General features: G+C 59.6%; 54 protein-coding genes and 1 riboswitch (2 of these 55 running past the window's edge). Of the genes, 35 read left to right on the top strand and 19 right to left on the bottom strand.

Annotated features, from left to right (window positions below; all coding sequences use genetic code 11):
- On the bottom strand, positions 1-28 hold the 5' portion of the coding sequence (locus tag BUB23_RS01705) for a hypothetical protein (RefSeq protein ID WP_073101335.1). 473 nt of this gene lie to the left of the window's left edge; the window shows 28 of its 501 coding nt (coding positions 1-28); the start codon lies at positions 26-28; its stop codon lies beyond the left edge, outside the window.
- A 234-nt stretch (positions 29-262) separates the two neighbouring features.
- On the opposite strand from BUB23_RS01705, the gene BUB23_RS01700 reads away from it, so the two are divergent.
- Together BUB23_RS01700 and BUB23_RS26590 are read left to right on the top strand one after the other, a co-directional pair.
- Positions 263-700: a DUF3597 domain-containing protein gene (locus tag BUB23_RS01700; protein WP_073101334.1), complete on the top strand. Its 438-nt coding sequence runs from the start codon at positions 263-265 to the stop codon at positions 698-700.
- 66 nt (positions 701-766) lie between these two features.
- A complete protein-coding gene (locus BUB23_RS26590) occupies positions 767-1186 on the top strand; it encodes a hypothetical protein (RefSeq protein WP_143160842.1) in 420 nt (139 codons plus the stop codon).
- Between the two features lie 452 nt (positions 1187-1638).
- On the opposite strand, the gene BUB23_RS01685 is transcribed toward BUB23_RS26590, so the two are convergent.
- A complete protein-coding gene (locus BUB23_RS01685) occupies positions 1639-3516 on the bottom strand; it encodes an ABC transporter ATP-binding protein (RefSeq protein WP_084135630.1) in 1878 nt (625 codons plus the stop codon).
- 398 nt (positions 3517-3914) lie between these two features.
- On the opposite strand from BUB23_RS01685, the gene BUB23_RS01680 reads away from it, so the two are divergent.
- The gene (locus BUB23_RS01680) at positions 3915-4706 is read left to right on the top strand and encodes a class I SAM-dependent methyltransferase (protein ID WP_073101331.1); all 792 of its coding nucleotides are present in this window, start codon (positions 3915-3917) and stop codon (positions 4704-4706) included.
- A gap of 31 nt (positions 4707-4737) precedes the next feature.
- Here BUB23_RS01680 and BUB23_RS01675 read toward each other — a convergent pair whose 3' ends face one another.
- Positions 4738-6207: an MFS transporter gene (locus BUB23_RS01675; RefSeq protein ID WP_073101329.1), complete on the bottom strand. Its 1470-nt coding sequence runs from the start codon at positions 6205-6207 to the stop codon at positions 4738-4740.
- A 180-nt stretch (positions 6208-6387) separates the two neighbouring features.
- Between BUB23_RS01675 and BUB23_RS01670 the strand changes: the two genes are divergently transcribed.
- From BUB23_RS01670 to BUB23_RS01655, 4 genes are all read left to right on the top strand, one after another.
- Positions 6388-6765, top strand: a complete 378-nt coding sequence (locus BUB23_RS01670) for a c-type cytochrome (protein WP_073101327.1) — start codon at positions 6388-6390, stop codon at positions 6763-6765.
- A 2-nt stretch (positions 6766-6767) separates the two neighbouring features.
- Entirely contained in the window at positions 6768-8063 is a 1296-nt protein-coding gene (locus BUB23_RS01665; protein WP_073101325.1) for an NAD(P)/FAD-dependent oxidoreductase, read from the top strand.
- Positions 8064-8076: 13 nt separating this feature from the next.
- Positions 8077-9114, top strand: coding sequence for a YeeE/YedE family protein (locus BUB23_RS01660; RefSeq protein ID WP_073101323.1), 1038 nt, complete (start codon positions 8077-8079; stop codon positions 9112-9114).
- Between the two features lie 72 nt (positions 9115-9186).
- Positions 9187-9996 carry a thiosulfate oxidation carrier protein SoxY gene (locus BUB23_RS01655; protein WP_073101321.1) on the top strand — a complete coding sequence of 270 codons (810 nt, stop codon included), beginning with the start codon at positions 9187-9189 and terminating at the stop codon, positions 9994-9996.
- Positions 9997-10332: 336 nt separating this feature from the next.
- On the opposite strand, the gene BUB23_RS01650 is transcribed toward BUB23_RS01655, so the two are convergent.
- Together BUB23_RS01650 and BUB23_RS01645 are read right to left on the bottom strand one after the other, a co-directional pair.
- A complete protein-coding gene (locus BUB23_RS01650; protein ID WP_073101319.1) occupies positions 10333-10938 on the bottom strand; it encodes an RES family NAD+ phosphorylase in 606 nt (201 codons plus the stop codon).
- Complete coding sequence (locus BUB23_RS01645; RefSeq protein ID WP_073101317.1) at positions 10935-11615, bottom strand: hypothetical protein; 681 nt, start codon at positions 11613-11615, stop codon at positions 10935-10937. Before BUB23_RS01645 ends, BUB23_RS01650 begins: the two co-directional genes overlap by 4 nt.
- Positions 11616-13054: 1439 nt before the next feature.
- Here BUB23_RS01645 and BUB23_RS26580 point away from each other — a divergent pair.
- The 4 genes from BUB23_RS26580 to BUB23_RS01625 all read left to right on the top strand — a co-directional run bounded on the left by BUB23_RS26580 (position 13055) and on the right by BUB23_RS01625 (position 14988).
- Complete coding sequence (locus tag BUB23_RS26580; RefSeq protein ID WP_143160840.1) at positions 13055-13357, top strand: hypothetical protein; 303 nt, start codon at positions 13055-13057, stop codon at positions 13355-13357.
- A 4-nt stretch (positions 13358-13361) separates the two neighbouring features.
- Positions 13362-13649, top strand: coding sequence for a toxin-antitoxin system TumE family protein (locus BUB23_RS01635; protein WP_073101313.1), 288 nt, complete (start codon positions 13362-13364; stop codon positions 13647-13649).
- The gene (locus BUB23_RS01630) at positions 13646-14020 is read left to right on the top strand and encodes an HVO_A0114 family putative DNA-binding protein (RefSeq protein ID WP_073101311.1); all 375 of its coding nucleotides are present in this window, start codon (positions 13646-13648) and stop codon (positions 14018-14020) included. Before BUB23_RS01635 ends, BUB23_RS01630 begins: the two co-directional genes overlap by 4 nt.
- 536 nt (positions 14021-14556) lie before the next feature.
- A complete protein-coding gene (locus BUB23_RS01625) occupies positions 14557-14988 on the top strand; it encodes a hypothetical protein (protein WP_073101309.1) in 432 nt (143 codons plus the stop codon).
- Between the two features lie 108 nt (positions 14989-15096).
- Here the strand turns inward: BUB23_RS01625 and BUB23_RS01620 are convergent, their stop codons facing one another.
- On the bottom strand, positions 15097-15969 hold the full coding sequence (locus BUB23_RS01620; RefSeq protein WP_073101307.1) for an AraC family transcriptional regulator: 873 nt from the start codon (positions 15967-15969) through the stop codon (positions 15097-15099).
- 256 nt (positions 15970-16225) lie between these two features.
- Between BUB23_RS01620 and BUB23_RS01615 the strand changes: the two genes are divergently transcribed.
- From BUB23_RS01615 to ribB, 5 genes are all read left to right on the top strand, one after another.
- Positions 16226-17110, top strand: a complete 885-nt coding sequence (locus tag BUB23_RS01615) for a DMT family transporter (RefSeq protein ID WP_073101305.1) — start codon at positions 16226-16228, stop codon at positions 17108-17110.
- Positions 17111-17167: 57 nt separating this feature from the next.
- Complete coding sequence (locus tag BUB23_RS01610; RefSeq protein ID WP_073101303.1) at positions 17168-17872, top strand: B3/B4 domain-containing protein; 705 nt, start codon at positions 17168-17170, stop codon at positions 17870-17872.
- An 11-nt stretch (positions 17873-17883) separates the two neighbouring features.
- Positions 17884-18162, top strand: a complete 279-nt coding sequence (locus BUB23_RS26575; protein WP_245801127.1) for a type III PLP-dependent enzyme domain-containing protein — start codon at positions 17884-17886, stop codon at positions 18160-18162.
- Entirely contained in the window at positions 18122-18235 is a 114-nt protein-coding gene (locus BUB23_RS27635; protein WP_084135628.1) for a pyridoxine 5'-phosphate oxidase C-terminal domain-containing protein, read from the top strand. The genes BUB23_RS26575 and BUB23_RS27635 overlap by 41 nt, the downstream gene beginning before the upstream one ends.
- 440 nt (positions 18236-18675) lie before the next feature.
- Positions 18676-18820: riboswitch (FMN riboswitch) on the top strand.
- A gap of 96 nt (positions 18821-18916) precedes the next feature.
- On the top strand, positions 18917-19582 hold the full coding sequence (ribB, locus tag BUB23_RS01600) for a 3,4-dihydroxy-2-butanone-4-phosphate synthase (RefSeq protein ID WP_073101301.1): 666 nt from the start codon (positions 18917-18919) through the stop codon (positions 19580-19582).
- A 205-nt stretch (positions 19583-19787) separates the two neighbouring features.
- Here the strand turns inward: ribB and BUB23_RS01595 are convergent, their stop codons facing one another.
- Both BUB23_RS01595 and BUB23_RS01590 read right to left on the bottom strand, forming a co-directional pair.
- Positions 19788-20000, bottom strand: a complete 213-nt coding sequence (locus BUB23_RS01595) for a hypothetical protein (RefSeq protein WP_073101300.1) — start codon at positions 19998-20000, stop codon at positions 19788-19790.
- Between the two features lie 320 nt (positions 20001-20320).
- A complete protein-coding gene (locus BUB23_RS01590) occupies positions 20321-21160 on the bottom strand; it encodes a class I SAM-dependent methyltransferase (protein WP_178372248.1) in 840 nt (279 codons plus the stop codon).
- Positions 21161-21453: 293 nt separating this feature from the next.
- Here BUB23_RS01590 and BUB23_RS01585 point away from each other — a divergent pair, with 293 nt between their 5' ends.
- The 9 genes from BUB23_RS01585 to BUB23_RS01545 all read left to right on the top strand — a co-directional run bounded on the left by BUB23_RS01585 (position 21454) and on the right by BUB23_RS01545 (position 32819).
- Positions 21454-22341: a helix-turn-helix transcriptional regulator gene (locus tag BUB23_RS01585; RefSeq protein ID WP_073101298.1), complete on the top strand. Its 888-nt coding sequence runs from the start codon at positions 21454-21456 to the stop codon at positions 22339-22341.
- Between the two features lie 231 nt (positions 22342-22572).
- A complete protein-coding gene (locus BUB23_RS01580; protein ID WP_073101296.1) occupies positions 22573-24720 on the top strand; it encodes a TonB-dependent siderophore receptor in 2148 nt (715 codons plus the stop codon).
- Positions 24720-25004, top strand: a complete 285-nt coding sequence (locus tag BUB23_RS01575; protein WP_073101294.1) for a hypothetical protein — start codon at positions 24720-24722, stop codon at positions 25002-25004. Before BUB23_RS01580 ends, BUB23_RS01575 begins: the two co-directional genes overlap by 1 nt.
- Positions 25004-26524: a PepSY-associated TM helix domain-containing protein gene (locus tag BUB23_RS01570; RefSeq protein WP_073101292.1), complete on the top strand. Its 1521-nt coding sequence runs from the start codon at positions 25004-25006 to the stop codon at positions 26522-26524. The genes BUB23_RS01575 and BUB23_RS01570 overlap by 1 nt, the downstream gene beginning before the upstream one ends.
- The gene (locus BUB23_RS01565; protein ID WP_073101290.1) at positions 26517-27758 is read left to right on the top strand and encodes a RhtX/FptX family siderophore transporter; all 1242 of its coding nucleotides are present in this window, start codon (positions 26517-26519) and stop codon (positions 27756-27758) included. Before BUB23_RS01570 ends, BUB23_RS01565 begins: the two co-directional genes overlap by 8 nt.
- A 91-nt stretch (positions 27759-27849) precedes the next feature.
- On the top strand, positions 27850-28632 hold the full coding sequence (locus BUB23_RS01560) for a 4'-phosphopantetheinyl transferase family protein (RefSeq protein WP_073101288.1): 783 nt from the start codon (positions 27850-27852) through the stop codon (positions 28630-28632).
- Positions 28633-30438 (top strand): ABC transporter ATP-binding protein, encoded by a 1806-nt coding sequence (locus BUB23_RS01555; protein WP_084135626.1) that lies wholly within the window; start codon positions 28633-28635, stop codon positions 30436-30438. It abuts the gene before it with no gap.
- Positions 30435-32261, top strand: a complete 1827-nt coding sequence (locus BUB23_RS01550) for an ABC transporter ATP-binding protein (protein WP_073101286.1) — start codon at positions 30435-30437, stop codon at positions 32259-32261. The genes BUB23_RS01555 and BUB23_RS01550 overlap by 4 nt, the downstream gene beginning before the upstream one ends.
- A 45-nt stretch (positions 32262-32306) precedes the next feature.
- Entirely contained in the window at positions 32307-32819 is a 513-nt protein-coding gene (locus tag BUB23_RS01545; RefSeq protein WP_084135625.1) for a GNAT family N-acetyltransferase, read from the top strand.
- Here BUB23_RS01545 and BUB23_RS27730 read toward each other — a convergent pair.
- On the bottom strand, positions 32789-33292 hold the full coding sequence (locus tag BUB23_RS27730) for an alanine--tRNA ligase-related protein (RefSeq protein ID WP_073101282.1): 504 nt from the start codon (positions 33290-33292) through the stop codon (positions 32789-32791). The genes BUB23_RS01545 and BUB23_RS27730 overlap by 31 nt on opposite strands.
- Entirely contained in the window at positions 33270-33557 is a 288-nt protein-coding gene (locus BUB23_RS01535) for a hypothetical protein (RefSeq protein ID WP_073101280.1), read from the bottom strand. Before BUB23_RS01535 ends, BUB23_RS27730 begins: the two co-directional genes overlap by 23 nt.
- Before the next feature lie 73 nt (positions 33558-33630).
- On the opposite strand from BUB23_RS01535, the gene BUB23_RS26385 reads away from it, so the two are divergent.
- The 5 genes from BUB23_RS26385 to BUB23_RS01510 all read left to right on the top strand — a co-directional run bounded on the left by BUB23_RS26385 (position 33631) and on the right by BUB23_RS01510 (position 38539).
- Positions 33631-33867, top strand: coding sequence for a type II toxin-antitoxin system VapC family toxin (locus BUB23_RS26385; RefSeq protein WP_143160839.1), 237 nt, complete (start codon positions 33631-33633; stop codon positions 33865-33867).
- A gap of 117 nt (positions 33868-33984) precedes the next feature.
- On the top strand, positions 33985-34380 hold the full coding sequence (locus tag BUB23_RS01525; protein ID WP_073101629.1) for a DUF2946 family protein: 396 nt from the start codon (positions 33985-33987) through the stop codon (positions 34378-34380).
- Between the two features lie 153 nt (positions 34381-34533).
- Positions 34534-36780 (top strand): TonB-dependent receptor, encoded by a 2247-nt coding sequence (locus BUB23_RS01520; protein ID WP_073101628.1) that lies wholly within the window; start codon positions 34534-34536, stop codon positions 36778-36780.
- Positions 36781-36953: 173 nt separating this feature from the next.
- A complete protein-coding gene (locus BUB23_RS01515; RefSeq protein ID WP_218598824.1) occupies positions 36954-38069 on the top strand; it encodes a sialidase family protein in 1116 nt (371 codons plus the stop codon).
- Positions 38066-38539: a TlpA family protein disulfide reductase gene (locus BUB23_RS01510; RefSeq protein ID WP_218598822.1), complete on the top strand. Its 474-nt coding sequence runs from the start codon at positions 38066-38068 to the stop codon at positions 38537-38539. The genes BUB23_RS01515 and BUB23_RS01510 overlap by 4 nt, the downstream gene beginning before the upstream one ends.
- Before the next feature lie 711 nt (positions 38540-39250).
- Here the strand turns inward: BUB23_RS01510 and BUB23_RS01505 are convergent.
- From BUB23_RS01505 to BUB23_RS01490, 4 genes are all read right to left on the bottom strand, one after another.
- Positions 39251-40825, bottom strand: a complete 1575-nt coding sequence (locus tag BUB23_RS01505) for an FAD/NAD(P)-binding protein (protein ID WP_073101276.1) — start codon at positions 40823-40825, stop codon at positions 39251-39253.
- Positions 40826-40937: 112 nt separating this feature from the next.
- Positions 40938-42551: an acyl CoA:acetate/3-ketoacid CoA transferase gene (locus BUB23_RS01500; protein WP_073101274.1), complete on the bottom strand. Its 1614-nt coding sequence runs from the start codon at positions 42549-42551 to the stop codon at positions 40938-40940.
- A gap of 10 nt (positions 42552-42561) precedes the next feature.
- Positions 42562-42954: a cupin domain-containing protein gene (locus BUB23_RS01495; protein WP_073101626.1), complete on the bottom strand. Its 393-nt coding sequence runs from the start codon at positions 42952-42954 to the stop codon at positions 42562-42564.
- Between the two features lie 81 nt (positions 42955-43035).
- Positions 43036-43923 carry a DMT family transporter gene (locus tag BUB23_RS01490; protein ID WP_073101272.1) on the bottom strand — a complete coding sequence of 296 codons (888 nt, stop codon included), beginning with the start codon at positions 43921-43923 and terminating at the stop codon, positions 43036-43038.
- Positions 43924-44040: 117 nt separating this feature from the next.
- Between BUB23_RS01490 and BUB23_RS01485 the strand changes: the two genes are divergently transcribed.
- Both BUB23_RS01485 and BUB23_RS01480 read left to right on the top strand, forming a co-directional pair.
- The gene (locus BUB23_RS01485) at positions 44041-44991 is read left to right on the top strand and encodes a LysR family transcriptional regulator (protein WP_073101270.1); all 951 of its coding nucleotides are present in this window, start codon (positions 44041-44043) and stop codon (positions 44989-44991) included.
- Between the two features lie 166 nt (positions 44992-45157).
- Entirely contained in the window at positions 45158-45817 is a 660-nt protein-coding gene (locus tag BUB23_RS01480) for an NADPH-dependent F420 reductase (protein ID WP_073101268.1), read from the top strand.
- A gap of 263 nt (positions 45818-46080) precedes the next feature.
- On the opposite strand, the gene BUB23_RS01475 is transcribed toward BUB23_RS01480, so the two are convergent.
- The 5 genes from BUB23_RS01475 to imuA all read right to left on the bottom strand — a co-directional run bounded on the left by BUB23_RS01475 (position 46081) and on the right by imuA (position 53553).
- Positions 46081-49230: an error-prone DNA polymerase gene (locus BUB23_RS01475; protein ID WP_084135623.1), complete on the bottom strand. Its 3150-nt coding sequence runs from the start codon at positions 49228-49230 to the stop codon at positions 46081-46083.
- 291 nt (positions 49231-49521) lie between these two features.
- A complete protein-coding gene (locus tag BUB23_RS01470) occupies positions 49522-50850 on the bottom strand; it encodes an ImmA/IrrE family metallo-endopeptidase (RefSeq protein WP_073101264.1) in 1329 nt (442 codons plus the stop codon).
- The gene (locus BUB23_RS01465; protein WP_073101262.1) at positions 50843-51274 is read right to left on the bottom strand and encodes a hypothetical protein; all 432 of its coding nucleotides are present in this window, start codon (positions 51272-51274) and stop codon (positions 50843-50845) included. Before BUB23_RS01465 ends, BUB23_RS01470 begins: the two co-directional genes overlap by 8 nt.
- 184 nt (positions 51275-51458) lie before the next feature.
- Positions 51459-52907 (bottom strand): Y-family DNA polymerase, encoded by a 1449-nt coding sequence (locus BUB23_RS01460; RefSeq protein ID WP_073101260.1) that lies wholly within the window; start codon positions 52905-52907, stop codon positions 51459-51461.
- Positions 52837-53553 (bottom strand): translesion DNA synthesis-associated protein ImuA, encoded by a 717-nt coding sequence (imuA, locus tag BUB23_RS01455; protein WP_073101258.1) that lies wholly within the window; start codon positions 53551-53553, stop codon positions 52837-52839. The genes BUB23_RS01460 and imuA overlap by 71 nt, the downstream gene beginning before the upstream one ends.
- 244 nt (positions 53554-53797) lie before the next feature.
- Between imuA and BUB23_RS01450 the strand changes: the two genes are divergently transcribed.
- The 3 genes from BUB23_RS01450 to BUB23_RS01440 all read left to right on the top strand — a co-directional run.
- Positions 53798-54304, top strand: coding sequence for an RNA polymerase sigma factor (locus BUB23_RS01450; protein WP_073101256.1), 507 nt, complete (start codon positions 53798-53800; stop codon positions 54302-54304).
- 87 nt (positions 54305-54391) lie between these two features.
- Positions 54392-55387, top strand: coding sequence for a FecR family protein (locus BUB23_RS01445; protein WP_073101254.1), 996 nt, complete (start codon positions 54392-54394; stop codon positions 55385-55387).
- 259 nt (positions 55388-55646) lie between these two features.
- Positions 55647-57519, top strand: partial view of a TonB-dependent receptor gene (locus BUB23_RS01440; RefSeq protein ID WP_178372247.1) — the 5' portion only. The gene runs 545 nt beyond the window's last position; 1873 of the gene's 2418 nt are visible here — the first part of the coding sequence; its start codon is at positions 55647-55649; its stop codon lies off the right edge, out of view.

The following is a 57519-nucleotide window of genomic DNA, read 5'->3' as shown; positions in this document are numbered from 1 at the left end:
GGCGGGCTAGTTCAGTGAAGTAGGGCATCGTGGTCACTCTCCGCGGTTACATTGAGATTCCATCGTAGTAATTCAGTAATGATTCGCCCATCCGCCGCTTGCCGGTGCGGGGCACATCCATTCGGCCGGTCATTGCGCGCAATCCGCGCGCGCGCCTCTGCGCTTTGGGCCGAACGGCGAAGGGAAAGCGCAAGGGCACGGGACTTGCTAGGACTCTACAGCGGCGCCACGCCGTTACGCCTATTCAGAAAGGAGTACGCTTATGTCTATTTTCAAGAGCATCCTCGCCAAGATATTTCCTTCGGCGCATCCAGCCGACAGCCCGCCTGCGCCAACGGCGGCGCCCGCCCCTGGAACGGGAAGCTCCGCGGCGGCGCCGGCCCCCGCAGGCGGCGCCGCGGGCACTTCCGCTCCCGGCACACCGCAAACCCCGGCCAGCCAGCCGGTCGATGTCGAGGCGGTTCTGACCGAGATGCAGTCCAAGCATCCGGAAAAACTCAACTGGAAGACCTCCATCGTCGACCTGCTCAAGCTCCTGGGCCTCGACAGCAGCCTGGCTGCGCGCAAGCAGCTTGCGGCCGAACTGCATTACACGGGAAGTACCGATGATTCCGCAGCCATGAATACCTGGCTGCACAAGGAAGTCATGCGCAAATTCGGCGAGAACGGCGGCAAAGTTCCCGCCGACTTAAAGGATTAGAGGGGCCGCTGCGTCCTCTATGACTCATTACGATAACTGGCGGCATCTGACAAAAAGGTGGTTTTTATGAAAATGCTACAAAAGACGCTTTTGATTTCGGCCATGTTGGCCATTCCGTTCGCGGCGGCCAACGCGCAGGGCACCCAGCAGCCGGGCGAGGCCCTGGACAGCGCGGTGCCTTCCCCGAACTCTCCGCCGACCAAGGCTCCTTCCACCAGTGTGCCGCCCGCCTCGGCCACCGCGCCGGGCGAGGCGCCGCAAAGCACCGTCCCCGGAACCGACAAGCCCGCGACGACCGGCACGCCCAACCCGAGGCTGCATGGCCAGGACAGGACGTCGTCATCCGTGCCGACTTCTCCCGGCCAGCCGGCGCAAACCGCGCCATCATCCAATGTGCCGCCCTCGGGCGCGCCGATGCGCACAGGTTCGGATTCCTCGTCCAACGAAGGCTCCAACACCACAGTGGGCACCGACAAGCGCCAATAGGCGCTTTCAGCCGCCGCGCGGTCTGTTCACGGGTCTGGCCGCCAACGGCGTGAAGGCGCCGCGGCGCGGCGCCGCGCGCGGGACTGCTCGCGCCGGCCGGCGCGAGCAGTCCTTCTGGTCTGCGGAAAGGGCGGCTTGCGTTATCGGTACGCGGCCGCAGCCTTGGCGCGCCGGCTGTTGCCTGGCGCCCGGGCCCGGCGGGAGGGCCGCCTCGGCACTGTGTTGCGCGATGTGTCCTTGCTTTCCCTCTGGTCCCGCCAATGCATGAGCGCGAGAAGGCCAAGCAGGAGCGCGCCCACGCTGTATAGAATCAGCGGGATGCTGTCATTCGACATAGGTATCTCCATTTTGGGACAGGTAGATTCTTTCAACTCTTGAGACCTCTCGTAGCAAATAACGTTCCCGGCGCCTGCCTGATTTCTGGTTTATTTTGTTGATTGGCTGCCTTTTCGTCAGGCCGCCGCCACGGTTGCGGGCAACGCCGATGCGGCCGGGCTCGTTTCCCGGCCTGCATCCCTCGCGTCCTCGTGCGAAAACCCTTTGGTCAATTCCAGGGCCTGGCGTTCGAACAGGCGCCGGTACAAGCCATGTTCCAGCCGGATCAAGGTTTCGTGGCTGCCTTCCTCGACGACCCGGCCGCGGTCCAGCACCAGCAGCCGGTCCAGGGCGCGCACCGTGGAAAGCCGATGGGCGACGACCAGCGTGGTGCGGCCCACCATCAGCCTTTCCATGGCCTGCTGGATGAGCACTTCGCTCTCGCTGTCCAGGCTGGAGGTCGCTTCATCCAGAATCAGGATAGGCGCGTCCGCCAGGAAGGCCCGCGCGATGGCTACGCGCTGGCGTTCGCCGCCCGACAGCTTGACACCGCGTTCGCCCACGAGGGTTCCATAGCCATTGGGCAAAGCGGCGATGAAATCATGCGCGCTGGCCAGCCTGGCCGCGGCCTCGATCTGGGCGGGGGTGGCCCCGGGGCGGGCATAGGCGATGTTCTCGGCCAGCGAGCGGTGGAACAATACCGGTTCCTGCTGGACGATGGCGATCTGCTTGCGCAGCGAGGCCTGCCGCACATTGGCGATATCCTGCCCGTCTATGCTGATGCTGCCCTCATTGATGTCATACAGGCGCTGGATCAGCTTGATGAATGTCGTCTTGCCCGACCCCGAGTGCCCGACCAGCCCCACGCGTTCACCGGGAGCGATACGCATCGAGAAATTCGAATACAGCGGCCTGGAATGGGTTCCGTAGCGGAAGGTGACATTGTCGAAGCGGATCTCGCCCTTGCCGATGGCAATGGGGCCGGCCCCGGGCTTGTCTTCAACGCCCAGGGACTGGCGCTCGAGCGACACAAGTTCTTCCATATCGTTGACCGAGCGCTGCAAGTTGCGGATGTGCATGCCTACATCGCGCAAATATCCTTCCAGCATGAAGAACATGGTCAGGGCGAAAGTGATATCGCCCACGCTGGCCTGGTTGCGGACCCACAGCAGGAGCGCCGCGCCGAGGATGGACGCCTGCATGGCCACCAGCATGCCGCCTTGCACCCCGCCATTGAAAGTGCCGCGCATCCATGTGCGCCGGGTGCGGCTGCGCCACTTGCCGACGACCTTGGCGAGCCGCACCTCTTCGCGCGCCTCGGCGCCAAAGGCCTTGACCACCGGGTTGCAGCCGACCGCGTCGGCCAAGGCGCCGCCCATCCTGGTATCCCAGGCGTTGGCCAGGCGCGCGGCCGGCGCGACAAAGCCCAGCGAAAGCGCGACCGTGACGCCGATGTAGAGCAGCGAACCGATGCCTACGACCGCGCCCATCAGGGGCCAATGCACGCCCAGCAGAACGGTCGCGCCGACCAGCATGACGACCGACGGAAAAAGCGCGATCAGCAGCGTGTCATTGAGCAGATCCAGCGCCCACATGCCGCGGGTGATCTTGCGCACCGTGGAGCCGGCGAAGCTGTTGGCATGCCAGTCGGTCGAGAAACGCTGGACCCGGTGGAAGGCGTTGGCGGCGATATCGCTCATCATCTTGAGGGTGAGCGATATGATGTTCAGGTAGACCAACTGGCGCAGCAGGGTGCCGCCCAGCCCGAGCGCGGCCAGCAGCCAGAACGCCGCCGTCGCCGCATTCCAGGCGATCTCGTCGCTGGCCGCGCCGGAAGCCACGGCGTCGACCAGCCGCCCCGCGAACAAGGGGGTCAGCACGTCCGCGAGGGCCGAAAGCAGGACCAGCGCCGCAATGCAGAAGATGCGCCAGGGCTGTTTGCCCCAATGCAGAAAGGTGAAGCCGAGGACGTCCTTGAAGGCGGGTCCCCGGAAATCGAATGTTTTGCGAGTCATTTACCGCTCCCCGGAGACGCCAGGCGTTCCAGGGTTCCATTGGTTGGGAAACGAAAAGAGACTTCGAGCAGCGCCGGAAAGATTCCGGCGCGGGCTTGCGGCAGTCTGGGTATTGCGCAGGCGGGCAGCGGCCCGCCCAGGCGAGTGGCGACTTAAGGCCGCGCGGTGCCGTGAGGAATGACGCTCTGCGTTGTGGACATGGAACGCCTCCCTGGGTGATGAGTGAAGAGAGAATTTTGCTGACGGGCAAAAGCCTGACGTGATATTTTAACAAGCCGCCGACACGGGTCGCAACAGCGCGGGACCAGGATGTAGTGCGCCAACAACAAGGCTCGACACAAGCGCTGGCCGCCGGCGCCGATGCCCTGACTCGGCAAACAGCAATTGAAAGGAGCATCATGCCGATCGAAAAAACACAGCAAGCCATACACCATGCCGCGGCGGATGGCTATACGGCGGCGGCCGACACTTATGCCCGCGGCCGGCCGGATTATCCGCCCGGAGTCGCGGACTGGCTGCGCGATTCCCTGGGTCTCCAAGCCGGAAAGACGGTCGTGGATCTCGGCGCCGGCACGGGAAAATTCACCCATCGCCTGGCGGCGACCGGCGCGCGGGTGATTGCCATCGAACCGGTGGCGCAAATGCGCGAAAAGCTGTCGGAGGCGCTGCCGCAGGTCCAGGCCCTCGCCGGCACGGCGCAATCCATGGGCTTGCCCGACGCATCGGCGGACGCCGTGGTCTGCGCGCAGGCCTTTCACTGGTTTGCAGGCGCCGAGGCGCTTGCCGAAATCCGCCGCGTCCTGAAACCAGGCGGCAAGCTGGGGCTGGTCTGGAACATGCGGGACGCGCGCGTCGAGTGGGTGGCGCAACTCGACCGGATCGTCAACCAGGCCGAAGGCGATACGCCGCGCTACTACACGGGCGCATGGCGCAGCGCATTCCCGTTTCCGGGATTTGGCCCGCTGCATGAAGAACATTTTTCACACGGCCATACCGGCGCGCCTGAAGACGTCATCATCAACAGAGTCGCGTCGACCAGCTTTATCGCGGCGCTGGCGCCGCGGGAACGGGCGGAAATCGACGGGCAGGTAAGGGCATTGATTGCCGCGCAGCCGGCGCTGCGCGGCAAGCCGGTCGTGACGGTTCCCTATGAAACCGCCGCTTTCCACACCGTCAAGCTCGCTGAATGACCTGGGCAAGGAAACCGCGGTCCGCGCGCAGTTAGCGGTCTTGCGCCCGCCGCGGCGTAGAGGTCAGGGGCGCGGCGATGTCTTCGAGCGAACGGCGCTCCGCATCGACGGCGTAGCGCAGCGCGATAAAGCCCGCGGCAATGACCAGGGCCGCGCCGAAAGCATAGCCCCCGGCGACCGCGGCGGGCTGGCCGCTTTCTATCAGGGCGCCGAAAAGCACCGGCCCGACGACGCCTCCGGCCCCTGTTCCGGCCGCATAGAACAGGGAAATCGCCAGCGCCCGCATTTCCAGCGGGAAGACCTCGCTGACCGTGAGATACGCCGAGCTGGCCGCCGCCGAGGCCAGGAAGAAAACCACCGACCAGCATAGCGCCTGGCCGCGGGCATCCAGCCAGCCCTCCAGGAAAGCCCATCCCGTCAGCGCGAGCCCTACGCCTGCCAGTATGTAGGTGAGGGCGATCATCTTGCGCCGTCCCACCCGGTCGAATAGCGGCCCCAGCACCAATGGGCCCAGGACATTGCCCAGCGCGAACGGAAAGATGTAAAGCCCCACGCGGTTGTCGGGCACGCCGTAGAAGCGCGTCAGCACCAGCGCATAGGTGAAGAAGATGGCGTTATAGAAAAACGCCTGCGACACCATCAGGGCAAGGGCCACGGCGCTGCGGCGCCGGTACATGTGCAGGAACACATGCACGATTTCACCCAGGCGGGGCGCGATGCGGGCGCCCAGTCGGACCCGGGCATCCCTGGGCACCGGCGGCAGCGCGCCATGCCGGGCCGCGACGCGGGCTTCGATGTCGGCGACGATGCGCTCGGCTTCCTCGGCCCGGCCATGCACGAGCAGCCACCGCGGGCTCTCGGGCACGTCGCGGCGAACCAGCACGATGGCCAGGGCCAGCACCGCCCCCAGGATGAATCCCAGCCGCCAGCCCCATTCGACCGGCACGATGGCTTCGTCCAGCACCACCAGGCTCAAGCCCGCGCCCAGGGCCGCGCCCACCCAGAAGCTGCCGTTAATCGCCAGGCTGACGCGGCCGCGCACGCGCGCCGGCACCAGTTCGTCGATGGCGGAATTGATCGCCGCGTATTCCCCGCCTATCCCCAGCCCGGTGGCGAAGCGGCACAGGGCGAAGAACCAGGCCTGGGTCGCGAACCCCGTCGCCAGGGTGGCGATCATATAGACGGTCAGCGTGATGAGAAAAAGCTTCTTGCGGCCTAGCACGTCGGCCGAGCGGCCGAAAACCAGTGCGCCGATCACCGCGCCGGCGATATAGAGCGAACCCGCCCAGCCGACCTGGGCGGCGCTCAGCCCCAATGTTTCCGGCCGCTCGAGAATGCTGCCGAACGAGCCCACGAGCGTGACTTCGAGGCCATCGAGCACCCAGGCCACGCCAAGCGCGATCACGACGCGCCAATGCCACGCCGACCACGGCAGGCGGTCCAGGCGCGCCGGTATGTCGGTGCAGGGGCCGGGCGTGGCGCGGGCGCAGGCGGCGGTCATCGGGTCATCCAGAGGAATTGCGATGCCTACATCTTACCGGCAACCACGCAAGGCGGCAGCCCGCTGGAAAACCATTGCAAATTCCTTACGGTCATAAGTACGAGCGTAAAAGGTCGTTTGAATCGCAGCGCCGTTTCGTTACCATGCGTTACCTTACTACTGACTGAACAAGGGAAAATTATGCGTACAGCTTTCAGAACGGCGCGCGCGGGCGCCCTGCTGTCAGCCCTCCTGGCAGGGGCCGCGCCGCTGCCCGCGGCGGCGGCTGAATCGACATTCGACGTAACGGTTCTGGCGGCCGCCTGTGCCAATTGCCACGGGACGGACGGGCGCTCGCCTGGCGGCATTCCCTCGATCGCCGGACGGCCCGAGGCCATCCTGAGCAGCCAGTTGCAGGCATTCAAGTCGGATGCGCCACCGGCCAACACGACGATCATGAATCGGCTCGTCCGGGGTTTCAGCGACGACGAGCTCAACGCGCTTGCCCGCCATTTCTCGCAAGTCAGGTCGCAAGCCCCATCCCAGTCTCCATCCCAGTCCGGCAAAAGGGGCCACTAAACATGAATAGCTCAAAAACATTTTCGCGCCGCCAGTGGCTGGCCCGTGTCGGCAAGGCAAGCGCCGCCGGGGCCCTGCTGTTTTCCGTAGCGGGCCATGCGCGTGCGTCGGCGGGCCGCGTGGTGGTAATCGGCGGCGGATTCGGCGGCGCCACCGCGGCCAAGTACATCAAGCGGCGCAATCCGGCCATCGAGGTCACGCTGGTCGAGCCGTCCAAGACCTACTACACCTGCCCCTTCAGCAACCTGTATCTGGGCGGGCTGCGCACCTTTGAACAACAAGGCCACGGTTTTGCCGAGCTGCGTGCCCTGGGCGTGAATGTCATCCACGATCACGCCTCGGGCGTGGATGCGGGCGCAAGAAAAGTCAGCCTCGCGGCGGGCCGGGTATTGAGCTATGACAAGCTGCTGCTGTCGCCCGGCATCGACTTTCGCTGGAACGCGCTGGAGGGCTACGATGAGGCAGCCTCGGCGCTGGCGCCGCATGCCTGGAAGGCGGGCAAACAATCCGTCCTGCTCAGGAAACAGCTGGAAGCCATGCCGGACGGCGGCACCTTTCTGATGGCGGCTCCGGCCAACCCCTTCCGCTGCCCGCCGGGGCCCTACGAGCGGGTCAGCATGGTGGCGCACTACCTGAAGCGCAATAAGCCCAAATCAAAGATCCTGATCCTGGATTCCAAGGATGCGTTCTCCAAACAGGGGCTATTCCAGGCGGGCTGGGAACGGTTCTACGGCGACCTGATCGAGTGGGTGCCGCTGGCCAAGGACGGCAAAGTCGTTCGCGTGGATGCCAAGCAGCGCTCTGTCGAGACCGAGTTCGGCCATATCCATACCGCAGACGTGCTCAATATCATCCCGCCGCAGAAGGCAGGCGCGATTGCCGAGCAGGCGGGCGTGACCAACCAGAGCGGCTGGGTGCCGGTCAATCACCAGACTTTCGAATCCGAGCTCATCGCCGGCATCTACGTGGTGGGCGATGCCACCGTTGCGGCGCCCATGCCCAAGTCGGGCTTCTCCGCCAACGCCCAGGCCAAGGTGGCGGCGGCCGCCATCGTAAACGCGCTGGCCGGCAAGCCGCCGGCGCAAGCCTCTTTCGCCAATACCTGCTACAGCCTGATCGCGCCTGACTACGGGATCTCCGTCGCGCACCTTTATAAGCTGAAGGACGGCAAGCTGGCGGAAGCATCGGGCGGGGTCAGCCCCAAGGAGGCGGACGACAATTTCCGCAAGCTCGAAGCCGAGTATGGCGCGGCATGGTACAGCGCCATTGCCTTCGACACTTGGGGAACGCGCAGCTGAGCCATCCAAATTGATGCTGTCGCCACTTGAACTTGCGCTCTGGGCGGGGCTGGCCATAGGCCTGGTTTTCGGCGCCTGCGGCCAGGCGAGCGGATTCTGCCTGCAACGCGGCCTCGCCGAATATTGGTCGGGCCGCGCCGGCTACAAGCTCCACGCCTTCGCGTTGGCGCTGGCCATCGCGCTGATAGGCACGCACGCGGTTGCGGCGGCGGGCCTGGTGGACCTCGGCCAGTCGCTGTATATGATGCCTTCGTTCTCCTGGCTGCTGCTGCCCTTGGGAGGGCTGATGTTCGGCTATGGCATGGGCTTGGCCAACGGTTGCGGCGCCCGCGCGCTGGTATTGCTGGGCCAGGGTAATCTCAGGTCCTTCGTCGTGCTGCTGTGCCTGGGCATCGGCGCCTACATGACGCTTACGGGCATCGTCGCGCCGCTGCGTGTGTGGGTGTCGGAATTGACCAGTGTTACCCCGTCTTCGATCGCCGTGCCCGGCGGCCTGCCGCGGTCCCTGGTGGTTTGGGGCGTGGCGGCGGCGCTTGCATGCTTTGCCTTCCGGTCGCGCGAATCGGGGCGGCGCGCCGCGGACCTGGCCGGCGGGGCCGTCGTCGGCCTGCTGGTCGTGGCAGGCTGGCTTGCCACCGGCTGGCTGGGGGCCGACGACTTCGAACCGGTGCCCGTGGCATCGCTGACGTTCATCGCGCCCATCGGCGACACCATCCAGTATGCAATGATAGCCAGCGGCATGAGCTTGCGGTTCGGCGTGACCGTGGTGCTGGGCGCGCTGGCCGGCTCTTTGCTTGCCGCCATCCTGCGTGGCCGGTGCAGGCTCGAGGGTTTCGAGTCGGCGCGCCAGATGCGGCGCCATATGGCGGGCGGTGTCCTGATGGGCGCGGGCGGTGCGCTGGCGTTCGGCTGTTCGATCGGCCAGGGGCTGACAGGCCTGTCCACCCTGGCCTATAGTTCCATGATTTCGGCGCTCGCCATCGTAATCGGCGCGCGCCTCGCATGGCAGCGCGCGTCAGGGCCGGGTGCCGATGTTTCCCCCACCCTATAAACAGCTGGCCCGCCCGGGATACCGCCTTACACGGAGCGCGAGATTTTCGCGTATGACCTGATGACTCCTTGCATGACCGAGCCCGACAAGGCTTATTTCATGACGCGCCGCGCCGTGCTGCGGTTTGCGCTCGCCGGCGCAAGCGGCGCGCTGCTCGCGTCCCCGCCTGCGCGCGCGCAGACCTGGCGTCAAGTGGCCGCCGTCCGCAACCATATAGGCGACGCGACCGTGTTGACCGGCGGCCTGCTCATCGGCTTGCCGCTGGTCGCGGAAGATGGCTCTGCCGTTCCGCTGGAGATCAAGTCCGACAAGAGGCTCATCGCGGCGCCCATACGGCATCTCGAAATTTTTGCGCCACGCAACCCCACCCCTGAAGTGGCGGCATTCGATTTCGGGCCGGAGGTCGCTACGCTGAATATCGCCACCCGCATCCGCCTGAGCGAATCGCAGACGGTGATCGTGGTGGCGCATGGCAGCGACGGCCGGATCTTCATCGCGGAACGCGAAGTGCGTGTCACCACCAGCGGCTGTATCGCGCCTGCTCAATCCGACCGATCCGAGGAGATGAAAGCGCGGGTCCGCATGCCCAGAAGCTGGCAAGCAGGGGCTTCTGGCGAAGTGCTGACCATGATCAGCCATCCCATGGCGACGGGTCTGGCAAAAGATGCTCAGGGCAATACGCCGCCACAGCGAATCATCGAGACTTTCGAGGCGACACTGGACGGCAGGCCCCTGGTCAAGGCCAGATATCACCGCTCGCTCGCCGTCAATCCCTACCTGCGATTTGACGTGGCGCCCCAGCGGGGGGGCGACATGCGCTTCAAGTGGACGGAAGATACCGGCCGCAGCACGGAACACAAGGAAATCGTCCGTCTCGACTAGAGGGTGTTCATCGATCGCCGATGTCTCCCGGCTGTCCCCCACCGCCTGGATAGAACAATGTCTGATGGCCAGGGCGGGCAGGATATTGGGCCCCTTGGACCTGCTGATCGCTACGCATGCCGCAAGCCTGGATGCCGTGCTGGTGACAAGCGACCAAGCCATTCGTCAAATGGCAGATCTGCACATCGAGAGCTGGGCGCGCTGATCGGCCGGGATCGCGGGGCGGCTGGCGCCACTGCGCCATATTTTGCGGCCCTGCCGGCATTTCCGCCTATCAATGAAAATCCCTGCTTTTCGTCGCCAGGGAGCCATGGTGCGAGATGAGGAGTTGGCGTGCTAGTACGGTTGAATGCGAAATAGCCGGAATACATCGGCTGAGCCGGGATAGGTAGTCAACGGTGTGGTGTGTGGGCTTTGGGCAAATCGCTTGCGGGTACGGTCGAAGACGACGACGGCGCATTCATTATTGAGGTGGCGCGAAACGTAGAGAAAGCCATCGACCTTTGCAGGATGGTCGTGGACAGCCAACGAACAAGCCTGTGGAAGATCGTAGGGCAAGATGGTGGAAAGCGAACCGTCCGCGCCCAATCGCTTGAGATGAGCGCCCGTAAGGTTCGCTAACTGCAGGGGCGTGCCAGTGAATCGTACCACCTGTCTGTCCAACTCGGCCAATGGCAAGGAAAATGCCCCACGGTGTGCGACCCGATCATGCAAAACCGTTTCGGCGAAAGCGCATTGCAAGGTCAGTCCAAAGTAGCATGTTCCAAACCGCCGTGCAGGCGCAAGCGTATGGCGGGGGTCGTCGTAGCGGTTCAACCCGGATTTGCCAAAATGAGGTTCGCCACTTTTGTGGCGGCTGATCCGAAAGAGCCTCGCCGGACCGATGGCAATCACCGGCAAATCGAGCGACGAAAAATCGACCGACGGCCCTTGCAGCGTCAACGCGATGCCTCTTCGGCGAAAGCTTTGGCGCTGCGCATGACATCATCCACCTTGCCTTTACGAAGCGCATCCAATGCACTCATCCCGCTCAGCGAGCCTCGCGCCGAGGTGAAGAAATCCCATTTCGTCCAACCCGGCAGGCGGCCGAGTTGCCTGGAAACTTTCTCCAGCGTCGCACGATCCACCGACCCGTCGGCGAAGAAGGCGGGGTAGTAGACGTCGCCCTCCACGTCGACCGTAAATAGCCGCCCGCTGCGCGTCGCGGCGCTGACCGCCTGGCGCGTGAGCGAGAGCGCCTGCCACAATTGCGCACTGGAAATGAGCGCTTTCTTTCTTACCAGCGCTCGCCGATTGCGTTGGGCCTGTTCTGACAAAGCTTGGATCGAGACCGTGTCCTCCCCGAGCAACGGTGTGCCGAGTTGTTTGTCCAGAGGAGCGATGACTGTCCCACCGCCTCGTGCCGAATCGTCTTCTGAGAGCAGCGTGGATGATGACAGCAGCCGCCTGAACTTCGAAATACGAGACTTCAGACGGCGGCCAAGTTGTTCGTCCGACATTTCCAGCAGCAATTCCACCCCTTCTGCATACGTGGCAGCCCCCGCTGCGCTCGATAGCGCGCGTTCAGCCTTCTCGGTTGCTTGCTTGGTGGAATACTCTTTGAGGGCGGCATTACTCACTTCCTACCTCCTTGTGTGCTCTGACCTTGTCCGAGTATAGTGGATTATGGCAATCAAGACAATCAAGACAATTTTCTTGATGTCAATCGGACAACTTCTATTTTGAGGATCCTCATATTGAAAGCCTCGTAGTTCTGATGTGAGAAGGCTGGCAAATTGGGTGCAAGCTATGCGTCGCTTGTGTTGTTTTGTCCAGACTTCCAGGGCAACACGCATGCGCACCGCCGATGTCGGGTCGGTGTGATTGGCCCTTTCGCGTCGAGTATGTCTGGCCGTACGGGAAAAGACAGGTTTCGTTCAAGGTTTGACACGCTGTATGGCAAGCGGATCGATAGCCCGTTCGGTGTTCGTTATCGGTAAACCTGAAGAACGGATTGGTTCGGACTGCGCTGTCGCCGCATGCAGCGGGCTGCAGTATGTGTTAATACCTTGCGGAATGAGAGGGCATAAGGCTCCAGCTTGGGAGGGTGTGCGATAGGCCTCTGTATCGTTCGACCTCATTCTGCATTTCCACGTCTAGCGGGCTACCGCCGAACCGGATGACGTCATACAGACCGCTATGGACGGGTTGACCATTTTTTCCGGTCAACCTCTCCAACCACTTTTGAATTTCCGCCTCTGGTTTCATCGTATGTCACCTTGGAATGTGTCTGGTGCAGAGCAGATGACACTGATTATCGGCAGAGCTGCTCCATTTGCCTCGCATTCGGCGCATCATTGTACCCATACCAGCATGAGTGGACGTGATATCACCCTCATACTCTTCGCTCGGCCCTAACGGAGCCACGCCTCGATTAGCTCGACATCGCAGCCCGCCAGTCCGGTGGACACACATGGAGGTCAAGAGGGTTTCCGTTGATACCAAGAGGCGCCCAATGCTTATACTTCTTAGACGCGGATATCGTGATCCAATTGCGCACGCAGAAAATCCGACTGCATAATCTGAAGCATGTGATCCGCGTGAAACTGCCGTTCTCGGGTGGCCTGCGTGTTCGGTCGACTCTCGGGCGGCAAGCGTCAGACGTGGCACCTACTTCATTGCCGAGGCGATATCCATAGGGATGGTTGTTGGCGCTGAACACGACGTCGTTACCTGGCCGGTTTGGCGATGGGCACCGTAGTCAATATATCCAAGGCGGCGAGATTCGTGGATACCAGTTCTTCACACCAATACTCCGACAGCTAAGTCCCTCTGTCGATGATTGCCACAATAGAGATTGAGAAGTCCCGGCGCTGCCCATCAATGAAAATCCCCGCTTTTCGTCGCCAGGGCGCCCGGCAGGCGCGAGGTCAATAGTTTCCTCCGATGCTGAGGAGGCCATTCTCCTGTACTAAACCAATGCAATCGAGAACGATACATCCTGCGCGCTAACGTCGCCGGCGGTCAAGGGTCCGAAAGCCAAGCGAAGTTCCACGATCCAGCCGGCTATCGCTACACATTGACTCGTCGTGGCGCGCTGGCGTATGAGTTGGAGATTCGCAGGCCTAAATATCGCCAGCTTACTCACTCCACAGTCATCTGCGACTATTCGAAAACCGTCTCTGGCATCGAGCGCATCCGGCCTTGCGCCGCTACTCGGGGGGGCAAAGCTGGACTGGCCGCCCATTGGCATGCCGCCACCGACGGGGATGACCCCGGTCGTCTGCTGGCCATGATGCATCAGTACGACAATGAAAAACTGGCGGTGCCTGTCCCTGGTGTTGTTGCTATTGACAACAAGAGAAAGCGTTGTCACAATTGACAACATGAAAGCCAAGCTCATCATGGACCACAAAACGGTGGATGCCGATGGTGCCATCGTGCAACTAATAGTCTGGAAAGTGCCTGTGCCAGTGCCACCGACGACCCATGGTCTCAAGTATCGATTGGTTTACGCCTGCAACGGTCAACGTATAGTCGGTTTCGACAATGAGCGCGGCAAGGGCGATCACATGCACTTGGACGGGCAGGAACTGCCATACCAGTTCACCAGCCTGGAGCAATTGATCGACGATTTTATTTCCGAAGTCGATAAGCGTAGGAAGGCATTATGAAACGTACACTCACTATTACTACGGGCAAAAACTGGAAGGACGCGCTGCGCGTCGCCGGCCAGCGTGCGGCCCATGGCATTGCCACAGGCGAATACCAGGGCGAAAGCCTCAATTTCGAGTCGCCAGCCGCCTTTTTTGGTCAGTTGTCCGAGCTGCGCTGGCAGATGGTGCGCGAAATGATGGGTAGCGGCACGGTTGGCGTGCGCGAACTTGCGCGTCGTCTGAATCGCGGTGTCAAGCGTGTGCACGAAGATGCGCAGGTGCTGGTCGCCCTGGGGCTGCTGGAGAAAGATGATAGCGGCGCGTTGCTTTGCCCATTCGACGATATTCACGTCGACATGCATGTAACGCCATTGGAGGAAGTGGCTTAGCAGTTGGGGCTGCTGCATAGACGACTTGCAGGAGCGGGTGAAGGATCTCTGATATGGACGAAAAACGCTACGCTGAACCCAAGCACAAGGCTGCCGCAGGAAGATTTTGCGGCGGCGATCAACGTCAGAGTGCGTACGCTGCAAAATTGGGAGCAGCGACGCCGCGCACTCACCGGCCTGACAGTTGCGCTGCTCAAGGCCGTGGCATCTGCGCCCGACATGGTTCTCAAAGCATTGCACCATTAGCCGCTCGGTTTCCTCTTCTTTTGTGATCTGCTGCGTGCGGCCGCGAGTGAAATCGGTCACGGCCGCATTCCTTACAATGATCCATCTGATCCGGTGGCCAGCCTATTCAATAAGCCGTTCGCCACTGCCTGGCATGAAGCCTCTGAATTGTTGACTGCACGATGTCGCATCCGAGAGGGCCATATCGTGGCTCTATAAGTAAGATTGAGCTGACCACATTTTCGGCCTCATCAAGACACCCAACGGAATAGCGCTGCGCTCCATCGATATATTCTGTTCCCATTTCATTTATGGGTAAGAAAATCATCTCTCTTTTTGCCAAAATGCTCGATCGGCTGATCGGGCCGGGCATGCGCAATGAGTCCATCACGGATCTGACCAAAGCATCAAAGGTTGGTAAATCGACGCTCGCTCGCGCCAGGAAAGCGGAAGCCGCGACACGGATAAATACCTTGGAAGATATTGCCAAGCCATACGGGCTCGAAGCATGGTCATTGGTGTCCGATGTTGATCCGGATCAGCCGCCGGCGTTGATGACGAAGGAGGTTGAGTTAAGGAGCTGGCCACTCGACGGGTCCATCGAATACGACCGGATCGCACGGCTGGATGAATCCCAATTGGAATTAATTTCCAAGGTGCTGGACCCAATTCTCAAACAATACGAAGCTGGAGCAAGGAGTCCGGCCACGCCAAAAGGTCGTCGGCCCAAAGACGCAGTGTGAAGTGAAATTACCAGAACTTCGCTCTCGCCAAATTCGAGCGCTGCGGCTCGCTGAAATGGTTTAAGCGCGAATTGCAGTGTAAAACCAGGCAGGCCGTTGAATCAGCAATTATCCCCGTTGCGTCTGACTGATAGCCATCATTTCTTCATCAGGCCGCCGCAGCTGTAATCGCCTCGAACGGGACAGTGATCCAGGTGTCAGGCCGTAGGTCGCAGCAAAGTGGCGCGTTAAATGGCTTTGATCCGCAAAGCCCGCAAGATAAGCTGCACTGAGAACCGAATGACCAGACATGATTAACCGGCGCGCCATCTGCAGTTGGCGCTGAAGACGATAGGCGTGCGGCGGCAACTGCGTAGCGGCTTTGAACGCCCGTAGGAAATGAAACGGGCTCAAACCGGCTTCGGCCGCCAGCTCTGCTAGCGTCACGGGTACTTCCGGGTGGGCATCAATGCGTTCCTTGGCTCTTGCCAACTCTTTGGATAGCAGGGGCAATTGAATTGCAGGAGATTTTCCAAACAAAGGCGTCAGGATCTGAAAGAGTTCCTGATCAAGGATCTCGTGCCGTGGTCCCAGTGCCGAAGTGGTAAGTGCTGCATACAGGCGGTGGAACGCACCGACTGCAGATGGGTGATTGAGAACCGGATAGATGAACTCAGCCTGTGGGCTGTGTCCCATGGCCTTGGCTGTCTGCGCGATCAGCGCAGGATCAAGATAAAGCATACGCCACGTGCGCGACTCACCGGCAACAGGCCTGCCATCGTGGACCTCGTTGGGATTGACCGTGATCAGATTTCCCGGCGTAGCCCGCACTTGGCCACGGCCACTCGCGGAGTCCTGCGCACCACGCATAACCACGCCTATTCCGAATTGATCATGGGTATGCCGCCTGAATGATCGGTCGGATGATGCCTCTACTGCTGTCACACTGGACAGCCCTGAGGCGCCGGCTTTGAACCGGTTTGGGGCGACTTGCTGGGTCATGTTCCATCCCTGTTCCGTCGGCGATGCCGTAACGACAGGCCGATCTCCCGCCAAACGTCAGGAGCCAACTTTCAACCGGATTATTGCTTCGCCGGTTGGAAATTGCTTACAACCGTTTTAGTGTAATTCATTTCTGTTTCGTGGAACGCTCTTCTTCTTAAAAGCCAATGAAGAGCAATATCGTTCAAGACTGTTCGCTTGATTTGCTCTTAAATAGCCTGTGGCTCTATCCATAGACCCATTGATGAGGTGAAATTTGTCTAGCCGCGCGTTCGGATACCTGCTGCTGTCGCTGGCGATGATGACCGTCGGTTCCACGGTTATTGCTTCCAAACTCATTGTCGGGAGTATGCCACCATTTCTGGCAACCACATTCCGATTTGCGGTGGCCTTACCCGTTTTGATTGCACTAACCTTCTGGCTGCGCGAGCGATGGCCGCGGCTTACTCGAAGCGACTGGCTTTTACTTCTTCTCCAAGCGGGAGCTGGCAGTGTAGGTTACACGACGCTGCTCATTTCCGGCCTTGCGCATCTTTCTGCCGCTGACGCTGGTGTGATCATCGGCACCTTGCCCGCCATCTCCGCGCTCTTCTCCGTCATAGTGCTGGGGGAACGGCCTGGTTTTCGATTGTTATTAAGCGTGCTTCTCGCCACTATCGGTGTAATGGCTGTGGCGTGGAAAGGTGCAGGGCCATCATCGTTCACTGGCACACTTTTTCTTCTGGGCGCCGTCATCTGCGAGAGCGCCTTTATCCTGCTCAATAAGCGTATGCCCGTTCCGCTACGCCCCTTGTTGCAGGCGACCACGATGACGGCGCTCGGACTAATGGTGTCGCTTCCCATCGCATTCTTCGAATTACCAATGGCAGCGCCCAGCAGCGCTGCGATCGCTGCAGTCGTCTGGTACGCGCTGGTCCCCACCGTCGGTGGCTTTCTGTTGTGGTATGGAGGAGTAGCACGGGTGAGCGGAAGTGAAGCCGCGACCCTCACAGCCGTCGCTCCTCTCACTGCGGTAGCGCTTGCTGCGCTGGTGCTCGGCGAACAAATTGGAGTGGCGCAGGCGCTTGGCGTGACCGCCGTCATTCTTGGCATTCTTGTACTCACGATTCCGACATGGGTAAAAAATGGGCCACAAGATTGACAGGGAGTAAAAAGCTCGCTTCTTACGCATGTCACAACATAAGGATGTATTGCAAACATGTATTTCTATCATTCCGACGAAGTGTGGGATCGATTCCCGAAGCTGGTGGCTTTGGTTCTGGTCGTTCACCAGGTTCGCGCGGCTGTGCTCAAGGCGGGCGCTCTTGAAGAAACACTTGCGAGGGTCGGCGCTCGTCTGGAAACGACGCTAGAGAGCGATATCCCTGCCATCCAGGCTTGGCGCCAAGCGTATGCCGACATGGGATTGAAACCCACCCAGTATCGTTGTGCGGCCGAGGCGCTTCTGCGCCGTTTCCGAAAAGCCAAGCATCAGCAGGATTTCCATCCACTGGTGGACACGCTAAATGCGGAATCTATGCATGCCGCCCTGCCGATTGCGGCGTTCGACTGCGCGTGCATTACCGGGGGCGTCGTCGTTCGCCATGCGAATGGCCTAGAAACCCATCGGACCTTTCAGGGCGAAACTGAGCAGCCCACCACAGGAGAGATCATTTTTGCTGACGAGGCCAACCAGGCGCATTCCCGCCGTTGGGTTTTCCGACAAGGGGCCGAATCGGCAGTCTCCAGCACCTCGAACACTGTGCTGATCGTCGCCGAAGCTCTTCATGGTCAGGCTCGTGAAGATTTGCACACGTTGCACGAACGCATTGCCTATCGAGCAAGCGAGCTAGGCGTGCTGATCGCTGAAGCAGATGTGTTGACGAATTCAAACCGGCGCTTTGAATTCATATTCGGGCTGTGAAAGATATGCCATTGACTATCGCGAAGAATATAGAGCGAATAAAAAGCGCCATATGGGATGCAGCAACTGCCCACGGCCGAGATCCAAATGCGGTGACTCTCGTTGCTGCATCCAAAACTGTCGCCCCTATTGATATTCAGGCCGCCATTGATATGGGCCTGCGGACTTTCGGCGAAAACAGGGTGCAGGAAGCAGCTTATAAGTGGCCAGAACTTCGTGAGGCAAATCCAGAGATAGAACTCCATCTGATTGGTCCATTGCAATCAAACAAAGTTCGACAAGCCGTTTAGGTTACATGATCGCCTTGTATTTACCCGTAGATCGTTGAACGAGCCATGGATGTCTGCTCGCGTGTACCCTTAACTCAGCAGGTTGTTGATACAGAGCGAGAGCTATTTCTTTGTTCGGCTTTGCTTGTTCCAACAGATCGGCTACGGAGAATGTATAACCGATTCGAGCATCTCGGCCATATGTTTCGGGGTTGTGCGCATGGAGTGTATTTTGAATATTCGTTCCGCAATGAGCGAGTCCATTGGCGTAAACGAATCCACAGCATTCTTCTGGATAGTATTGCCAGGCATGCGCAAAAATTATTGTGAGTGATTCAGGCTTAAGGAGAATCATGATGTTTTGTTTCCCCATTACGGGCCGGCCAGTACGCTGGAAATTTCGTGATGGTGAAACCAGCTAGCGGTATTCTCGAATCCGCGCGAAATGGCTTGGCTTTCGTACTAGGCGCCGATGATGGTGGTGATTACCGGAAAGATGATGAACACGAAGGAAAGGACAATGCTATCCTATAGTCACGTCTTCAGGGCGGGGTGAAAATCCCCACCGGCGGTAAGTCCAGCGGTGGACGAGCCCGCGAGCGCTTGCGATTCCGCAAGGTCAGCAGATCTGGTGCGATGCCAGAGCCGACGGTTACAGTCCGGATGAGAGAAGATGTCGATGCCCATGCGAGCTCCAAGAAATTGGCGCTCGCTCCGGGTGTTTACGTTAGCCCTGAAACGTTTTTCGCCACTTTTTCTCTGCGAGGAGCGTTTCATGTTTGTTCAGCCACTACCAAAAATTTCCCCACTCCATACCGATGCCAGTCAGCGCATGAAGGACGCCCTTCAGGCCATGCGTGAAGGACGCCCGGTGATTCTGATGGACGATGCGGATCGAGAGAACGAAGCCGATCTCATCGTTGCTGCGGAAAAATTGACCGTATCGACCATGGCCCTCTTGATCAGAGAGTGCAGCGGAATCGTCTGCCTCTGCGTGACCAAGAGTATCGCCCAACGACTAGAACTGCATCCCATGGCAACACGGAATGAGAGCAGATTCAGTACCGCATTTACGGTGTCGATCGAAGCGCGGCGCGGCGTCAGTACTGGCGTCTCGGCTGCGGACCGCGTAACGACCATCAAGGCGGCCATTGCGGATGGCGCAGTCGCCGACGACTTGGTGCGCCCCGGCCATGTGTTTCCATTGTGTGCCCACGACGAAGGTATTATGGGTAGGCGCGGCCACACGGAGGGCGCTATCGAACTGGCTCGATTTGCGGGACTCAAGCCGGCAGCCGTGCTGTGCGAACTCATGAACCCGGATGGCACGATGGCAAGGGGAGAAGATATGCATCAGTTCGCGCTGAAGCACGGCCTACCCGTCATTACAATCGACGAGCTGATTCAGTTTAGATATCAAGAACAGGCTCTGGCCATGTAGAGTAAGGACCTGGACTGAGCTGCGGCCGCGTTCTTCCCCTAGGCCGCAGCCGGTTGCGGCGCATCCACAACCGCGCAAAGCAGATGCAGGCAGGTATGCATTCTCATGTGCCGGTGTCGGCGATTCCAATCAATAGCGGCCCGGATGCTTGTTCCTGGCTCCAGATGCGCAGGTTCGGCGGGCACATGCCAGATAATCTCTTTCCTTACGCCATCCCTGACAGTATCGATGACTTGAAATGCTGCTTCATGAGAAGCATAGATGACGCCGGTGTCTCCTGGCTGCCCCCGCCGGTTGGATAGAACAGTGTCTGGTCGAGAGCAATGGCATTCCCCGATATGCCTACGATGGATGCCGAGAATTCGCGTTCGTATGGCGTCTGCTCGAAAAGCGCCTGGATTGAGGATGGCGTTTGCATTACGAGAGGCTCGCAGGTTCATGCGTTTCGGCAATAGGGCTATCGATTGCCATGCCAGTGAGCTGGAAATTCGATATAAGCCCATGGCCGAATATGACGCCATGGTCATTCCAGTCGAACGCGCCAGGCCGAAGGAGCAGGCCCAATCCAATCATCCCAACCAATAACCCGAAAATGCGTCGTCCGGTGAGTCGTTCATTGAGAAAGTATCTGGCCGCGGGCAAGACCCACAACGGAGTCGTGTATGCCAGCATTTCTGCCGATCAATGAAAATCCCTGCTTTTCGTCTCGAGAAGCTGCAACTGCATGAACCGGAAAGCTTATTGCGTGGTGCGTTTTCCGGCCCGGATCACGATGAACTCCCTGCGTACCGACGTGCCCGGTCGTTCCTTGCTCATCACTGTCTCCTCGTGCACATCGGTCCCCAACACCTCGAGCCCGCTGCTGGAGACCATCTGCCGCACCTCTTCGACGTCGTACAGCCGGAATCCGTATGACGCGAAGGATAATGTCTGCATGAATTCGCGGGCGGCAAAGGCCATGCTGAAGTTGCCGCCAAGTTTCAGGGTGCGATGGATTTGGGACAGAAACGCCAGAGGATCTGGCAGAAAATAGAGGGTGTTGACCGTCATGGCCTTGTCGAACGACTGATCTCCAAACGGGAAGGCGAAGCCCCCGTAGGCCTCGAATCGCGCCTTGCCGTTTGATACCAAGTCACGGTTCAGGCGAGTGGCTTCCCGCTGCATGAGCGCGGACAGTTCCAGGCCCTGGTACAGCAGGCTGGGCCGGTCTTCGAAGAACTCCGGTACATGAGCACCGTTGCCATGGCCGATTTCCAGCAGCGTTTCGCCAGGAGCCACCGCCAAGCTGGCAAAGCAGGCCCGCGTCATGCCGATGTTGCTCTGGTGCATCGTGGCAGCGACCTCGATGCCATCGGCGCCATGCGGTTCACGTAGCTGTTGGGCCAGGTTCTGCATCTGTTCGATATTATCCTTTTGCATGTTTTGATTCTCGCTGGCTGGTCCCGACTGAACGATTGGAAAATACCCCATAGATTTGATATCGATGATTGGATAAGCTCGGATTTCCTCAAACGAGGCGGCACTGGCAATTCGATGAAAATTATCGACAAGGGGTATCGCGCCTTGAATAAGTTTCATATTCGTGTATCGAGTTGACGGGGCTAATCGGCGCATCCTGTCCGGCGGAAGTTAATGGCTCCATATGACCCTCAAAGTCGTAACATACTATTGCTTCATTTGTGGATACGAATTAGAATCATTATCATCTCATTGAGGTAAAGATGGTGCAAGGCCTAAGTTGTTTGATGGGGGACTATTTCATTCGCTCCAGAGCAACGGGCCGGAAAGCATCGGCTATGCAAGAAGATTCTCTATCTTGCGCTCTTGAAGATACCGCTGCGCTTGCGGCTTCTTGGCTATAGGGAAGATTAATGACCATCACCATCATTGCGCCGCTTGACGCTGGCGCCGGCGCGGTAGAGTCCAGCAATAGCCTGAGCGTTTCGCATGTCGATCCGCATATCAAGCTGCTGACGGGAACTTACTACTCAGCCAGCGCGGAACGGTTGGAAGAGCAATTAGAGGACGGGCTGCGGCTGATTTTAGTGCAGAGCGGACAGTTGCGCTGCAGAGTGCCCGGCCAGCCTGAGCATCTGATACGAGGACCAATGCTCTGCACAATCGTCAGCGAGGGTGATTTCACTTCAACTCAGATCTATGCCACCGATCAACCGCTACGTTACACCATCATTCAGCTCGGTGTCGTATCCCTGGAGGGGCTTGGCGGGCTACCAGCACACCTACGGCCCCGGCCTAGTGGCGATCCTCGGATCATGAGCAGTACGGCGCCACGAGCGATGCAGGCTCTAGCTTCACAAATCGCTACGTGCCCGATGGCCGGTCCCATTCGAGACTTTTATTTGGGAGGCAAGGCGTTGGAACTGGCAGCAATGGGGGCGCAGTTCCTGGGTGGCAAAGCGCAGTTATGTGAGACACAACGCATTACCCATCCGGAGGTGGAGCGCATACATGCCGCACGCGACCTGCTCGTGGGCGCCCTCAACGATTTGCCGACACTGGATCAGCTTGCTTTGCAAGTAGGTATGAATAAACGCAAGTTGACTGAAGGGTTTCGCAAAGTATTCGGCACCACTGTGTTCGGCTATCTCCAAGAATACCGCCTGCGTGAGGCTCATCGCATGTTGTGTGACGAAGAAGCCAACGTCTCAATGGTGGCTTATCAGGTCGGCTACAGTCCAGCTCATTTTTCTATCGCGTTTCGCAAGCGTTACGGTATTTCGCCCAGCGAAGTTCGGTGACCCATGCGGCCTGTGAGCATCAGCTTCGGGCCGGCATCCAGCATATTTCTTCCCATTGCCAGCGTTGCGGCATCTTCGCACGCGCATCTTCTATATGCGCGTGCGCCTTCTATTTGTATGCGCGGCGCGCAATCGATAGAAAAGGCCCCTGAATCGAAAAAATACCTCACGTCAATCAAGAATAATAAGCATTGTCATTCAAAATGTAAAAAATCTTGTTAGGTGAGGGTAATGATCAAGCGACGAAACAGAATTCGCAGTCACGTCCTGGATGGCCGTAACAGTGCACTCTTGGCCCTATTGCTTGCGCTTGGTCCGCCGGTGGCGCATGGCCAGGAACGCGAGGCGTCGGAATCGATGCCATCTGCCACGCTGCCGGCTATCACAGTTAAGGCTACGGATGAATCGGAGACGCCAAGGTCGGTTTTCAAGATACCGCTGCAGCCGCGAGAGATCCCGCAATCCGCCAGTGTGATCGATGAATTGCGCATCGAGCAGCAGGGTCTGGTGGATCTGGATGATGTGATGAAGCAAGCAACGGGCGTCATCGTTCAGCCGTATACGAACCTGACCACCAGCTACTCTGTGCGTGGCTTTCAGGTGGATTCCTTCGAGATTGACGGCGTGCCGGCGGGCTTTGGAAGCCAAGCCTCGTCTCCCCAGGATATGGCGATCTATGAGCGGGTAGAAATCCTGAGGGGGGCTAACGGTTTATTGCATGGTTCAGGAAATCCGGCGGCCACCGTCAACCTGGTGCGCAAGATGCCCACGGCCGAGCGACGGATCGGGATCAATCTTATTGGCGGCAGTTGGGATCGTTACCGGGGTGAATTCGATGTTGGCGGACCGATCAATGATGCCGGTACGCTGCGTGGGCGTCTTGTGGCAGCCTACGAAGATCGCGATTTTTTCACCGACATCGCCGATCGGAAAACCGGATTGCTCTATGGCGTTTTCCAGGCCGATCTTTCCGACAGCACAAAGCTGACATTCGGCGCGCAGTATCAGGACATCAAATCCACAACCGATATGGCAGGCGTGCCTATGGCCGCCGATGGCGCGGATCTGGGCCTGTCCCGCTCGACCTATCTGAATACCGATTGGAGCGCCTTCGATTGGACCACCCATCGGGCGTTTGGCGCCTTGGAGCACGAAATGGCAGGCGGGTGGCGCACAAAATTCAGCGTCGAGTACGAAAACACGGAATCCACCCTCAAGTATGCTGGTGTTTATGGCACTGGAATCAACGCTGCAACGGGGACGGGTGCGATTCTCTCTCCCGGAGCCTATCGTTTCAAGACCGAGTACCGCAGCGCGGACCTGAACCTGAATGGTCCTTTTAGCCTTTTCGGCCGCGAGCATCAGGCTTTGGTCGGGGTGAGCTATGGCAGGCGCGACCACCAGATGAAGACAGGCGCGTTTGACACCAACATCATGCAGCCGGTCAACGTCTATACCTGGGATCCGCACAGTATTCCGGAGCCCGGCATCGCCAGTTACAAGCTCAGCACCGATAACACGACGACGGAGAAGGGGCTTTATGTCATGGGCCGCTTTTCGCTGGCCGACCCGCTGACCCTGGTGCTGGGTTCGCGCCTGAGCTGGTGGGAACAAACCACTCTGAGCGCTACCTATAAGCCCGACAGCCAACTGGTGCCTTATGCGGGATTGATCTGGGATTTCAATTCTCATTGGTCCGCCTATGTCAGCTATGCGGGAGTTTTCCAGCCCCAGACTCAGCTTACCTATGATGGCGGAATATTGGATCCCATGAAGGGGAATAGCTATGAGGCAGGTATCAAGGGGGTGTTCGCCAATAACCGGTTCCATGTTTCGGCAGCCGTTTTCCGGATAGACCAGAAGAACCGGGCACAGGAGGATCAGGATCATCCGGGTGTCGGGCAGGCCACATACTATGTAAATGGCGGTGAGGTGCGCAGCCAGGGCTTCGAGCTGGAGGCCAACGGTAATCTGACGCCAAATTGGAATCTTTACGCGGGTTATACATACACAGATACAGAGTATGTGCGCGACAGGGATAATCAGGGCAAGGCCTTCTCCTCCATCACGCCCAGACATGTCCTGAAAGTCTGGACAAACTACACTTTGCCTTGGCAGGAACGCCGCTGGAGCGTTGGTGCCGGCCTTCAGACGCAAAGTGAATACACCAGGGCTTCTGGCCTGGTCACTTTGCGGCAAGGAGGCTACTCCACCATGAATATGCGGGTAGGGTATCGCGTCAATCCGAAATGGAATGTTGCGCTCAATGTCAACAATCTATTTGACAAGCGCTACTACCAAAGCTTCTTCGGCACTGCCTGGAGCAACCGCTACGGCGAGCCGCGCAATGTCATGCTCAGTCTGCGGGGCTCCTTCTGATGCATCGTAGCCAAACAACGCTGCATTGGGGTTGGCGGGTATCGCTGGGCTTGGCGGGCGGTATCGTGGCAGTGATTGCAGTTGCATGGGTGCTGGCACGGCATGCGCCGTTGAATGAACCACTGGAGCGGCTCTATGTCGGCTTGTTCATGGGCGTCATCGGTGGGCAGATCGTGCTCTTGGCCGCATTGCTGGCACCGAGCATCAAGCTCCTGCTCGGGCGGCTTGCATTCTGCTGGATGGCTTTGGCGCTGCTGTTGTTGCCATTGAGTAGGTGGCGGTGATGAGATTGCCCTCGCGTCGTCTGCTGTTGGAGCTGCATGGCGGTGCGGGTGCGCTATTCGGGGTGCTGTTATTCGTGTTGCTGTTCAGTGGAAGCTGGACCCTTGCTCACGAGGCATTACAGGAGTGGGCGAGGCCTCCCGCCATTTCCTTGCGGGAAGAGCCGTTACCGGTTGCGCGCCTGCTGGAAGTCGCTAGGGACCAGGGCATTGACACGGATGATGTCAGCATACTGCTTCCTGGCGCCGGGCAGGCAGGCGTGACTTTCTGCGAGCCGCGTGGGGGCTGCAGACTGACACTGGATCGATTCACAGGCCAGGCACTACCCTCCCTTGCATCACTGGATATTCTGAAAGATCTGCACAAGAGCTTGTTTAGTGGATTTCCGGGACGTGTGCTGGTCAGCTTGTTTGGCATCGTTCTACTGATCTTGTGCGTGGCTGGCCTGCTTCTTCACAGTCGCCGATGGCGTGATCTGCTGCGGTGGCGAAGAAACCGTGGACTACGATTGTCCCTGTTCGACCTGCATGGCTTGATCGGCATGTGGGCATTTCCGTGGCTGTTGATGTTTGCGGTCACCGGCGCATTCAGCGGATTGGGTGCCTTGGGCACGCTGCTGCTGTCGCCGGTGGCCTATCCGCAGGCGCCGCGCCAGGCTTTTGTCGATCTATTGGGGGCGCCGCCTCCAGCCGCATCGGGACAGCCCGTTATATACAGCATCGACATCGATCGCTTGCTTGCCGATGATGCGCGGCGCGCTCCCGATTTCACCGTGCAACAGCTAAAGTTCAACCATTGGGGAGATCGCGAGGCAAGCGTGGAGCTTGGCGGAGTCCGCCATGGTTTGCCCAGCACGGTGAACTTCGAACGGCATTTGTATCGGCTCGCCGACGGGCGCTTGCTTGTGACCGGCAGTTCGGCGCATCACGGATTCTGGACACGAGCTTTCATCGCCATCCAGCCGCTGCATTTCGGGCAGTATCTTTGGCTCGGCAGCGGCTGGGCCGCCACGCTTCGCGGCCTGCATCTGGGGATGGGGCTGGCGGCCTGCCTGCTCTGCGCCAGTGGGTTATTTCTCTGGGGACAGCGCCGTGCCGCAAACCCGCGCTGGAATGCTGTGGTGCTGCCTCGTATGGCCGAAGGCGTATGCGGCGGGTTGACCGTCGCCGCCGCATCGTTGCTGCTGAGCTTGCAGGCGCTGCCGCCGCAGTTACGCGCGGGGAGTTGGCCGGGCTGGCTGCTCTGGGGCGCCTGGGCGGGCTCGCTGCTGTTGGCCCTGGTACTGCCTCGCCCGTGGCGACCGTTGCCTATTCTCCTGCTCCTGGCTGGCCTTGCCTGTGTGCTGGCTGTTGGGCTGCACCTATATGCCTGGCTCGCTGCCGGTCAATGGCCGCCGCTGGTCGCCGACCTGTCGCTGTTGGTCTGTGCTCTATTGCTGTGCCGACCTACGTGGTGGTTGACTCGTGCGCCTGTCGCACGTCGCCATCCTCTCCCATGTCTTACAGAAGATTCTCATGCGTGAATTGTTCCACCATCGTCGTTTGATCCTGACCCTGGCCTTGCTCTATCTATCACAAGGCATTCCCATAGGGATTGCCATGGACGCGTTGCCTACGCTTTTACGGCACGATGGTGCGCCGTTGCAGGCTTTGGCCTTTCTGCCGTTGGTAGGCTTGCCCTGGGTGCTCAAGTTTCTTTGGGCTCCTTTGGTGGACAACTATTGGTCTGTCCGGCTAGGCCGCAGGCGAAGCTGGATTTTGCCGATGCAGATGGTGGTGTTGGGATGCCTGCTGGCTCTTGCATGGGCCGGCGCCAGCGTAGCCACGGCTACCTGGGCGGTGGGGCTATTGGCCGTGGCCTCACTGGCCAGCGCCACTCAGGATATTGCAACTGACGGCATGGCTGCAGAACACTTCAGTGGCGAACTGCTTGCAAAAGTGAATGCAATCCAAGTGGCTGGTGTGATGATCGGCTTCTTTGCGGGCGGCGCCGGCAGCTTGATGCTGACTGGGCTTTTCGGACAGCGCATCGCTTTTTTGACGATGTTTTGTGTCCCATTGTTGAGCGTGTGCGTAGTTGCTGTCTTGAAGCTTGGCGATGTCCACGAGCAACCTCCTGTGGCGCAGTTCAAGGCCAGTCTGCTGCACTTCCTGCGCCGGCCGCTGGCGCCATCGCTGTTGTTGCTGGCGTTTTTATCGGCAATGACGGCGGTGTCGGGTTTCGGCTTGTCCAAGCTGTATCTGAATGACATGGGCTGGGCGCTGGAGGAAATTGGCCGGTTGGGCATGGTGGGCGGTCTGGTCACGGTAGTGCTGGGATGTGGCGGCGGCGCCTGGCTGATCAAGCGCATCGGGCTATGGCGAAGCTTCAGCCTTGGTGTATTCCTCGCAGGGTGCTCCGCACTGCTGTGGTTCGTGCAGGCTGCACAGTGGTTGGCATTGCGCGACGGATTGGTATGGTCATGCATTTTGATCGGCTCGCTGGCCACGGGTATTACCTCGGTGGCGATTCTGACAGCGGCGATGAGTTTCGCAGGGCAGGGGGATCAGGCCGGTACCGATGTCACCGCGGTGCAGAGCACACGCGATTTGAGCGAAATGCTGGCGTCGTCGTTTCTGGTCGCGCTGACTGCACAGGTCGGATATGGCGGCGCGTTTCTCAGTGGCTGCCTATTAGCGGCGGTGGCGCTGACAGTCGCCTTGCGCCTGCAGGCTCGGGACCGGGAAAGGCCGATATTGTCGGCCGATCGTTTCTGAACATTATGTCCCATCACAGTAATGCATAGCATGCTTGCGAGTGATCACCTCATTTGATCGATTGACTTAACCCTGCCGGTGGCGAGAAATTATGAATTTGACTGTTGACCTTGCTGCAGAGGTTGCTCAGGAACTTCGCGCCGCCTTGTCCGCATCTTTGACGTTACGCAGCGGGGAACTATTGGCAGTTTTTGCGCCAATCGAATTGGCTACAGAGCTATCCACAGCCACGCTTGATTCATCTGAGAAAATGCAGATGCTCGCTTATCGTTTCACGAAGGATCGCCAGCGCTATCATGTGGCTCACGTAGTCAAGAGATTGGTGATTGGACAGATGCTTGGGTTGCCTCCACAGCGTCTGGCATTTACCTCGACCGATCGGGGAAAGCCGCAGCTTTCAGATCGTCAACTTCATTTCAGCATATCGCACAGCGGCAACTGGATTGTCATTGCTTTGCGAAGTGATGTAGAGATCGGTGTCGATCTGGAATGGCAACGTAATTCGACGACAGATCTTCCATGGTCCATGCTTCACCATCCGGATGAGCCGCAAATGTACGATGCTGCTTCCTTCTTTAGATTTTGGACATTGAAAGAGGCTATTACCAAGTGCAGCGGTGAAGGATTGATGTTCGACTTTACACGCCTGCTTGTTCAGCCTCAGCATCCGATGGGATACCGAGGCACTGATGGCAAGCGTTGTTGGCAGGCCTGGCATGGCCTGATTGATGCCGCGACCCATTTGGCGGTCGCGTCCCCCATTACTTGGTCTATTTTTCGTTGCCTAAGATTGGCGATACCACCTGCCACATCAGTGCCCCGCGACGTATCTCCCTTGGTAGTACACCAAACGGTTTGTGAGATGTGGCGCTAAATGAAGAACAGCAAACCTATGCAGCAGGAACGTATTTCAACTCCAATCCACTTCGGCAATCTGCTGCGGCTAGCCTCAAGGCCGCTGGGCTGGGCTGTCGCGACCGCCATCGGTTCGGCGGCGCTGAGCATTGCACCGTTCTGGTTCATCTATCGCATCGCTGTCGAGCTGTTCTCGGCGCAGCCGGACATGGCCGTCGTGTGGCAACTGGCGTGGTGGGCACTGGGCCTGCTGGCGTTGCGCTGGGCGCTGATGGCCGTCAGCCATGTGTTGGCGCATACCGGTGCCTTTGCCATTCAGCACCGACTGCGGCTGGCGATGGCGCGGCGGCTCGGTGAGGTGCCGCTGTCCTTCTTTGCCGGGCGCGGCTCGGGCAGTATGCGCCGCACACTCACCGATGATGTGAACGGACTGGAAGGCTTCTACGCCCATTTGCTGCCCGATATGGTGGCTGCCGCGGTGGTGCCGCTGGCGGCGCTGGCGTTGTTGTTTGCGGCCGACTGGCGGTTGGCGCTGGCCGCGCTGGTTCCGCTGCCGCTGGCGCTGCTCGCGCAATGGTGGTGGATGCGTGGCATTGGCGGGCGCATGCGAGAGTGGAACGATCTTCAAAAGCGTATCGCCAACCAAGTGGGAGAGTATGTGCGTGGCGTGCACGTGGTCAAGAGTTTCGGGCTCGATGCGCGCTCCTTCGGAGAACTGGCAACTGCCGTGCGCGGCGCGGTAGCCTGGGTCGAGGGTTATGCCAAGGACAGTTCCGGCGGCTGGGTGCTGTTCACAGGCCTACTGACCGCAAACTTGATCACGGTTGCCCCGCTGGGGGCATGGCTGCATGCGCAAGGCACGCTGGATCTGCCGACCTACGTATTGTTCCTGCTGGTGGCCCCGACCGCGCTGGCGCCGTTGCTGCGCCTGACCTTCGCGCTGGATGAGCAGTTTCAGCGCGCCGAGGCCATGGGCCGCATTAACGAAGTGCTGCAAGCCCAGCCCTCGGCCGATCCTGTAGGTTCACGGATCCCTGATGGTGCGCTGGACGTCGACTTTATCGATCTGCGCCACCGCTACGGCGAGCGACTTGCGCTGGACGGCGTGAGCTTTCGGGCCAAAGCGGGCCGGTTGACTGCCTTGGTCGGGCCAAGCGGTTCGGGTAAGAGCACGCTGGTGCGGCTGGTGGCACGCCTGTACGAATTCGAGTCAGGCAGTCTGCAAGTCGGGGGCATGGACGTGCGCGAGTGGCCGCTGGATGCGCTGCTGGGACGGCTGGGCATCGTGTTCCAGGATGTGTTCCTGTTCCACGGCACGGTGCGCGAGAACCTCGCCATGGCGCGGCCTGGCGCCAGCGACGCGCAGATCGAGACCGCTGCCCGTGCGGCGCGCGCGCACGACTTCATCATGGCGCTGCCACAGGGCTACGATACCTCATTGGGTGATCGCGGCGCGGGCCTGTCGGGCGGCGAACGCCAGCGCCTGGCCATCGCCCGCGCACTACTCAAGAATGCACCGATCCTGCTGCTGGATGAAGCCACCGCCAGCGTCGATGCCGAGAACGAGGCGCTCATTCAACAGGCCTTGGACGAACTATGCCGGGGCCGCACCGTGCTGATGATCGGCCACCGCCTGCATAGCGTGATGCATGCCGATCACATCGTCGTCATGAACGGCGGCGTCATCGCCGGCCAGGGTACCCATGTCGAACTACTGAACAGTTGCCTGATTTACCAGTGCTTGTGGCGCGACCACGAGCAGTCGCGCGACTGGTCGCTGGGCGAATCGAGGCATGCAACGCCTACGCGGGAGTCACGGCCATGATCCGCGAGCTGGTGCAATCCGGTTTCCGCCTCTCGGGCACGCGTGATGCGCGGTTGATACGTGGCTTGTGGTGGTCCATCGCCGAAGGACTGTTTACCGCCGCGCCGTACCCGCTACTGTACCTGCTGCTGACGGAGGTCTTTGCTGGCAGCGTCACGCCGGTGCGCGCGCTGGGCTATGGACTGGCAATGGCCGCCTGCGTGGCGCTGCGCATCGGCGCCGGACGCATCGGTATGCCGCTGGTGTTCAGCGGCGCCTACGCGATGATGGGTGAGGCGCGGCTGCGCATCGCCGATCACCTGCGCAAGTTGCCCATGGGGTGGTTTGGCAAACAACGCGGCGGCGACCTGAGTGCGCGCCTGACCTCTGACCTGGAGTTGATTGAACACCTCTGGTCGCACTTTCTGGGTGTATTCGTGTCGGGTTTGGCTATGCCGGCCTTTCTCGTGCTGTTCTTGTGCTGGATTGACGGGCGGCTGGCGCTGGTGGTGCTGGCCGGCATCCCGCTGGCGCTGCTGGCACTGGCCTGGACGCAGCGCGTCGCGGCACATCCCGGCACGCGCATGATTGCGGCCAGCGCGGCGGCACAGTCGGCGCTGCTGGAGTATGTGCAGGGCATTGCCGTGATCCGCGGCTTCGGACGCTTCGGTGAGATATGGAAGCGGCTGGAGGTGGTTCTGGGTGAACACCACGACGCCCTGCTGGCGGTGGAAACCAAGCCTGCTCCCTGGCTGGCTGCCTACGGCTTCCTGCTGGAGATCGGCTATGTGAGCCTGGTGCTGGCCGGCGCCTGGTGGCTGGCCGATGGCACGCTGGAGGCGCCCACGCTGCTGGTGTTTCTGGTGCTGGCGCTGCCAGTGTACCGGCAGTTGTTCGAGGTTGGCCTGTCCACCATGATGCTGCGCTTCGCACGCCGTGCGCTCGGACGGATCGAGGGCGTGCTGTATGAGGCTGTATTGCCCGAGCCCGCGCAGCCGAAAATACCGCGGGGTCACGGCATTGTGTTCGACAAAGTACGCTTCGCCTACGAACACCGTGAAGGTGCTGCGGTAGTTCTTGATGGCGTGTCCTGCGAGATCAAGGCCGACCGCCTCACCGCCATCGTCGGCCCCAGCGCTGCGGGCAAGACCACGTTGGTACACCTGATCGCCCGCTTGTGGGACGTGGACGCCGGGGCTATCCGCCTGGGCGGCGTAGACTTGCGCGAGATCGGTACCGATCAACTGCATCAGCACGTGGCGATGGTCTTCCAGGATGTACTACTGTTTTCCGGCACTGTGCTGGAGAATCTGCGCATCGGCAAACCCGGTGCCAGCCGTAAAGACGCCATTGAGGCTGCCAGGCGCGCGCAGGCGCATGACTTTATTGAGGCGTTGCCGCAAGGCTATGACACTATGCTCGACGAGGGCGGCGCATCGCTGTCGGGCGGAGAGCGGCAGCGGATCTCGATTGCGCGCGCCCTGCTCAAGGATGCACCCATCCTGCTTCTGGACGAGGCCACGGCCAGCGTGGATCCCTCGGCCGAGGCGGAGATTCAGCGTGCCATTGCTGAACTGGCACGCGGGCGCACCGTGGTGGTCATCGCCCACCGCTTGAAAAATGTGCGATACGCCGACCAGACCCTCGTACTCGATGAAGGGATGCTGGTCGAACAAGGCACGCACAGCGAATTATTGTCACATGGCGGGCTGTACTCGCGTCTCTGGGCGCGTCAACAGGAGGCGCAGAATTGGCGCATGGGCATGTCCACGCACGATAGTCTGCCGGCAACTGCGTCCGCTGCACAGCCGCCCCTGGTCCGTCACCGAGCGGACAAAGTTTAAAATATAGGGAACCCGGAACCATGGTTTTGTGAGCTGCGAGCCACCATGACGTCACAAATACACCCCTCATCCCCAACCATCAAAACCGTCTCGCCGGGCTCATCGGAGTGGCCGGTGTTCTTGCGCCTGTATTCTACTTATCTGCAAAAATATTGGCCCGGGGAATTTGGGCATAGCCCCATCGAACATCTCATTCAGAGCAATCAGGAGATGCTGCAATTTCGTTGGGAACAAGGCGGTCGCGGGCTGTTTCTTTTGCGAGACGGCTCAATCCCGGCCGGTCTAGCCAACGTGTGGCTGGACAAGCAAGCCAGCGTCACTACATTGCAGGTGGCCGAATTTTATGTCGCCACCGAGCGGCAGCGTCAGGGCTGGGGAGGCCTGCTCTGGCAGGCCGTCAAACGCTGGGGGCAGGAGTACGGCGTAACGCGAATTGGGCTTGAAGCCGATGCGGACAACGCAGCCGCGAATGCATTCTGGCGTGCGCAGGGGCTCACGCCGCTAGCCAGTGAAGGTAATCGCATCCACTACGGCAGTGCCTTTTGGCCGCAGAGATGAGTTCCAAGGGCATCATAGCAAGTATTAATCCGAGTCTGAATCGGCTTCTGAGTTACGCTGTCTCCGCGCGCTCGCCTATGAGTGCCAACACCTCTAACTTGCGGGCAAAGACATGGCTGAAACGTCCAGGCCTCGCGAGACAAGTTCGACCGGCGATTCCAATCAATAGCGGCCCGGATGCTTGTTCCTGGCTCCAGATGCGCAGGTTCGGCGAGCATATGCCAGATAATCTCTTTCCTTACGCCATCCCTGACAATATCGATGACTTGAAATGCCGCTTCATGAGAAGCATAGATGACGCCGGCGTCTCCCGGCTGTCCCCCGCCGGTTGGATAGAACAGTGTCTGATCGAGAGCAATGGCATTCCCCGATATGCCTACGATGGATGCCGAGAATTCGCGTTCGTATGGCGTCTGCTCGAAAAGCGCCTGGGTGAGGGTGGCGTTTGCATTACGAGAGGCTCGCAGGTTCATGCGTTTCGGCAACAGGGCTATCGATTGCCATGCCAGTGAGCTGGAAATTCGATGATAGCGAAACCAACTGGCAGTATTCCAATTTCGTCCAACCCGGCAGGCGGCCAAGTTGCCTGGAAACTTTCTCCAGCGTCGCACGATCCACCGACCCGTCGGCGAAGAAGGCAGGGTAGTAGACGTCTCCCTCCACGTCGACCGTAAATAGCCGCCCGCTGCGCGTCGCGGCGCTGACCGCCTGGCGCGTGAGCGAGAGCGCCTGCCACAATTGCGCACTGGAAATGAGTGCCTTCTTTTTTTACCAGCGCTCGCCGATTGCGTTGGGTCTGTTCTGACAAAGCTTGGCTCGAAACCGTGCACGGGTCGATGCGCGCCTGCTGCGCCGTGCGCTGCTTGATAATGGCTATCAAGAGCTGGCTATCACAAGTGAACATATTGTTGCGGTCGACAGCCTGCCCGCCATCCATAAAGATCCATTCGACCGCCTGTTGATTGCACAGGCGACCATCGAAGGCATTACCCTTCCGACCGCCGATGAGCGCATTGGCGAATATCCCGGTCCCATACGCAAAGCATGAGCGGAAACGCAGCGTATCCATTATTAGGGCCCCCGAGAACAATACAGGGAAAGTCGCTGCGGCCGAGTGCCTTGCGATCATGGCTGGCCGCGTTCAAGGCTGTTAATATTGCGCATTATGACCCCGAGAGCGCATAAACGTCTGACAGCATGGCTTGGCTTGTTTGCCATGTGGCTGGTCGTGCTTGCGCCCACTGTCAGCCATCTCGTCCATGCGTCGCAGGATCTGGTACTGCCCATCTGCTTGAGCGCGAGTGGGCCGGATGGGCAGCATACCGTTCTCGTAGAGCGCATTCATGTCGGCGAGCATCATGATGCGCGAACCGATCTGCTGAGCGCCTGCGGCTACTGCGATCTGCTTGAACACAATGCGGTTCTCCTTTCAGTTCCACCTCCTCAGCCAACCGTAACGCCACTTCTGCTGACGACACTCGTCACGCCTCTCGGCATACGTTTTACACCCACGGGCGCATTTCCATCCGGCCGTCCACGCGGTCCGCCCCTTCTTTCCTGATCGATCTGCTGCCATCAGTCAACGCGCCCAGCCTGGACGCACTGACTCGTCTCGACATCGTCCGGAATTACTATGTATCACTCTGCTCCACGCGGCGCACCCGCGCGCGCGAGCCGAACGGCCACACAGGCCTGGGTTCGCCTCTTGCCCTTCATGCTCGCTCCCGCATTGGCCCACGCCGCCGATCCCGCAACTTCAATGGTGCTGCCCGCGATTACCGTCACGGCCTCTGGCGGCTCGCGGCCCGCCACCGATCCGAATAGCCCGGCATCCACCGAGTCGGTCACGCGCGAACAGTTCCAGAACTGGAACGTCGTCAATACCGAAGATACGCTCAAATACCTGCCGAACCTGGCGGTGCGCAAACGTTTCATCGGCGACTTGAACTCGACCATCGCCGTACGCGGCACAAACAACATACAGAGCGCACGCGGCCTGGTCTATGCCGATGGCTTGTTGCTGAGCAATTTGCTGGGGAATGGCTATTCATTCCCGCCAAGCTGGTCGATGGTGTTTCCCGACGATATCGAACGCGTGGACGTCGCCTATGGGCCGTTCTCAGCGCTCTATCCTGGAAATTCGCTGGGCGCGACCGTGCTGATCACCACGCGCATGCCAGACGAATTCGAGGCCCACGCGGACGTCAAGGCATTTACCCAGCACTTCAGCCTGTTCGGGGTCGATCGCAGTTTCAACGGCAGCGAGCAATCCGCCTCGATCGGCGACAAGGTCGGCAAGCTCTCGTATCTGCTGGGGGTCAATCATCTGGAGAACACCAGCCAGCCGATGCAGTTCGCCACATTGGCGCAATCGGGCACGCCCGCCAACGCGACCGACACGCCGGTGACGGGGGCGCACTTCTATGACAACCAGACCAATGTGCCGACAGCCGTGCTGGGCGTGAACGGTGGAGGGATTCAACACACGATTCAGGACCAGTTCAAGCTCAAGCTGCAATATGATTTCACGCCGACCCTTCAAGCCGGTGCCACGCTGGGCTACTGGCATCAGCGCTACAGCAGCGAAACGTCCACCTTCCTGCGCGACGCCGACGGCAATCCGGTCTACAGCGGCAATGTCAATATCGGCGGCTACCATTACGCGATTCCGGCCTCGGCGCTCGCGCCAAGCCGCGGCGAGAGCGAAAACTGGCTATATGGCCTGTCGCTGAAAACCCGTCGCGCCACGGGATGGAATGGCGAAGCCCTTGCATCCTACTACAGCGTTGGCAACAGCGTGGCGCGCACGGCCAATGCGGGTGGACCTGGCAATGGGCCGGGCTTGGCCACCTTTGGCGACGGCACGGGCTGGAAGACGCTCGATCTGAAAGCCACCTACACGCCGGCAAGGCCCGCGCCCGGGCTTGCCGCGCACTGGCTGACACTCGGCTATCACTTCGACACCTATTTCGTAAATAACACGACTTTTGGCACGCTCCAATGGAAGGAGGGGCAGGGCTCCTCGCTTGCCAATGCGTTCGCCGGCAGAACTCGCACCCAGGCGTTTTATGCGCAAGATGCGTGGAAATTCCTGCCGCGCTGGAAATTCGTGTACGGTCTGCGCTATGAGGACTGGCACGCATATGACGGGTCGCAGGCGCTGGGGGCCGTGCGCCTGCCCTACGCCAGCGTAGCCCAGCAGCACGTCTCGCCGAAAGCGTCGTTGTCGTTTGAAGCCACCGACGACCTGACGCTGCGCGCGTCGGTTGGCCGGGCTTATCGCTTTCCGACCGCCGGCGAACTCTTTCAAGGCCAGATCAATGGCTCGTCGATCATCAACAACAATCCGGACCTGCAAGCTGAAAACGGCTTATCCAAGGAGTTGACTGCCGAGTGGGCGCATTGGAATGGCTTGTTCCGGCTCTCGCTGTTTCAGGATGATGTCAAAAATACGATCTTCAGCCAGACCGATACGACGGTAATCCCAAACGTCACGAACTTCCAGAATATCGATAAGGTCCGTTCCCGCGGGGCCGAGCTCAGTTACCAGGGGCAGGACGTCGGTGTCCAGGGGCTGGATGTGATGGCGAACGTGGCCTACACACAGTCCAGAATCCGGGCAAATTCCCAAAATCCCGCTACGGTCGGCAAATATTTCTACCGCGTTCCGCTGTGGCGCGCCAATCTGGTTGGCACCTACCACATTGGCGAGCGCGCATCGGTCACGGCTGGCGTTCGCTATTCCGGGCGCCAGTACAACACGCTCACCAACGACGACACCAATCCCAACGTATTCGGCGGGACCAGCACCTACACCGTCGCGGATGCAAAGTTTACCTACAAGGTGAACCGCTACAGCGAGGTGAGCGTGGGCGTGGACAACCTCTTTGACCAGCGGTATTTCGTGTACCACCCTTATCCGGGGCGCACCTTATATGCCGAAGCCCGACTGCGGATGTGAGCAGGCCATTCGATCCTATCCTCTCGACAAGCGGCCATATTGCTTGTGAATGAGAAGGAGCCGTCGATGATATTCACTGTAAAGGTATGAAAATGAGTAAATTATCACGTCTATTATTGTTTCTGGCCCTTGTTGCCATGCCATGGAGTCTCTTTGCCCATGCGGGTATGCAAATGAGCCATCACAGCATGAAATCGGCGGTGGCCACCAGCGCCGCGTTCGGAGCCGATGGGCGTCTATGGGTGGTCAGCGCCAGCGGGGACCACGTGTTGCTGCGTCATTCGGACGATCTCGGTCGCACACTGAGCGCGCCGGCCGTGGTCAACGCCAAGGCGTCGCCGATTCTTACCATGGGGGAAGATAGGCCCAAAATCGCGCTTGGCGAAAAAGGGGAAATCTACATCAGCTGGATCGAGTCGCTGCCCAAACCCTATACGGGGCGCGTGCTTTTCGCTCGTTCGCTGGACGGCGGCAAGCATTTTTCCGAACCAATCAGGGTGCATCGCGATAGCGCCGAGATCACACACCGGCTTGAGGCCTTGGCGGTCGATGCCAAGGGGCGCGTCCTGATTTCCTGGATCGATCGGCGCGATTTCGAAGCGGCCAAGTCGCAGGGGAAAGACTATCTTGGCACGGCGGTCTACTATGCGTGGTCGAATGATCATGGGGCAAGCTTTGGCCCGGAACACAAGTTGGCCGATCATAGCTGCGAGTGTTGCCGCATCGCATTGTCGCGGGCGCCGGACGACGCTATCGCCGCCATCTGGCGCTCCGATTATCCCGGCGATATCCGCGACCATACCTATGCCCTGTTGCGGAATGGTTCCATCGTGGACGAGCCGGCCCGCGCCACCTACACGCAGTGGCATGTTGAAGCATGCCCGCATCAAGGGCCGGGTTTGGCCGTCGGGGCTGACGGCATACGCCATGCCCTGTGGTTTTCCGCCAAGGACAATATGCCAACCATCTGGTATGGGCAGCTGGAGCCGGGGCAGCCGCCGCGGCATCTGCTGGCGATCGCGCAGCTTGGCGCGGCGCACGCTGATGTCGCGGCGGCGGGCCGGCAAGTATGGATCGCCTGGAATCAAGTGGACGCCGAGGGCATAAAACTCATGCTGCGCGAGTCCGCCGATGGCGGCGTCCATTTTAATGCCGCCCGTGAAATGGCCCGCAGCGATTCGGCTGCGGGTTCCCCGCAATTGCTGTTGAACAATAAAAATCGCGCCTTCGTGGCGTGGGATACCGCCAGCGGCTTTCGTCTGGTATCGACAAGCGAGTCTGCACAATGATGAAATTATTTCTTCTGCTCATTTCACTATTGATGGCTTTTCCGGCGGCTGCTGCGCCGCTGGAACCCTTGGCCGCCGGGGACGTGCCGGCTTTGCTGAAGCCGCCCGCCCATGGGGTGCGCGTCATCGCGCTATGGGCGCTGTATTGTGCCTACTGCGAGGCCAATCTGCGCGAGCTGGCGGCGCTAAGCGCCAGCGATCCCGACGTTCAGGCCGTCACCGTCAGCACCGATGATATCGAGCAGCGCGATGCGATCATCAAACGGCTGAGCTCCGCGCGCGCCGAAAGCATTCCAGCCCGCGCGTATGCCGACGAGTCGCCCCAGCGCTTGAATTACCTGATTGATCCACGCTGGGGGGGTGAGACGCCACGCACCTTGGTGATTCGCGCCGACGGTAGCCGGGCGGCGATCAGCGGCACGCTGACCGCCGCCCGGCTCAAGGCACTGGTGAATAAGGAAACGGATTGAGCCGGGACCTTCTACCCCTAAGCAAAACGCCTGGCAACATCAGCGGATGTTATGGCAATGCCGAATTTCGCCAATACGCGGGGCTGAGTCAATATATCCAAGGCGGCGAGATTTGCCATTGCCTGCAGCGTGGATAGCAGTCTCCACACCAATGCTCCGACAGCTAAGTCCCTCTGTCAATGATTGCCGCAATAGAGATTGAGAAGTCCCGGGCTGCCTATCAATGAAAATCCCTGCTTTTCGTCGCCAGGGCGCCCAGTAGGCACGAGTCTGGATGGAGCCGTGTCGCGCCGTGAAAAAGGGTGGGGTAATTTGATTGTGAGCAAGGGCAAAGGCTTCTTGATATTGACTTGCAGGCAGAGACGTAGCCAAAACGTCTAGATCCTATGTAGCCTAGCGGACCTGGGCGGCACTTTAGATCCAACGCCTCCGGCCGTTCGAGAGTGCTGCCGAACGAGTCGATGAGCGCACGAACGTGACGTCAAGGCCTTCCAACACCTAGGCTACGTCAAGCGCAATCACGATGCGCCAAGGCTACGCCGATCACAGCAGGCGGTCCAGATCCACCGGTATGTCAGTGCTCAGCGCAGGCGCCGCGACGGTGATCACCGGGTCATCCAGACGGTTTACGACGCCTGCATCTTACCGTGGCGCCGGCTCTGTCCTCTCGTGCGGCTCGTCACGTCTTGACGGCGTGGGGAATTTGGTTTGTTATGCCGCTTGTGGCAGCCGAGTAAGAAAAGAACTACGTGGCTCGCGATCTGCCCGCTGGGTCAAGTTCTTTACCACTTGATGGGCGAGGCGTGCATTGACGTTCATAGCATTGGTCCAGAAGTGAGTACCGGCAGTTAGCGCACCGACCGCGTAAACATTTGGCAGCAGTGTGCCTGCTTGCGTACGAAGTTCATTGGAATGGAAGTCTACGACGATCCCTCCGTACGGGTGTGGTGCAGCAAGGCCGGAATCAAGGATTTGTCGAACAAGCTTAGACTTGCATTTGGCAGCATCGGCTGTGAATCCAGTGCCATTGACGAGAGAGTCGCTGTATAAAGTCGCTCTAAAACCGAGGCGATGATCATCGATGCTGGTCGCAAATGAATTCGAAGCTTCATCTCGCCATGATCGCTTAGTTCCGCCGAATACTGAAAGCTGATCGCAATGAATCAGTTCCTGAAGCTTCAACGCGTTATCAACAGGGAATGAAACTCTGTAGGCGAGCCATTGGCTTTTGAAGCCTTTCTCGAAACGAGCTTTATCCGCATCATTCAGGTGGTGCCAAATAAGATCAATGGACTCATTGAGTCCATACAGAACCGATTGCCACGCACGGTTGCTAGAGGTCGCATCCTGCACTTCGATATCGAGATATCGATGCGGTCCGGTTTGGGGTCGCAGGATACTGTCGATATCAAATGGTAAACCGTCAGCGGCAACAATCTCTTCCATCAAAAGCGTATACAGCTGAGTAAGACTGAAACTCTGATTGCCGCTATGGAGCAAGTCCTTAATCGCGTCGCGCGAGAGCTTCCCCGGTGAATAATTCGAGTTATGGATACCTCGAACACTTGGAAGGCGACCTCCTCTTGAAGCCATAATCAACTTTCCTCTATGGCCAGAATCTGCAAGAGATACGACGGCGTCAATTGCGCTTAGGCCTGTGCCAAGGATGCAAACCGTTTCCGTCGGGGAGATTGTATTTACAAGGTCAGTGCATGGATAGGGCGAATTGAAATATCCCGATTCTTGCACAAGATGATCCCATTCCCCTGAATGCAGGTTGCCAATGGCTAAAACAACAGCGTCAGCAAAATAGCTCAATGATCCCGCTTGCAATTCATAGCCCGCTGCAGTTGGCCGCATTCCGCGGATTTCTATTTCTACATGTTGTACAGAAACATCCATCGAATTAAGCCGTTCGACCGATTCAAGGAATAGATCATCAAGGTAGAGGCCAAAGAGCCCGCGGGGCAGAAATGCGGCTTCTGAAATGTGTATCTTAGGAAAGTGGCTCTCCCACTTGGCGGGATTTGCCTTGAGCCATTTGACAAAATGATCCGGCTCATCATCGATGGGCGACATGGTACCGGCGCGTGTGTTCAAAAGATTCGATGGACTATCAAGTTGATAGGCCATGCCAGCGCCTACTTTATTGTTGGGATCAAAAACGATAACGTCAGTAATGCAGCGCTTATCGGACTTCATGATTTCATCCAATAGCTGCCGGAGCACAGAGGTGGCGATCGAGCCTCCTCCAACAATGGCCAAGGTTTTTTTTCCGAATATCATGGTTGCTTCTCCTTGAGTGTATGGACGGATCGCTACACTTCCTGAGAGCCGACGTGGCTAAAAGGATAACTGAGGATTTTTGGTACCGTCTTGGATAAAAAAACATGAAAACTTATGCCGCCTTTTTGAAGGTCTTGAAAGTGCGATGCTTGAATAGCTGTGCTAGGGACGCATCGCTGAAGGCCTCAGTGGGCATAGGCTGTAATTGCTTGTTGACAGCAATTTCTATATCTATGTGAGGAATAATATCCCGGGCCAAGGTGCAGCCAGGCGCCAGTTCGATTATTTCTAGATAGTGTCGATGGATTTTAAATACAGCACGTTCCGTAATCAGCAGGGCCGCACGACAACGGGCCTGCCCATTTGGGTCGTAGCAGATTTGACTGACTTTCTCGACAATCTTTCGAATTTTGCCTTCAGTCTCAATTTGCAGGCCGTCACCTTCGTTGTATGACACTTTCAGACCAGAAGCTGTAAACGTTCCGCAGAAGATCAGTTGTTTTGCTGCCTGAGATATATTGACGAATCCACCTACACCATTGATCCGATTGCCTAATCCAGAGACATTGATACGACAGTTTCTGTCGATTTCCCCAAAGCCGAGAAAGGCAATGTCGATTCCCCCGCCATTATAGAAATCGAAAAGCTCGGCCTGATTCAAAATGGCTTGAGGATTTGCCATCGCCCCAAAAGAATTGCCACCTGCTGGGTAGCCACCGATGGCACCAGATTCCACGCTGAACACAAAGCCTTGGCCAAGCAGTCCGCTGCGTTCGGCAACCGCCGCAATACTTTCAGGGATGCCAATACCCAGATTTACGAGAAGCGGCTGCTCGGTTCTCCGCAATTTGGTGTGTCGCAGTAGTTCCAATATGGCGCGTCGTGCAATGATGCGCCTGGCGCCCTGGGGAAGGTCTGCGTGGACCAGAGGCTCACCCTTGTTCTGAATCCCGCAATAGGAAGCATTGAACTGCTCCCCATAAGTTTGCCAATGCTGCTCTGGGGCCGCCAACACTACATAGTCGACTAGGACGCCAGGAATCTTAACGGCTTGAGGATTGAGATGGCCATCGGCAACCAGGTCTTGGACTTGCACGATAACAATGCCACCCGAATTTTTTACTGCCTGCGCTTGGGCTAATACATCTTGAAAGCTCGCCTCTTTTTCTAACGTTACGTTGCCGCTATTGTCTGCTGTGGTTCCTCTAAGCAGCGCGCAGTCCAGCCTCGGCGCTTTATAGAGCAGGAAATTGCTGCCATCAACTTCGATGAGATCAATTCTGTCGTCAGTGGTTTTCTTGTTGAGGCGGCCGCCGCCAAGGCGTGGCTCTATAAACGTTCCAAGTCCGACTGTTGTAATGACACCGGGTAGTCCCCCCGCAATTGCGCGATACATATGGCTAACAACGCCCTGGGGCCAGTTGTACGCATGGATTTGATTGTCGCGTACCATCTCGCCCAGCCGGGGAGCGAGCGACCAGAATCCGCCGATGATTGTCGAAAGCAATCCTTCGTGCGCGAGTCGGTTTATCCCTTTCGATGCACGATCGCCAGCGCCAGAAGCGAATATCATCGATAGCGCCCGGGGAGAGCCGTGATTCAGAAAACGCCGCTCCAACGCACCGAGTAATGCTTCAGGAGATCCGCAATGCCCAAAACCTCCGATGGTCATCATCCATCGGTCTTGCACCAATGCTGCAGCTTGTTCGGCAGTAATAATTTTCATGACGCCTCCCTTACTCGTCAAGTCGCTGGACTGGCTGCTCCCAGATCACAAGAAAAATGCAACCCTTTTTGGACGAGAGGGTATGGATGCTTCCCACAGCGCATATCTCTAATGTGCCAGCAGGGTGCACACCCGCGTCGTTGATGAGTTCGCCCTCCAAGACAAGGATAAGCTCAGTCCCAGGATGTAAATGAGCGGGCACACTGGCCCCGGGGGCATAGCGCAGAAGAGCACCAGCAGGGCCCACACCATTGCGGCGATCGTCATAGAGTCGAACGATATCGACATTGCTGCGCCCATCTGAAGAGTAAGGCTGCCAGTCCAGATTCTCATCGCGCCACGACTTGTCGAAAATGCTGAAGATCTTCGAGTCGCTAGCTTTTGTTTCGTACGATATTTGCATGGTCATCTCCCTAATAGTTATGAACGAATCAAGATTTTTCCGCGCGAGTTCGGTTATCAACGATCTCGTCGCGTTGCCACACTAGCGACGCGTCGTGAGATACACCCCTGTCGCCGAAATGAAGAAGCCAAAGAGCTGGAGGGCGGTGAGCGTTTCGCCTAGAACGACATATCCCATGATTGCCGTAGCCGATGGAATCAGATAAAACAGCCCGGCGACCTTGGTGGCTTCGCCGCGGCGCATCAGAAGAAAGAGGACGCTGACTGCGCCTATCGAATTGACCAGACTGAGCCAGACGGAGGCGCCGATCAGCTCTGGCGTCCATATGATTGCCAGATGTTCACTGCCGATGGCAATCGGGGCGACAGCAAGGCTTGCGATAGTCAACTGAATGAAGCCGGCGGTTCGCAGATCGATGTTCGTGACGAACTTCTTCTGATAAAGCGTGCCCGCGCTGATTCCAAGCAAGGCGACCAGGACGGCGGCATACCCGGCCCATTGAGCTTGGCCAACGCCGATCTTGTCGAGTACCACGATGGTGACACCGAAGAGTCCGATCATGAGGCCAAGAACCTGCTTGCTGGTGACCCGCTCGTTCAAGAATGCGATGGCGCCTATCGCCGTGAAGATTGGCATCATGCCGACGACCAAAGCCGAGACGCCCGCAGATACGCCCAGACTCAATCCCAAATACAGGCCCGAGAACTGCAAAGCTTGGACCAGCAGGCCGACGACAGCCAAATGCACATATACCATCGGTTTGGTAGGCCACGGCGCTTGGGTGGCTAAAGTCACCGCGAGCAGGATAATCGCAGCACTTGCGAAGCGGATAAAAATCAGGGTGAAGGGTCCTGCATAAGGCAGGCCAATTTTGCCGGCGACATAGCCTGAGCTCCACATCAGGATAAACAACGCCGGCCAGAAAAAACGTTGATATGAAGCAGATGGTGCCAGTGTGGTGGTAGACATGGCGTTGTATCTCCTAAATTAATAACGATTTGTGAATATCTGATAGTCATTGTGGTTTAATCGGCGCGTAAGCAGTAGTTCTTCATTTGTCAAACTCCTGTTGGCCTGAGCGCAACAATGACTTCTCCACGTACTGTCAACGCCGCACGCTGGTTGATCACCTTTGCGAAAATCGTAGAGTCTGGCGGGATATCAGCTGCCGCCCGCGCATTGGGCCAGGACAAGGCGGTGACGAGCCGCCAATTACGTGATCTCGAATCGAGCATGGGGCTTCGGCTATTGAATCGAAGCACCCGGCATATCAGTCTCACAGACGTCGGGGTAGCGATATACGAGCGGGCCGTGAGGATCGTCCAGGAAATCGACGGAGTCCAGGCCGATGCCGAACAATTCCTGATTCAGCCTTCCGGGGTTTTGACCATCAGTACTTCGGTAGCATTTGGCCGTCTGCATGTCACGCCATTGCTTGCCGAATTTTCGGCACTTTATCCTCAGCTCGGAATTGATTTATGCTTGCTTGATCGCTACGTCGATCTGGTGGAAGAGGGCTATGACCTATTGCTTCGACTATGTGACGCGCCGCCTTTGAGCCTTTCTGCGCAACGGGTATGTGAACTCTCCTATTCGCTGGTAGCGACCGAACATGTGCTTGAGAAGGGGCCGCCAGTGCGCGTTCCCCTGGACCTCGCGCAGCATAATTGCCTGTTCTATGGATTCCGCAACCATCGAACGATGTGGAGCATGGTCAAGGATCAAGTGCGCCATCAAGTTGAAGTCACTAATCTGCTATCAGTGAATAACAGCGAAGCGGTGCGCGATTTGGCGCTGAATGGTATGGGGATAGCCTTGCTTCCCGATTTTGCTATTGCGCGCGATATAGCGTCCGGCGATCTGCGTCGGGTGCTGTCCGATTACACGATATCCGGTTCCCTCGGCGATGCCTTGTATTTGGTTCACATGCCCGGTCGGTATCTCCCTGCTAAGACCAGAGTATTTATTGATTTCTTGAAGGAAAGGTGGATGCCTGCGCCACCTTGGCAATTGACATCCTCCCCTGCCTCTCGCTGATGCTCCCCGGCCTGATACCGGAAAAAAAAGGGGATTCCTACGGCGCTCGGACGCGACATTGAGCCGCGCTTGAGTCGCTTCAGAGGGTTGCTGGCAGCCATCCTGCCCGGAGCTATCGGCCTCAAGGTCGTCTAGGATTGTGGTTCAGAAGAATAGGAGAATTGTGATGAAGATCGGGATTATTGGAGCAGGGCATATAGGCCAGGCAATCGCCCGGCTTGCGGTGGGCAAGGGGCACGAGGTGAAAATCAGCAACTCCCGCGGCCCGGAGACACTGACCGATATCGCCAGGGAAATCGGTTGTTCGACAGGAACGGCGCAGGAGGCCGGCAGATTCGGTACGGTCACGGTCGTCACCGTTCCGTTCGTCAGCCTGTTCAAGATCGATCCGGCGCCTTTGGCGGACAGGATCGTCATCGATACCAACAACTACTACCCGGATCGCGATGGCCGGATCGCCGCCCTCGATCTGCACCAGACCACCACCAGCGCCATGGTGGCGAGGCACTTCGCGGCGTCGAAGGTCGTGAAGGCTTTCAACGCGATCCTGGCCGCCGATCTCGAAACGCCCGCTCCCCTGTCGGGGGCGGGTTCGCGACGGGCACTCCCCATCGCCGGCGATGACGTTGAGGCGAAGCGAGTCGTGACTGAACTTCAAGAAGAATTTGGATTCGATACGGTCGACGCCGGCTTGCTTGAGGATAGCTGGCGTTTCGAGCGCGCAAAGCCCGCCTATTGCATTCCGCTGGATCGAGCCGGCCTGGTCGACGCGTTAGCAAAGGCGGAACGTGACGTCGAACTGCCGCATGGATCATGGCGGCGGTAGCACTGAACCGGGCATACACCCACCCATCGCACAGGTCGCATTTAGGGGCGGACTCGGTATGGATCTGGGTAACGCTAGCCACATAGTTTATGCCCGTCCCTCCAACGTGGGAGGGCAGTGAGCGCCTGCTGGCCCAGCCCGCTGCCGCTCGGTGCCAAAAAATTCGATCCTGGCAAGACCGATGCTGGAGCTGTCGCGCGTTTCTATCAACGCTCTGGATTCATCCCCTACCTCGATCAGCCATTGAAGCTGTTTTTGGCATCTCAATGAAAATCCCTGCTTTTCGTCGCCAGGGCGCCCAGCAAGGGGGTCAGGTCGACCAGGTGGCCGACGATAAGATGCTGCACGCCGCTTTGGGATTGCCAGGCGCCGTAGGCGCCCAGCAGGCGCGAGGTCAGGAGTTCCCGCCGCTGGCGCTCGGCGATGTGGGGGCGCACGATCAGGTTGATCTGGCCGGACTCGTCTTCCAGCGTGACGAAGATCACGCCTTTGGACGTGCCGGGACGCTGGCGCCCGGTGACGATGCCGCAGGCGCGCACCATGGGGCGCTGCTCGTACGCGCGCAACTGCGCCGATGACGAGAAGCGCAGGGCCGTGAGTTTGTCGCGCAATAGCGCCACCGGATGCCGGCCCAGCGTCAGGCCCAGCGAGCGGTAATCGGCCACCAGCGCCTGGCCCTCGGTCAAAGCGGCCAATTCGGGCGTATCGGACTCGTGGATATCGGCTTTCTGAAGCAGGCCGCGTTCCGGCGTGCTGACCACGGCTTCCCACAATGCCGCGCGGCGATGGCCCGCCAGGGCCTGCAAGGCGTTGCCCGCCGCCAGCGCATTCATATCGTGGCGCGTCAGGCTGGCGCGCCTGGCCAGGTCGGCCACGCCGGCAAAGGGCCGCAAGCCGCGCGCCTGCTCGATGCGCTCGGCGCTTTCCTGCTGCATGCCTTTGATCTGGCTCAGGCCCAGCCGCAGGGCGGGGCGCTGGCCGTCCACAGGTTCCAGACGCGCGTCCCAATTGCTTATGGTGACATCGGCGGGGCGCACGGCCACGCCGTGGCGGCGCGCATCCTGCACCAGCACGGAGGGCGAATAAAAGCCCATGGGCTGGCTGTTGAGCAGCGCGGCCAGGAAGGCTTCGGGCTCGTGGCGCTTGAGCCAGCAACTGGCGTAGGCCAGCAGGGCGAAGCTGGCGGCGTGGCTTTCCGGAAAGCCATATTCACCGAAACCCTGGATCTGCCTGAAGATCTGTTCGGCGAATTCCCTGTCGTAGCCGCGGCTGGTCATGCCGTTGATGATCTTGTCGTAGAATTTTCCCAGCCCGCCCTTGCGCTTCCAGGCAGCCATGGAGCGGCGCAGTTCATCGGCCTCGCCCGCGGTGAAGCCCGCGGCCAGCATGGCGACCTGCATCACCTGTTCCTGGAAGATGGGCACGCCCAGGGTCCGCTCCAGCGCCTTGCGTATGTCGTCGTGGGGATAGGTGACCTTCTCCAGTTTCTGGCGGCGCCGCAGGTAGGGATGCACCATGCCGCCCTGAATGGGCCCGGGGCGGACGATGGCCACCTCGATGACCAGGTCATAGAATTCCCGCGGACGCATGCGCGGCAGCATGCTCATCTGCGCGCGCGATTCGATCTGGAAAGTGCCTATGGTGTCGGCCGCGCAGATCATGTCGTAGGTCTCCCCGTCTTCGGCGGGAATGTCCTGCATTGTGAAGGGTTGCCGGCGCCGCTCGGAAACATGGTCCAGCGCCCGCCGGATGACGCTCAGCATGCCCAGGGCCAGGACATCGATTTTCAGCAGGCCCACGGCATCCAGGTCGTCCTTGTCCCACTGGACCACGCTGCGATCCGCCATGGCGGCGTTTTCTATGGGCACCAGGCGGCACAGCGGCCCGCGCGAAATCACGAAGCCGCCTGGGTGCTGCGAGAGGTGGCGCGGGAAGCCCAGCAGCCGTTCCGCCAGCAGCACCCATTGCCGGGCTGTGGAGGATTGCGGGTCCAGGCCGCACTCGGCCAGGCGCGCGGCCAGGTTGGCCCGGCCGTCCCAGTAATGGTAGGACTTGGCCACCGCTTCGATGATGATGGGATCGATGCCCAGCGCCTTGCCGGTATCGCGCAGCGTGCTCTTGACCCGGTAGGTGATGACCACGGCCGTGAGCGCGGCGCGGTCGCGGCCGTATTTTTCGTAGATGTACTGGATGACTTCCTCGCGCCGCTGGTGCTCGAAATCCACATCGATGTCCGGCGGCTCGTTGCGTTCCCTGCTGATGAAGCGCTCGAAAAGGCTGTTGCCGCGCGCCGGGTCGACTTCCGTGATGCCCAGGCAATAGCACACGGCGCTGTTGGCCGCCGAGCCCCGGCCTTGGCAGAGTATGCGGCGGCCGCGGGCGAATTTCACGATATCGTATACGGTGAGGAAGTAGGGCTCGTACTCCAGTTCGGCGATCAATGCCAGCTCGTGCTCGATCTGTTCCCGCACATTCGGCGGTATGCCCCCGGGAAAACGCCCCTGCGCGCCGATATAGGTTTCCTGGCGCAGATAGACCGCGGGCGACAGCCCATCGGGGCAGATTTCATCGGGGTATTCGTATTTCAGCTCGTCCAGATTGAAAGGGCATTGCGTGGCGACTTCCAGGGTTTCTTCGAGCGTTTCACGGGGGTAGAGATTGGCCAGGCGCAGCCGGGCCCGCAGATGCTGCTCGGCGTTCGAGGCGCGCTCGAAGCCGCAGTCCTGCACGCAAGTGCGCAAACGCACGGCGGCCAGCGTGTCGTGCAGGGGTTTGCGGGAGCGCACATGCATCTCGACCTGGCCGGTGGCCACGACAGGCATGCCCGCATGCCGCGCGGCGGCCAGGACGGCGGCCTTGTGGCGCTCGTCCTGGCCGCGGTGCAGCAGCGTCAGCGACATCCAGCACCGGCCTGGAAACGTCGCGGCCGCCCATTCGGCCTGCGACAGCAGCCGCTCGAAGGGCGCGCCATATTCAGGCGCCAGCAGCACGACGCATTCTGGCAGGCCCCGCAGATGGCCGAGGCCCGGCTCGCCGGGTTTGTCGAGGTCGCCTGGCGCCAGCCGGTATTCGCCTTTGGCGGCGCGGCGCCTTCCCAGGGTGATGAGTTCGCACAGATTGCCATAGCCGCGCCTGGTCTGGGCCAGCGCCACCAGCGTCACCGCGGGCTTGCCGTCGGCATTGCGCAAGGTGAAGCTGGACCCGATCAAAAGCGGCAGCTTCAGCTTCTTGGCCTCGACATGCGCGCGCACCACGCCGGCCACGGAGCACTCGTCGGTGATGGCGATGGCGGCATAGCCCAGCTGGGCGGCGCGCTCGACCAATTCCTCGGGGTGCGAAGCGCCGCGCAGGAAGGTGTAGTTGGTCAGGCAATGCAGCTCGACATAGGGCGGCAGGACCGGAGGTGTATACAAGATCTATGTCAGGCGAATAGGTGAACGGAAAGCTGAGAGCGCGCCAAAGGAAAGAGCGCTCTGGCACAGCAAGGTCGAGAACAGAAATAAACGCCTCGAACTACATATACTGTTTAAATATACAGTATTTGTACCGCCCATGTCCAGTATGGCAGTTTTACGCACAACGCAGGCGTCTGGAGCCGCATTGATTAGGACATGCGCAAGTATGGCCTCGGTCCCGGGTGATATTTATATTTCCCCGGTCTTGTTTACGACGCCGGACCCGACGTGATTAGATAGGGGGAAGATTCACGCTGCCAATCGGTATGGCATATGGGGCTCCCCCGACGAAATTTCCAGGTAGCCATTGTTCGCTAATAACGATTCGACTGTCTTCTCGCTGACGCCGAAATGAATTGCCGCATCTTCAAAGGATGACTCTGAATAGTCTCCTTCGATGAAGTCAACGAGTGAATCAATAGGGCAAAGAAATTCAGCGGCGAATGCCCTCTGGTATTTCTGTCTGGCTGTCGCAATATCCGAAGATACCAGCCAATCACGGTTATCTTTGGGCCGCTCCATGATATCTGCGAGAAAGCGAACAAACTCAAAGCGCTTGGCAGTCGGATGCTTTTTGCGGGGAATGAAATTCAGATTTCCGCCTTCTTCCGGTTTGGCAACCGCCACTATATTTTTGAAAGGGCCTTCCCAAGCATCGACTTGGACCGCAGTAATACCCAGAAGTTCAAACAAACAGTTATTGTCGATAGGGTTTTCTTTATTGTTCAATAGCTTACGCACCTCCCTGGCAGCATCAACGCCCCGTTGCCATGGTGCGACCGAGGATGGATTTATTTTTATATCTTCGCCTGATACCTGCGGCCGTCCTCGCAGCCCATCTTTTAAAGCAAGATTGGCAATTTCTCCGAGTGCGGTTCCGTCAGCCCGCCGTCCGAAAATTGGAGCAAGTTCTGACATGGCAGTAATGCCGGTCTCATCTTGGATACGTAGTGCTTCTGAAATGATTTCCTTTGGACACTCATCTGGATCGAACCCCATTTGTGCCTCCAAGATGCGGATTCGCTTGGACAGAGGGTTTTCCCTGTCTTCTTGCACGAACGACCAAAGCGCCGCCAAATCGGTTCGCTCGCAACCAACCGCCTGTAGCCTGTTCAGAACTGTTTCAATGAAACCGTGGACTTGATGTTGAAAATCATGCATTTTGACTGCCCGAGGCGCATCTAGACCATAAAGATATTGGATTGACTGTCCTTCCAAGGGGACTCGTTCAGCCCAAATATTTACCATTTCACCATCGGGAGCGAAAAGAATTCTTGGCCATACGAAACCATGATTGGCAGCTCCTAACTCATGCGCCATGCGCCAATCCAACGATGGCCTGATCCCTGGTTGAGGTAGTGGCTCAAAGTTCAACCGCCACCAGGAAGAAGCAAACCACAACGCCAATGGATATGTCGAAACCAATACCGTATCGCGCACAGTTTTCGACCATATGTCCTCATTGCGCGTCAGGCAAGTTTCGTTTAAATGTATCGCCAACTGCGCCGATGTGTCGCGAAAGGCTGGTTCACCGCCTCCCGAAGATAACCAATCAATCGAAAAGTTTATGTTAGCCATGATCTTTCCAGCGGGAAAGCACCTCAGACGAGAGAGGATCGCTACCAGGCATAGGATAACCGTGGTAGCTACCGATTTTTGAGTTTTCCAGTTGAGCCTCTAGCGGGATACCAGACTCCGTAACAGACCAGATATTTTTTGGCCATCCTCCTTCCTCCCTATTACTGACAAGGCCATTGCGTATGCCATTCCTGAGCAGCTCTAGCGCTATTCCACGAGTAAAAACATTCGCCACATCGCATAAGGATTTTCCTTGACGAGGATCTGCTGGAGGGGTCAATCCAAAATCTCCCGGGTTTTTCTTGTGTTCTGGATTCCCTCCATACGAAACGACGCGCACCAATTGAGCTAGACGTTCAGTGTCTGCTTTATCGGCATCGAGAATTTTCCGCTTCGAATTATATTTTTGATAACGGGCTTTCATCGGTTAATTGCTTTATAAGTATGGCGTGCTAGACGCTGACCGCTACTACAATTTTTAGAGTATAGCTAAAAGCTCGTGGTCTTAGCGCCTTGTTGCTGCATGTCATTTGTCCGCATGACGCCGGCCGCGCTTCGCGCTGCGCACGCCCTTGGCTCCGGGGCACCGAAGCGCTATGCATGGTGCCTCACGCGAACAGGCCATGCAGGAACCAGCCGCTCTGGCCGCCGCGTTCCTGGTAGAGCCAGTAGCGCGCGCCATCGGCGGCTTGCGCGATGAAGTAGTCGCGCACGGCCAGGCCGTTCCACCAGCCGTCTTCAATGCGTTCCGGGCCGCGCACGATGCGCAGCGGCGAGCCGTAGAAAGGGCGGTGTTGCCTGACCGGCAAGGGAATGGGCGCGGCCAGCAGCCAGAACGGACGTTCGGCGCCTTGAACGCAGCGCGCGGGCGCCGGCTTTTGATCGATGGGCACCCAGCCATTGGCGACCTCGGGGCGGTGATCGGCTATCGGACTGGGGTGCAGCAGGTTCTCGCGCCCCAGGCGCGCCACCAGCAATTCGAGCACACGCTCGCGGTCGGCCGGACTGCCGCCCGGCTCGGGAAACAAGTCCTTGGGCACGGGCGCCATGGTTTCCGTGTCGGCGGCGTGCAGCGCGACGGCGATGATGGGCGCGGCGAGTTCCAGATTGTGCAAGCGTTCCTTGAGCAGCCGCAGCAGATGCCCGGCCTCCCAGGTGGGCGCGCCCAGGGCCAGTTCGAGCCCGGTGGGCGGGCGCGCGTGGCGGCCCCTTTCATGCTCCAGGGTGAGGATGACGCGCGTCACCGCGCGCTTGTGGGCCGCCAGCCAGCCGCAAAGCTGTTCGATCAGGCGGCGGGCGACAAACTGCACGGCATCGGCGTATTCCAGGCGCTCCATCAGTTCGACGCGGCCGGCGAATTGCGGCGGCGGCACGATCCATTCGAAAAGCTCCGGCGCCTGGCCATAGGCGGCATCCAGGGCCTGCAGTATGGATTTGTGCGTGCGCCGCTGCAGGCCCGCGCGCGGCAAGGCGCGCAGCGCGCCCAAGGTGGCGCCGCCTATCCCTTCCAGCCAATCGAGATAGGGCTGCGCGGCGGGCAGGGCGGCGCAGGGCAGGGCGTCGAGCAGGCGGGCCAGCGCTGCCAGCCGCAATACGCGCCGCCGGCGCGCCGCAATGAAGGTGGCCAACAGCCAGGCTCCGCCGGCCGTCGGCGCCATGGACACCCTGGCGGCGAACCCCAGGGCCGCGAGCGTGGCCTGCACCTTGCGCAACAGCCGCCGCGCCCCGCCGAACAGGCTAAGGCTGGCCGAGACGTCCAGCAAAAGGGTGTCGTTGCCGCAAAGCGCGACTTCAGGCGTGTACTGCAGCAGGGCCAGCGAAACTTCGCCGATGGCGCGCGCAGCGGTATGGGCATCGTATTGGGCCAGGGTCGCATGGGGACATAGCGTATTGACGCCGGCCACACGCATTCCCGCCCGCACGCCCTCCCGCGCGGCGGCGGGCGAACAGGCCTGGACCTGATCGCGCTCCAGCACGACCGCCGCTTCAGTGCGCCAGTTCGGGCACAGCATGTCCAGGCTCGCGTGCGACAGATGCACGCCTATCCATAATCGCATGTTCAAACTCGGGGAAACGGGTATCGGGATAAAGCCGCAGTTCAATAGGCCCTTCGTGGGTGCCGCCGCGGCGCTTCAGGATGGAAACGTTCAGGCCGGGCCGGGCCGGCTGCAGCAGCAGGCGCAGCGGGGCGGGCGAGGCCTGGCTGGCGGCAGTCTGGGGGCGCACCAGGACAAACAAGGTGTCGCTTTCCTGGGCGGCCAGCTGCAGGCGGCGCAGGGTCGGGCTGCGCACGGCGTCCTGCCACAGCAGCAAGGCGCCGAATGCGCTGCTGCGCAATACCTGTTCCGCCGTCCACAAGGCGTCGGCCGGCCGCTGGGGCCGTGCCCACAGCAGACAGGAAGGCGGGCCGCCCCAGCTTGCCCAGGCGGCCGTCTGGGGCAGGTGCGGCGGCTGCACCAGCATGATGGGGCGCCTGCCCAGACGCAGCAAGGCGGGGCGCAGCAATTGCAGTTCGCCCACCCCGGGCTGCCGGACCAGGATGTCGATCAGGTTGCCCAGCGGCCAGCCGCCGCCCGGCAATTCGGCGGACACGGCGGCGAAGCCGGTGTCTGCATAGCATCCCGGCGCGCAGGAAAGCTGCGAAGCGCGCCAGAGCGCGGGATGGATGCGTTCCGGCGGCGGCGAAATGTCCTCATCGAGCATGGCGGCCCACTATTCATATTAACTGTATAAATATACAGTATTGCGAGCGGCAAGTTGTAACGCCGATGGTAAGGTCGCTGTCCGACTTGCTGTCGGCAAGCGGGTGGCCGGGGGAGCCCAAACTGTAAAAATGCCTGTCCCTGCGGCGTGTGTTGCGGGCTTCCGGTGTCGATATGGAAGTTGCTGTAATAAGAATGATTTGCAATAATCAAATGTTTTCCGCCACCCAGCCTCATACAAAACCATGCCCAGCCGCCGTCCGTCTCAAAATGGTTGGCTCGCCTATTATCGCGAGTTGATGCGGACATGGCCTCGCCGAAGCAGCAATTTTCACGATGCCGAGGACGCCGCGCACGATGCCGTGGTGGGAATGCTGCGCAGCGATACCTCGGCCGTTCTGGACGGCCACGCCTACCTCTACCGCGCCAGCCAGAACCGCATGGCCGGGGAAATCCGGCGCCAGGCCCGCAATCAGCTTATCTCGCTGGAAGAACTGGCCGAAGACCATCACCCCCTGCTGGCCGACCCCGAGGCCGCCATCCGCGCCTCGCAATTGGCTGATGCGCTGGAGGAGTCCCTGGCGCAGCTGCCGCTCAAATGCCGCCAGGCCTATATTTGGCATCGCCTGGAAGGGTATTCCCAGCCCGAGATCGCCGAAAGGCTGGGCGTTTCGCTGAATACCGTCGAGCGCTATATCATGCGGGCCTTGCGCCATTTACGCGAACAGTTACAACATTTCGGTCCGGAATGATTCAGGGATTCGCGCTTTCAGAGCGTCTTTATAATAAGAGACACGAAATATTCCCTTCATGACTTATTGCCTGGCGGCCGCCGCTCGATGACCGACTCTCACGACCCGAGTACCTTGGACGATCCCCGCGATGCCGCCGCGTTCTGGTTTGCGCGGACGCGTTCCGGGCAAATGACGCCGTCCGAGCGCGAGGCGTTCGAGGCCTGGCGCCGCGCCAGCCCGGCGCATGATCGCGAATACCGGGTGCTGATGGGTATCTGGAATGCGACGACGGTCCTGCCCGCCGAACGGCTGCGCGCCTTGACGCGCGAGCCCGGCGCCGCCCGCGGCGGCCGGCTCGCCAGCCGCCGCGGCTTCGGCATAGGGTTGGGGCTGGCTTGCACCGCCGCCGTTGTCGCCGGCGTCGCGCTACCCAGCTTGTGGGAAGGAGCGCCATCGTATGCGCAGGAGTTTTCGACCCGGCGCGGGGAGCGACGCGAGGTCATGCTGCCCGATAATTCCATTCTTCAGTTGAATACAGGCACCCAAGTCAAAATAATGTTCTACGAGCGCCGGCGGGTCGCCGAGCTGGCGGCGGGGGAGATCACCTTTTCCGTTGAAAAGGATGCGGCCCAGCCTTTCTTTGTCGAGGCCGCTTCAACGACAGTGCGGGTCACGGGCACGCGCTTCAATGTCCGGCGCGATGATGATGCCGTTCAGGTCGCCGTCGATTCCGGTACGGTCGAAGTCAGCAGCGGCCACTGGTGGAATCGCCGCAGGGCCCGGCTGACGGCGGGGCATGGCGTGGGAACGACGGCCAATGGCGGGTTGGCGGCGGTTCAAGCCGTCGATGTCGCCACGCTGCTGGCCTGGCAGCAAGGGCGTATCGTATTTCAAGACACGCCCCTGGCGCAGGCGGTCCGCGAAATGAATCGCTACGCGCCCATGGCCATCCAGTTGTCCGGTTCCCGTCTCGCCGGCGTGCGCATCGCCGGCGTGTTCAGCGCCGACCATCCTCAATCCTTCCTCGACCTGCTGCCGGAGATCGCGCCGGTGCGCGTTCTCATCCAGCCCAACGGCGCCTCGATCATCACCGCCCGCTGATCGGGACGCGTCCGGGCGGGCGCGATGTCAATCCATCCACACGGATGCCGGGGTGGCTCGGTCCCACCGGCATTCCCGCGCGCCATGGAAGATACATTTTGTTTCTAATTGGCCGGAAGAATCCTTCAGGGATTTGGCGCGCCGGACACTCTTTACTAATGAGAGGGACGTTTGCATGTCTCATGCCCCTCGAGAACCTTGGGCCAAGGATGGGAGGCGCGAACCTGCGCTTAAAAAAACTTACTGGATGAACCGTTACGTGAACCATAAAACTTCAAGTGTGCGCGCCCAGGGCCGTCAACGCCGCAGCGCTTTTTCCGGCAACCCAGGCATCCTGGCCCTGTCGCTTGCCCTGGCATGCGCCTTGCCAGCGCCCCGCGCGCAGGCGCAGGAGGCGGCCGTTCAGATCAGCGTCCCGGCGCAGCCCCTGGGCAGCGCCCTGGTGCAACTGGCGAATCAGGCCGCGCTCGAGCTTATCTATTCGCCCGATATCGTGGCTGGCCTGACAGCGCCCGCGGTGTCTGGACGCATCACCCCGGATCAGGCCTTGCGGGCATTGCTGGCGGGAACGGGAATCGAGTTCCGGCGCAACGGAAAGAATGTGTCGCTGTCGCGCTCCGGCTCGTTGACCCAGCTGGAGGCTATAAAAGTAGTGGGCAGCACGGGCAGCCTTCCACCCGCATACGCGGGCGGGCAGGTGGCGCGGGGCGGCCAGCTCGGCTTGCTGGGCAACAAGGATTTCATGGATACGCCGTTCAACGTCGCCAGCTTCACGGCCGAAGGCATCCGGAACCAGCAGGCCCGCAGTATCGGAGACGTGGTCAAGAACGATCCGTCGGTCCGGACTACGTGGCCCGACGGAAGCTATGTGAGCCAGTTCACGATACGCGGCTTTCCCACCCAGACACAGGACATAGCCGTCAACGGAGTCTATGGCATAGTCCCTCCCCAGATGGCCGGCGGGCTCGAATCGATTGAACGCGTCGAGATTCTCAAGGGGCCTTCGGCGCTGATGAACGGCATGGCGCCCAGCGGCGGGGTGGGCGGGAATATCAACCTCGTGACCAAGCGCGCGACGGACGAGCCCATCACCCAATTGACGGCCAACTACTATTCCAATGCGCAGTTTGGCGGCCAGGTCGATCTGGGGCGGCGCTTCGGCGAGAATGGAGAATGGGGTGTGCGCCTGAACGGCGCGTACCGGGATGGAAAGACGGGTATCGATGATCAGGCGCAGCGCGCGGGTTCTGTCGCCCTGGGGCTGGACTATCGCGGGGAAGGCTTGCGCCTTTCCGCGGACGTGGGCTACCACGATGTATATACGGACTCGCCTACTCGGGTGGTCTATACGGATAGCGAGAATTTCCAGATTCCCAAGGCCCCGGATAGCACGCTGAACATAGGGCAACCCTGGTATTTCGCCCAATCGAGGGACCACTATGCACTGATCCAGGGCGAGGTCGATATCGGGCCCGACTGGACCGCCTATGCCGCCGCGGGCGGCAGGAAGAACGAATTCCTGGGGCTGTACAACTTCATTTACCTGCAGGATGATCTCGGCAATTTCCGGGCAAACCAGTACTATCAGCCCACCTACTCCGATACTAAGACGGGGCTGCTCGGCTTGCGGGGAAGCTTCGCGACGGGAGCCGTCAGGCACGAATTGAACCTGAGCGTCACTACGGTGCGAACGGATTCGGGGGCGGTGGCGCCGGTCGTTTCCACTTACCGCTCCAATATATACGATCCGGCCACGATCTCGCCGCCCAGCCTGGCGGGATACAGCGACACCGCGCCCAAGACCGCCGAATCGAATTTGACCAGCCTCGCGCTGGCGGACACCCTCCATTTTCTCGATGACAAGGTTCAGCTGACGCTGGGCGCGCGCCAGCAGAGAGTCGTGGTAAAGAACTTCAATGCCGCAACGGGCGCGCAAACCTCTTTCTACGACAAGGAAAGGGTCACACCCGCGGCTGGCCTGGTCATCAGGCCGTTCGAAGACACATCCTTCTATGCCAACTACATCGAGGGGCTGAGCCAAGGGCCCACCGCGCCCGTCAGCGCCAGCAATGCCGGCACACTCTTCGAGCCGATCAAATCCAGGCAATATGAAGTGGGGGTCAAACACGATT

Source organism: Pollutimonas bauzanensis, assembly GCF_900129885.1.
In the GTDB taxonomy this organism is placed as follows: Bacteria; Pseudomonadota; Gammaproteobacteria; order Burkholderiales; family Burkholderiaceae_B; genus Pollutimonas; species Pollutimonas bauzanensis.
The sequence above is the reverse complement of the archived record's forward strand: the minus strand, read 5'-3'. Positions and strand labels throughout refer to the sequence as shown.

Coding starts and splice junctions, on each gene's coding strand:
- BUB23_RS01700 (WP_073101334.1), top strand. CDS start 263: ATGTCTATTTTCAAGAGCATCCTCGCCAAGATATTTCCTTCGGCGCAT.
- BUB23_RS26590 (WP_143160842.1), top strand. CDS start 767: ATGAAAATGCTACAAAAGACGCTTTTGATTTCGGCCATGTTGGCCATT.
- BUB23_RS01685 (WP_084135630.1), bottom strand. CDS start 3,516: ATGACTCGCAAAACATTCGATTTCCGGGGACCCGCCTTCAAGGACGTC.
- BUB23_RS01680 (WP_073101331.1), top strand. CDS start 3,915: ATGCCGATCGAAAAAACACAGCAAGCCATACACCATGCCGCGGCGGAT.
- BUB23_RS01675 (WP_073101329.1), bottom strand. CDS start 6,207: ATGACCGCCGCCTGCGCCCGCGCCACGCCCGGCCCCTGCACCGACATA.
- BUB23_RS01670 (WP_073101327.1), top strand. CDS start 6,388: ATGCGTACAGCTTTCAGAACGGCGCGCGCGGGCGCCCTGCTGTCAGCC.
- BUB23_RS01665 (WP_073101325.1), top strand. CDS start 6,768: ATGAATAGCTCAAAAACATTTTCGCGCCGCCAGTGGCTGGCCCGTGTC.
- BUB23_RS01660 (WP_073101323.1), top strand. CDS start 8,077: ATGCTGTCGCCACTTGAACTTGCGCTCTGGGCGGGGCTGGCCATAGGC.
- BUB23_RS01655 (WP_073101321.1), top strand. CDS start 9,187: ATGACCGAGCCCGACAAGGCTTATTTCATGACGCGCCGCGCCGTGCTG.
- BUB23_RS01635 (WP_073101313.1), top strand. CDS start 13,362: ATGAAAGCCAAGCTCATCATGGACCACAAAACGGTGGATGCCGATGGT.
- BUB23_RS01630 (WP_073101311.1), top strand. CDS start 13,646: ATGAAACGTACACTCACTATTACTACGGGCAAAAACTGGAAGGACGCG.
- BUB23_RS01625 (WP_073101309.1), top strand. CDS start 14,557: ATGGGTAAGAAAATCATCTCTCTTTTTGCCAAAATGCTCGATCGGCTG.
- BUB23_RS01620 (WP_073101307.1), bottom strand. CDS start 15,969: ATGACCCAGCAAGTCGCCCCAAACCGGTTCAAAGCCGGCGCCTCAGGG.
- BUB23_RS01610 (WP_073101303.1), top strand. CDS start 17,168: ATGTATTTCTATCATTCCGACGAAGTGTGGGATCGATTCCCGAAGCTG.
- ribB (WP_073101301.1), top strand. CDS start 18,917: ATGTTTGTTCAGCCACTACCAAAAATTTCCCCACTCCATACCGATGCC.
- BUB23_RS01595 (WP_073101300.1), bottom strand. CDS start 20,000: ATGCAAACGCCATCCTCAATCCAGGCGCTTTTCGAGCAGACGCCATAC.
- BUB23_RS01590 (WP_178372248.1), bottom strand. CDS start 21,160: ATGAAACTTATTCAAGGCGCGATACCCCTTGTCGATAATTTTCATCGA.
- BUB23_RS01585 (WP_073101298.1), top strand. CDS start 21,454: ATGACCATCACCATCATTGCGCCGCTTGACGCTGGCGCCGGCGCGGTA.
- BUB23_RS01580 (WP_073101296.1), top strand. CDS start 22,573: ATGATCAAGCGACGAAACAGAATTCGCAGTCACGTCCTGGATGGCCGT.
- BUB23_RS01575 (WP_073101294.1), top strand. CDS start 24,720: ATGCATCGTAGCCAAACAACGCTGCATTGGGGTTGGCGGGTATCGCTG.
- BUB23_RS01570 (WP_073101292.1), top strand. CDS start 25,004: ATGAGATTGCCCTCGCGTCGTCTGCTGTTGGAGCTGCATGGCGGTGCG.
- BUB23_RS01565 (WP_073101290.1), top strand. CDS start 26,517: ATGCGTGAATTGTTCCACCATCGTCGTTTGATCCTGACCCTGGCCTTG.
- BUB23_RS01560 (WP_073101288.1), top strand. CDS start 27,850: ATGAATTTGACTGTTGACCTTGCTGCAGAGGTTGCTCAGGAACTTCGC.
- BUB23_RS01555 (WP_084135626.1), top strand. CDS start 28,633: ATGAAGAACAGCAAACCTATGCAGCAGGAACGTATTTCAACTCCAATC.
- BUB23_RS01550 (WP_073101286.1), top strand. CDS start 30,435: ATGATCCGCGAGCTGGTGCAATCCGGTTTCCGCCTCTCGGGCACGCGT.
- BUB23_RS01545 (WP_084135625.1), top strand. CDS start 32,307: ATGACGTCACAAATACACCCCTCATCCCCAACCATCAAAACCGTCTCG.
- BUB23_RS27730 (WP_073101282.1), bottom strand. CDS start 33,292: ATGAACCTGCGAGCCTCTCGTAATGCAAACGCCACCCTCACCCAGGCG.
- BUB23_RS01525 (WP_073101629.1), top strand. CDS start 33,985: ATGACCCCGAGAGCGCATAAACGTCTGACAGCATGGCTTGGCTTGTTT.
- BUB23_RS01520 (WP_073101628.1), top strand. CDS start 34,534: ATGCTCGCTCCCGCATTGGCCCACGCCGCCGATCCCGCAACTTCAATG.
- BUB23_RS01515 (WP_218598824.1), top strand. CDS start 36,954: ATGAGCCATCACAGCATGAAATCGGCGGTGGCCACCAGCGCCGCGTTC.
- BUB23_RS01510 (WP_218598822.1), top strand. CDS start 38,066: ATGATGAAATTATTTCTTCTGCTCATTTCACTATTGATGGCTTTTCCG.
- BUB23_RS01505 (WP_073101276.1), bottom strand. CDS start 40,825: ATGATATTCGGAAAAAAAACCTTGGCCATTGTTGGAGGAGGCTCGATC.
- BUB23_RS01500 (WP_073101274.1), bottom strand. CDS start 42,551: ATGAAAATTATTACTGCCGAACAAGCTGCAGCATTGGTGCAAGACCGA.
- BUB23_RS01495 (WP_073101626.1), bottom strand. CDS start 42,954: ATGCAAATATCGTACGAAACAAAAGCTAGCGACTCGAAGATCTTCAGC.
- BUB23_RS01490 (WP_073101272.1), bottom strand. CDS start 43,923: ATGTCTACCACCACACTGGCACCATCTGCTTCATATCAACGTTTTTTC.
- BUB23_RS01485 (WP_073101270.1), top strand. CDS start 44,041: ATGACTTCTCCACGTACTGTCAACGCCGCACGCTGGTTGATCACCTTT.
- BUB23_RS01480 (WP_073101268.1), top strand. CDS start 45,158: ATGAAGATCGGGATTATTGGAGCAGGGCATATAGGCCAGGCAATCGCC.
- BUB23_RS01470 (WP_073101264.1), bottom strand. CDS start 50,850: ATGGCTAACATAAACTTTTCGATTGATTGGTTATCTTCGGGAGGCGGT.
- BUB23_RS01465 (WP_073101262.1), bottom strand. CDS start 51,274: ATGAAAGCCCGTTATCAAAAATATAATTCGAAGCGGAAAATTCTCGAT.
- BUB23_RS01460 (WP_073101260.1), bottom strand. CDS start 52,907: ATGCGATTATGGATAGGCGTGCATCTGTCGCACGCGAGCCTGGACATG.
- imuA (WP_073101258.1), bottom strand. CDS start 53,553: ATGCTCGATGAGGACATTTCGCCGCCGCCGGAACGCATCCATCCCGCG.
- BUB23_RS01450 (WP_073101256.1), top strand. CDS start 53,798: ATGCCCAGCCGCCGTCCGTCTCAAAATGGTTGGCTCGCCTATTATCGC.
- BUB23_RS01445 (WP_073101254.1), top strand. CDS start 54,392: ATGACCGACTCTCACGACCCGAGTACCTTGGACGATCCCCGCGATGCC.